The following is a 51,764-nucleotide window of genomic DNA, read 5'->3' as shown; positions in this document are numbered from 1 at the left end:
AACGCCGCCGCGACCTCCTGACCGAATACGAAACCAGCCCAGGAGAACACATGTGCTACCCCCAGAGATGCCCCACATGCGGCAAGACCGGCTGGGCCGGATGCGGCCAACACGTCGACGACGTGATGCACTCCGTGCCCGTGGCTGAAAGGTGTTCATGCGGAGAAACTTCCGTCACAACGCCAAGGCCCGGCGCAGGCGGCCGATGGTGGCGCCGCTGACCCGGGCGATTCACCGATTCGTCCGCCCGCTGGCATCGCGCGAGACGATGATGGTCGCACCGGCAGTCGACACGGCTGGCCGGTCCAATGAGGAGGTGCGTCGCGGACTGGGTAATCGCAGTGGTCGGAGCGTTGCTCGTGGCCGTGGTGGTGCGCGACGTGTTTCACACGCTGTTTCATCCGATCGGCCACGGCAGCGTCGCGCCGCAGGTGATGAAGCTCGTCTGGTGGCTCCTGCGGTGGTTCCGGTCGGATCGCCGGATCGCATCGCTGACGGGCCCGCTCGGGATCGCGCTGGTCGTGTTGACCTGGGGCGCCATGGCCGTCCTCGGTTGGGCGATGCTGTACTTCCCGCAGATGGCGGACGGCTTCGCCTACGGCACCGAACTGAATCCTGCTGACCGCCACGCCGCATTCGACGCGCTGTACCTGTCACTGGTGACCATCGGAACGCTCGGTATGGGCGACATCGTGCCCATTTCGCCGTTCCTTCGCGTGCTCGTCCCGCTCGAGGCGCTATTCGGATTCATGCTGCTGACGGCAGCCGTATCCTGGGTGCTCCAGATCTACCCCGCCCTGCACCGGAGACGCGTTCTGGCGCTTCAGCTCTCGACTCTGCGGGAGGCTCGCCGAGCGAATCCCGATCTGAGCATCGACAGCATTCCCACCGATGTTCTCACTGCACTTGCCGCCGCCATCGTCGAAGCGCGAAACGACTTCACGCAGTATGGCGCGACCTACTACTTTCGTGACGTCGAAGCGGACGCTTCGTTGGCATCCTCGCTCGAATACGCGGCGCAGCTCGCTACCGATGCCGCCGGCAGTACGCGGCCACAGACGCGGCTCGCCGGTGCTCTCATCAACGCTGCCGTGGAGAGTCTTGCCGGTCTGCTCAACCAGGAGTTCCTGAGACTCGACGGCGACATCGACGCCATCATCCGGGCCTACGCCTCGGACCATCGACACGTCAACTGAGCTGTCAGAATATGTTCTCGCCGATCGGGTTTGAAAGATCCCCAGGCCTTCTCGAAGAGCGACTTTGCCGCGCCGCGAACCTTGGTCTTCACCGCGTCCGCGACCAACTTTGGCAGGTCGATCTTGCCAGCGCGGCGCGAACAGGCAGGCACCTGCGTCATGGTCGATCTCGGCAACTACAGGCGCTTTTTTCTTCGACTTCGGCTCCGGACGCACCTGCACGTCGACTACTACGTCGGTCGCCGCTGGATGGCCAAGACAGGGTCACCGATGGGAACTACTAGGGAGGGGCCCCGTGAGGGCGGTTCCTGGACCCACGTCCATTCCTTCTTCGAGCTACCAACACGATCAGCTCGTGCGTCTGAAACGATGGCTTGCCGCTGAGCCCAACGGGTTGGGGAGCACCGAGTTTCACCGGTCGGCGCGCAGGTAGGTCACGATTCCCCGGCAGTAGCCGCGGAATGCGCGTGCGGACTCTGGGGCGAGCTTTTTGTGTACCGCGTCTATGAGGATGAGCGCTCCAATCATGGTGATCGGTAGTGCGGCCAGGCCGATCAGGGGACTCACGGACGCGGCCACGGCGGTCAGATTCATGGCGGCCACGACGGCAAGAATTGCGACTGCGGTGATGGCGGTGCGCCGACAACCACCCATCGTGATCGTCCCTCCCCTCCGCTCGACGGGAGGCGAGAGGGTGTATCGGGTTTTCATCGGCTTTGCCAGGGTGATCGCAAGGTCCTCGGGCAGCGCCGCCCGCACACGTTCGCTTGCGTCGGTGATTGCGCCGTCGGGAAGGACCACCAGGGTGGGGTGGTGGATGCGGCACAACTCGGCGATGGCGTCAGCCAACCGCAAGGGGGTTCGTCGGCACTGATAGGCGTACCCGCTGACCGTTACGCTCCCATCGTCTGGTCGAACGGAATCGACGGTCCGCCGGGTGAGGTCGATGAGGTCCTCGGTGGTCAACGCGCGGTGGCGGGCTTGCCATAGCAGAAGCCGGATGTTGAGGGTGAGTGCGGGCGGCGGCCACAACACTACGGCGATTACGGCCGCGCCGGCTGACAGGGTGCGCGCGATGTCCGCCGCGTCGGGCGGTCGTTGACAGGTCGGGTCGATGACGACCAGGACGGTGGGAGGGCGCATGCCAAGCATGGGTTCCTCGCTTCCCGCAACGACTGTCATTCCTGCCGCTACAGACGCCATATTAGCGAAATGTGCTTCATAAAACTAGGTTCGCGCATATGCGTTCGCAAAGGCAGGTGGTCGGGCAGTTCTACGGGTTGCAGTACGGGCACCGCGTGGTGTCGGCGCTGGTGTCGGCGCTGGTGTCGGCGCGGCGTACGAAGGACGTGTGGGTGCAGGCGGGGTAGCCGTGGATGTCTCCGTGAATGAGATCGGTTGGCGTGCCGCAGCTGTGACAGGGAAGTCCCGCGCGCGTGGTGATGGTGCCGTAGCCCGGTGATCGGCAAGCGGAACCGGCGGTGGCCAGCCGTAGTGCGAGCCGTCGTGCGAGTCGCCTCAGCGCGGCGCGTCGCAGCGGATCGTGGATCGGCGGAACCGGCGCGCTGCCAACCGCCACATCGCACCTGAACTCCTCGCCTTCGCAATGCTAGCCCATCCGCTATGGCGAGTGCCTCGCCGGGATGGGGGCCGCGCGCTGTCGTCGCCGCGTGCGATCTGACGGTGTGGTCACCCTGGCCGGGTGCGATCCGAGGTCTTTGCTGCACTGGCGGGCACTTGCCATATACCGGCATCGTCGGAAAGGCGCTGCGGCACAGACTCAATCGCGGCAGAGGCCGACGCCTCAACCGAGTCCTGACCCGCTCACTGATTGTCCGGATTCGCAGCAACGCCCCGACCCAAGTCGGGCCGATGCCGCTCTTCGCCGCCAGACGGGTTGCACCACAACAGAAATCCCGCGTTCGTTCAAACTCTTCGTCTGACCCGACAGCTATTCGGAGCCCACGCCGCCGCGCAACCTGTTTCGGCACCCCCTTGCCAAGTGCTCCATGCGACCCGGGCACATCGGCCGGCGATGACTCACCTTGACAGGCGAAGCAGAGTTCGTCATTGTGATGTGTGAGGGGAGTACCTCAGCTAATTACTGTCGTCGTCAGCACGATTCGGCCAACCGCATCCGGCGCAGGCGCCCGTGGAAACTCACGGGTCGAGGAAGACCTCACCCAACATGTCGACGTGACGTGGCTACGTCTTTCTACGGTCGACGTTTGATCGACGGGATCTGCCATGACGAACTTCCCGCTGGCCCCACAGCCCACACCCAGCCGCCATTCCGATGGCAGCGCATCGCCAGTGCCGCGGTTCACCACCATCACCGCGAACGCCGTGGCGGCGCTGCAGACGCTACGCGCGTACCCCAGCATTTCACTGCTGGCCGCCACGCACCCCGCTCAGGGCATGCATCACGATGACATCGCGACCCTACGCGCACTGGCCGACCAAGCCCGCCAACGGCTCGACGCGGAGCGACTACCCGACACCGAACCGCTTCTGCGCCAACTTGACTCGATGATCAGCGACGCCGCCACCAGCCCAACTGACCGCGCGGTGGCGCTGTTCGTCAGTGCCTCGCACAGCGAGCGGGTCGACCTGCCGATCCCGGTGGTCAACCGCTGCGTGATCGACCCGACCTTCGCCACCCGCGATCTGGTGCGTGCCCTGCACCACACCCCGCGCCACGCCGTGCTGATGCTTTCCACCGATCAGGCCCGGCTCCTACACGGCCACGGGGCCACCCTGACCGCCGCGCCAGTAAGGACCTTCCCCCAACACCGCCGCACCGACGACCGACGCCACGGCCGCCGAGGGGACCAGCCGCTCGAGTTCCTGCGCCGCGTCGATCGGGCCTTGGGAGCCGCCCTGCGCCTACACCCCATGCCCTTGGTGATCGTCGCCGCTGAACCCACGGCATCGAAGTTTCGTCGACTCTCGCGCAACACCGCCCGGTTGGCCGGCACAGTCAGGGGTAACCACCTCACTACCTCGGCCACCGATGTCGTCGACCTGATTCGCCCAGTGCTACATGACTACCTACGGTCGCGCAGTAGGCAGGCGCTCGACCTGATCGAACAGCGTGCCGCCCAGGGGCGGGTGTTACGCGACGTCCACACTGCCTGGCTCGCCGCCCGCTGGGAACGCCCCGAGCTGCTCGCCGTCGAGGAGGGCTACGTCTTCCCCGCCCGCCTTCACCCCGACGGCGACACCCTCATCCACGCCGACGACGTCGACCATCCCGACGTGATCGACGACATCATCGACGAACTCATCGAAATCGTCCTGGGCCGCGGCGGCTGGATTGCCCTTCTGTCCCCAGGACAACTCCCGGCTGATACCCGCCTCGCACTCACTCTGCGTCAACGCTGAGCACCGCTCACCCCGGCCACCCGATCGACGGCGCGATCAAGTCGTGCCTGATGACTCGGAGACGGCCGACCGGGACAACACCCTTGACACATGAACTACATTTCATTAAATTGGTTTCTGGAGGGGAGTAGCCCCCCCTAACGGCGATCGTCATTACGGCATCACTGCCCGGTCGCCGAGGGCCGCGGATCGCGGCTCGGGCGAGACCTCCAGCGTGTTCGGTCACCGCTGGAGGAATCAATGTCTGTCGTCGTTCCCACTCGAAGTGAGCTTCTCGAGCGTCGCCGCCGCGTCGCGCTGGCAGCTCAAGGGCGAGACCTGCTGCAAGACAAGCGGACCGCTCTGCTGCGCGCCTTCTCGGAGCGCAGTCGCCTTCTGCTGGAACTCTTGCATGACGCCGAGGACGCAATGGGCGTGGCGCGCGCCGAGTTCGACGAGGCCTGTGTGGTGATCGGGCCGGCGGCGCTTGCCTCCGCGGCGCTCACTGGGCGGCCGCGGTTGGGTGTGGAGGTGTCGGCGACGGTGATCGCCGGTGTGGCCATCGTCGACCTGGAACACGACCCGGTGTCGAGAACCCCGGCCGAGCGTGGGCGCGCGCCGGTGTGCACCGACCCGCTGATCGACAAGCTGGCCGGCGCGTACGAGGACGCGATCGGCCGGTTCCTCCGGCTGGCCGCCCTGGAGTTGACCGTTCGTCGGCTCGCCGCGGAAATCGCGAGGACGACACGGCAAGTCAACGCCCTGGAGCATGTGCTCATCCCACGGCTGCAGGACGAGGCCCGCCGGATCGCCGGCGTGCTCGAGGAACGTGAACGTGAAGAAACCGCCCGTTTGCGGCGGATCCGCAACAACCGCCCCGCCACCGACGACGCACCCGAGTCGCGGAGGACACCATGACCGGTAGCACCCGCCCCGACGACCTTGCGACGATCCGGATGGCCGAGGAGCGCATCGCCGACCGGCTGGCCCGCGCGGGCGCCACGGACACGGCGCTCGCCGCGGCGCAGGAAGGGGCGGCGCGCACCCTCGCCGACGCCCGCGCCACCGCCGCGGCCCTGGCGCAGGCGCAGGCCGACCACATCGAGGCGGTCGGACGGACCCGCTGTGTGGAGGAGGACCGCGCGGGCACCAAGCGCGCCGATCGGTTACGCAGCGTCGCCTCCGGTCGGCTGCCGGGTGATGTCGCCATGATCCTCGCCGCGGTTCTGCCGAGGTCCGAAGCGGCCGCCGACGGCGAGAGAGGCAAGCGCTGATGCTGGTGCCGATGACGCAGCTGGAGCTGGTCGGACGCGCCGACCGGCTCGACGAACATGTCGCCGCGCTGCAGCGGCTGCGAGCTGTCGAACTCGTCGTCGTCGATGCTCCCGGCGACGAGAAGGCCGCCACCCGGCCTGAGCGGGAGGTGCTCGACCGCGTGCAGGCGCTGCTCGACCTGGCCGCCGCCCACGGCGTCGCGACCGCGGCAACCGCGACGGCTGAGACGGTCACGCCGACCGTTGACGCGGCTGCGCTCGTCGCCGCCGTGCAGGCCGCCACTCATGGGTCGGTCGCGGAGGCGGACGAGCTGCGCGCCGAGCTCGACACGCTGCCCCGCACTGCCGAATCGCTGGAGGCGCTCCTGCCACTGGTGCCTGAGTTGCGCGAGCTCACCGACGCTGACCTGTCCACGCTGCACCTAGCGACCGTTGTTCTGGTGCTCGACGATCCGCAGGGCGCTGTGCGCGCGGAGATCGCCGGTCAGCTCGACGAGTTGCTCGGCCGGACATACCTCATGGTGTCCGCGGCGGCCGGGGAGTCGGTGGGCTGCCTGGTGGTCATCCCGGACACCGCGGTGCCTGACGTGGAGGCGCTGCTGGGCCGCGACCAGGTGGCCGCGGTACAGCTTCCCGACCGGTTTGCGGGCCACTCGCTGAGCGCCACGATCGACGGAATGCGAGCGCGGCTGGAGGAGCTGCCCGAGCTGATGACGCGCTGCGAGGCTCAACTGGCGGCTGTACTGGCCACCTACCACGCCGCGCTGTTGGCAGCTCGGGACGACCTTCTCGATGCCCTCGAGCGAAGCGAGGCCGCGGAGGCCGCGGAGCGCGGACGTCGCACCTACATGCTGCGGCTGTGGACTCCACGTCACCGGGTATCCGAAGTGGCCGTGGCCCTCGCCGCGACTGATCCGTGCACCGTCGTGGCGGCACTTCCGCGCCGCGCCTGGCGCGGCAGCCCGCCCATTCTGCTGCGCAACACGCGGACTGCCCGCCCGTTTCAGCGCCTGGTGACCTTCCTCGCGTGGCCGCAGAGCGGGTCGCTGGACCCCACCGGTCTGATGGCGGTGGTCCTGCCGATTCTGTTCGGGATCATGGTTGGCGACATCGGCTACGGGCTTGCCTTGGCCGGAATCGCTTGGTGGGTCGGGCGCCGCTTCGGCCCCAACAGTGCCGTCGCGGCCGATGCGTCACGGGTGCTGTTGGTGGGTGGCGCCTGGTCGGTGGTGTTCGGTGTGCTGTTCGGTGAACTGTTCGGCGACTTGGGCAAGACGCTGTTCGGGTTGCCCGCGCTGTGGTTCTACCGCGGCGGCCCCGACGCCTTGGCCCCGCTACTCCTTTTCGTGTTGGGGGTGGGTGCGGCGCATCTGATGTTCGGTTTGCTGCTCGGGATTTGGCAGGCGGCGCGGGCGCGCCACACTTCCCACCTGCTGGAGCGGTCGGGTTCGCTGCTGGTGCTGCTCGGTTTGTTCGCGGTTGCGGGTGCTCTCACCGCCCTGCTTCCCCGTGGGGTGCTCACCCCGGCGGTGGCTGCAGTGGCGGTCGGCGTGGTCCTCTCGGGCATCCCCCACCGCGGCCTGGGCTTGCTGCTGGGCCCGCTGGAGGCCATTGCCGTCATCGGAAACGTGTTGTCGTACCTGCGTCTGGCCGCGGTCGGTTTGGCCAGCGTGTACCTCGCGATCGTCGCCAACGAACTGGGCCGGCAGGCACCTCTGCTGCTGGGCATCCTCATCGCGGTGCTGTTCCACGCGCTGAACCTGGCGCTGGCCGCGTTCAGCCCGATGATCCAGTCGATGCGCCTGCACTACGTCGAGTTCTTCGGCACCTTCTTCGACGGCGGCGGCCGCCCCTTCCGGCCGCTTGGTGCCGCTGCCGCGCCCGGCCCGGCCCGACCTCAACCCGTGCCCAACGCAGTGGCAGTCCCGCGATCGCGGGTCTCCCCGCTGGTGCCCGTCTCAGCCGTCGCTCGGCTGTGACGACCCCTCGACCCCGGCCGGATCTACCGCCCGGTGAACACCCGACAAAGGAAAGAAGGAACACAACATGGAAACAGGACTGATCGCGCTCGGCGCCGGCCTGGCCGTCGGACTGGCCGCACTGGCCACCGGGTACGCCCAGGGCCGCATCGGAGCCGCCGCCATGGGCGCGCTGGCCGAGAAGCCAGAGCTGGCCGGCCGGGCGATCCTGCTGGTGGCGATCCCGGAAACGCTGGTCATTCTCGGCTTCGCGGTCGCCGCGATGGCGATCCTGCTTCTGGGTGGATGAGCGGGCCGCGATGGGACTCGTCGAGTTGATCAATGCCCTCGAGGCCGAAGCCGAGCAGGAGCTCGCCCGACGGCGCTCGGCGGTCGAAGCGGAGGTGGAGCGGATCGGCGCCGCCGCGGCAGCCGAGGCGTCCGAAATCATCGAACGCGCCGTCGTCGACGCCCGGGCCGCCGCCTCGGTCCGGGCCGAGCGTCAGCTGCTGACCACCCGCGCGCGGTCGGCAGCTCAGCTGCGGCGGGCACGTGAGGACGCGCTCGACGCGGTTCTCGAAGTGGTCCGCACCGAGCTCGACGGCATGCGGGATCGCCCCGGCTGGCCGTCGATCCTCGACGCCTCTCTGGGGGAGGCCGTCGCGGCGCTGCCCGCGGGCCAGCGAGTGCACGTCGACCCGCGGGACGCCGACGTCGTGCGGGATCTGCTGTTCCAGGCCGGCCGCACGGTAGGAATCGTGGCCGACCTGTCGTGCGCGGGAGGTGTCGTCGTGGCGGCAGACGGGCGGCGGGTGGACAACACGCTCGAGTCGCGGCTTGCGGCCGCATGGCCTCGGCTGCGCTCCGCGCTGGCGGCGTCCTGGGAGCCGACATGACGGCCCCAGACTTCATCCCCGGCAACACCCGGCTGCGGGCACGGCTGGCCGACCTCGTAAGTGACGAGCAGACGGCCGCCCTGGCCGACCGCACGCTGCCCGAGCTCACCGAGGCGCTGCGGTCCGTCGGCGTGGCCACCGGTGCGGCCAGCCAGGGTACGCCCCGGCCGGGCGAGGCGCGCCGCGCCGAGCTGCTGGCCGCCGTGGACCTGCGCCGCGACGGCCTTCTGCGCGCGGCGGCCGCGGCGTATCAGGGCGAGGCGCGCGAGCTTGTACAGGCGCTGTTCGACGAGGACGACCGTGCCGACCTGATCGCCCTGCTGCGAGCGGCCGCGGCGGGGGCACCGGCCGGGCCGGCGCTCAGCTCGGTGCGCGCGGTCGGCCGCTTCGACGAAGCCACGGTGCGTGACCTGGTGGCCGGCGAACCCGAGACGATCGTGGCGCGGCTGGTCGCCGGCCGGCTGCCCGACCCCGACACCGCCGGGGCGGTGGCGCGCGCCTGGGAGCGGTTCGCGCTGCACGCCGATCTGGCCGAGCTCGAGGCGTCCGTCGCCTACGCGCACGCCGACGCGACCCGGCGGCGGGTCGCCGCGCTGGGCGCGGTGGCGGCCCCGGTCGCCCACTACCTTGCACACCGTCGCGACGCCGTCAACCTCAGCGCCGCCGTCCGGCTGCGCGGCGCGGACTTCCCGGGTGAGGGGTTTCTGCCCGAGGGCACGGTACCGCTGGCCGGCTTGCGAGCCGTGGCGGCCGGCCGCGAAGTCGCCGCGGTCGCGCCGTCGCGCTGGCGCGCCGCCGCCGCGGCGGCCGAGCCGCGCGGGCCCGAGCCGCTCGCCCGCGCCCTCGACGACCTCGTCGAAGGCGCGGCGCGCGACCCCTCCTGGCGGGTGGAGCCGCTGGGCGCACGGGTGCCCGTCGCCTATGTCGCCAAGGTGCGTCACGAGGCCCGACAGCTGCGCCGCCTCGTCGTGCTCGCGCCCGACGACGCCGGGTACACCACACCGGCCCGCACCCGAGGAGGGGCCGCGGCATGACCGCCACGACCGACCCCGACCGCGTGCTGCGCGGCGATCTGCTCGTGGTGGCGCCCGGACTACTAGCGGCGGCGTTCCGCATCGCGGGAGTTCGCACCGTCCGCGCCGACGATGCCACCGCTGCGCAGGCCGCCGTGGACGGCGAGCTCGCCGCTCGTCCGGGCTCCGCCCTGGCTCCGGGCGTCGTCGCCGTCCACCACGCGCTCTGGGAGCGGTTGCCCGAAGCGGTGCGGCGTGGGTACGAGCAGCGGCTTACCCCGCTGGTCGTCACCCTGCCCGCCGACACCGGCCGCGAAGGCGTCGGCCGTGGCCAGCTGCTGCGCGAGCTGCTCGCGCGCTCCGTCGGATACGAAATCACGTTCACCAACCAGGGAGACTCCGCATGACCATCGCTACCGCCGACCCGCAGCGGGCCGGCTCCGGGCAGCAGGGCCACGTAGCCGGCGTGTCCGGACCGGTCGTCACCGTCGCCGGCCTGAGCGACGCCCGGATGTTCGACGTCCTGCGCATCGGCGCCGACCGGCTGATGGCCGAGGTCGTGCGGATCGACGGTTCCCACGTGCTCGCCCAGGTGGTCGAGGACACCGGCGGCCTGCGTGTCGGAGATTCGGTCGAGGGCACCGGGACCCCGCTGCGCGTGACGTTGGGCCCCGGACTGCTTGGCAGCATCATCGACGGCACCGGCCGACCCCTGAGCGTCATCGCCGAGCAGGCCGGCAGCCCGTTCATCCCCCGCGGCGCCGACCCGCCGCCGCTCGACACCGCGCGACGATGGGATTTCCGCCCCCGGATCACGCCGGGTGACCGGGTCAGCCCGGGTGATCTCCTGGGCGTGGTCGCGGAGACCGCCGCGCTGGAGCATCGGATCATCCTGCCGCCCCGACACCCAGGAGGCACGATCACCGCGGTGTCGACGGGTCCGGCCTCGATCGCCGACGCCGTGGTTCACGTCGACGGGTCACCGGTGGGCATGAGCCACACCTGGCCGGTGCGAGACCCCCGCCCGGTCACCGGCCGGCTGCCGTTGGACCAGCCGCTCGTCACCGGCCAGCGGGTACTGGACGTGCTGTTCCCCGTCGCGCTCGGCGGCGCGGCGGTGATCCCCGGCGGCTTCGGCACCGGCAAGACGATGACCGAGCAGGCGCTCGCCAAGCACGCCACCGCCGACGTCGTCGTGTACATCGGCTGCGGCGAGCGCGGCAACGAAATCGCCGAGGTGCTCGAGGAGTTCCCCCAGCTCACCGACCCCCGCACCGGGGCCCCGCTGATGGAGCGCACCGTCCTGATCGCCAACACCAGCAACATGCCGGTGGCGGCACGGGAGGCCAGCATCTACATCGGCATCACGATCGCAGAGTACTTCCGCGACCAGGGCTACGACGTCGCGCTGATGGCCGACAGCACCAGCAGGTGGGGTGAAGCCCTGCGCGAGGTCTCGACCCGGCTCGAGGAAATCCCCGCCGAGGACGGCTACCCGGCCTACCTTGCCGCGCGGCTGGCCGGCTTCTACGAGCGCGCCGGACGGGTGCGTTGCCTCGGCAGCGACGACCGGACCGGCTCGGTCACCGTCGTCGGCGCGGTGTCCCCGGCCGGCGGCGACTTCTCTGAGCCGATCACCCAGAACAGCCTGCGCCTGGCTGGCACGTTCTGGGCGCTGGATACCACCCTCGCGCGGCAGCGTCACTACCCGGCGGTGAATTGGACCCGCAGCTACTCGCAGTACGACCTGGGTCCATGGTTCGACCACCACGTCGCCTCGGACTGGTCGGCGCTGCGGGCATGGGCGCTGGCCGTGCTGCAGCAGGAAAGTTCGCTGTCTGACATCGTGGCCCTGCTGGGCGTCGAATCGCTGGCCCCCGAGCAGCGGATCGTGTTGCGAACCGGCCGCCTCCTCCGCGAGGACGTGCTGCAGCAGTCCTCCTTCGATGAGGTCGACGCGAGCTGCCCGCCGGAGAAAGCGGTCCTGCTGATGCGCGTCGTACGGGCCGCTGACGAGGCCATGCTCGCCGCACTCGCGCGGGGAGTGGCTGCCGAAACCGTCGTCGCCGCGCCCCTACTCGGTGAGCTAGCCGCGATGAAGCGCTGGCCGGTGGCCGCGGCAGCCGACGCGGCGACCGCCCTGATCGACCGCATCACCGCCGCCGCGGCGCAGCTCAGCATCGATTCCGACCCCGCCACCACGGGCGAAGCCCCGCCGGCGATCACACCCAACTCGTCCCCCGATGGAGGCCGGCCATGACACCCCTCGCCCCGCACCAACCCACCAAGGCCGATGGTGCCGACCCGCTGATGTCGGTCGAGTTCGACCGCGTCCGCCGCATCGCCGGTCCACTGATCGTGCTCGACGACGCGGACGGCCTGCGCTCGGGCGAGCTGGTCGACGTGCGCAACGGCGACGACGTTCGCCGCGGCCAGGTGCTGGTATTAGAGGGCTCGCGCGCCGTCATCCAGGTGCTCGGCGGCACCACCGGTCTGGGCACCGCCGCCACCACCGTCGCCTCGCGCGGCACCCCGGCCCGCACCGGCGTCGGGCTCGACTACCTCGGTCGCGTCCTTGACGGCACCGGGCAGCCCCGAGACGGCCAGCCCGAACCGATCGCCGAGGACTGGCGCGACATCGGGGGCCTACCGCTGAACCCGATCTCCCGTGCCCACCCCGACGACATGATCGAGACCGGGATCTCGGCCATCGACGGGCTGTTTACGCTGGTCCGGGGCCAGAAACTGCCCGTGTTCTCCGGCTACGGTCTGCCGGCCGACGAGCTGGCGGTGCGCATCGCCACTCAGTCGCGGGTGCCCGGCGACGCCGAAGACGCCGGGTTCGTCGTGGTGTTCGCCGCCATGGGCGTGACGCGGCGCACGGCCGATTTCTTCACCCAACGCCTCCGGGACGCCGGAGCGCTGGAACGCTCGGTGCTGCTGCTGAACCTGGCCGAGGACCCCGCTGTCGAGCGCATCCTCACCCCGCGGGTCGCGCTCACCCTGGCCGAGCACCTGGCATTCGACCACGGCCTGCACGTGCTGGCGGTGCTCACCGACATGACCAGCTATTGCGAGGCGCTGCGAGAGATCTCCGCGGCGCGCGAGGAGTTGCCCGGCCGGCGGGGATACCCCGGCTACACCTACACCGACCTCGCCACGCTCTACGAGCGCGCCGGCCGGGTGCACGGGCGACCGGGATCGTTGACGCAGCTGCCGATTCTGTCCATGCCCGACGACGACATCAGCCACCCCGTGCCCGACCTGACCGGCTACATCACCGAAGGGCAGATCGTGTTGTCCCGCAGCCTGGACCGCGACGGGGTCGACCCGCCCATCGATGTCCTGCCGTCGCTGTCGAGGCTGATGGGCAGCGGCATCGGCGCGGGCCGCACACGGGCCGACCACCGCCCCGTCGCCGACCAGATCTACGCGTGCCACGCCCGTGGCCTCGAGGTCCGCCGACTGCTGTCCATCGTGGGGGAGGCGGCGTTGTCTCCATCCGATCGGCGCTACCTAGCGTTCTCACGGCGGTTCGAGACCGAGGTCATCGGGCAGGGGGGCACCCGGCGCACGGTGATCGAGACCCTCGACGCGTTCTGGCAGCTGCTGTTGACGTTCGACGACGACGAGCTGCGCCGCATCCCGCCGACGCTGCTGCACGACCGCCGCGCCGGACGTGTCCACGACCCGGACCGCACGCCCACCGACCCAGAGGGGCCAACATCATGACCGCACTACCCACGGCGACCCCCGCCTCGGATCCGTACCGGCAGCTGGCGTCGGACGTCTCGGCCGCGCTGAGCGTCGATCCGGCCGTCGGCCTCTCCGAGGAAGAAGTTGGCAGCCGGCTCGCCCTCTACGGGCCCAACCAGCTGGCTGAGGCCGCCCGGCGCCCGGCGTTGCTGCGGTTTGCCGACCAGTTCCGCTCGGTGCTCATCCTCGTGCTGATCGCCGCCGCGGTGCTCGCGGGCGTGGTCGGCGACGTCAAGGACACGATCGTGATCACGGTGGTGCTGCTGATCAACGCCACCATCGGCTTCGTGATGGAAAACCGCGCCGAGCGCAGCCTCGACGCCCTGCGCGACATGCTCAGCCCGACCGCGCGGGTGCGGCGCTCGGGCCGGACCGCCGAGATCGACGCGAGCGAGCTCGTGCCCGGGGACCTGGTGCTGCTGGAGGCGGGCGACCGGGTGCCGGCCGACGGTCGGCTGCTCGTCGCCCAGTCCGTGGAAGTCGACGAGTCGGCGCTCACCGGCGAGTCGCAGCCGGTGGTCAAGGGAACCGCCGCCGTCGGCGCCGACGGCGGCACCGAGGTGCCGCTGGCCGAGCGCACCGACATGGCCTACATGAACACCACCTTGACCCGCGGCCGGGCGGAGCTGGTGGTGACGGCCACCGGCATGGCCACGGCGGTCGGCGGCATCGCCGGCATGCTTGCGCGCAGCACCGAACCGGCCAGCCCGCTGCAGATGCAGATCGACTCGGTCGGCAAGCGCATCGCCCTCATCGGTGGGATCGCCGTCGCGCTCTACGCGGGCCTGGCGTTCGCGCGCGGTGAGTCGCCGGCCGAGGTGGCGCTCAGCGCTGTGGCCCTAGCCGTTGCCACAGTGCCCGAAGGTCTGCCCGCCGTGCTCGCTCTGACGCTGGCCCTCGGCGTGGCGCGGATGGCGAAACAGGGCGCCATCGTCAAGCGGCTGGCATCGGTAGAGACCCTCGGCTCGGCCACCGTGGTCTGCAGCGACAAAACCGGCACGCTCACCCTCAATCAGATGACGGCTCGCGAGGTCGCCGCCCGCGGATGTCACTACCGCGTCGAAGGGGAGGGCTACCAGTCCGCCGGTGAGATCGTCGACGTCGACTCAGGCCGCCGCGGCTTGGCGGCCGCGGTCGTCATTCCCTTCGCGCTGTGCAGCGACGCCGTCGTGGCCGCTTCGGAGCCCGACCGGGAGGTCGCGGGGATCGTGGGGGACCCCACCGAGGGCGCGCTCGTGGTCCTGGCGGCAAAGGCCGGCATCGATGTCGAACGATTGCGGCGTGAGCACCGGCGCGTCGGGGAAGTGCCGTTCGACTCCGCCCGCAAGTGGATGGCCACCCTGCACGCGGAGCAGACGCGCGTGCGGGTGTACGCCAAGGGTGCCCCCGACGTCCTGCTGGCTCGCTGTTCCCACCTTGACGGCTTAGACGGTCCCATCCCACTCGACGAGGCCGCGCGGTCGGCCGTCCTCGCCGACATCGCCACCTTCGCCTCCCGAGGCCTGCGGGTCCTGGCTGCCGCTACCACATTGCTCGACGACGTCCCGGCCGAATCCGACGCTCTGGTCGACACCTTGACCGGGCTCACCTTCGTCGGCATCGTCGGCATCGCGGACCCGCCGCGGCCCGAGGCGCGCGAGGCGGTGGCCCGATGCCACCGCGCCGGCATCGCCGTCAAGATGATCACCGGCGACCACCGCGACACCGCGGCCGCAATCGCCGGCGAACTCGGCATCCCCGGCGACGTCGTCACCGGGGCCGACCTCGACCGCATGGGCGAAGCCGCGCTGCGTGAGCGCATCAGCGACATCGGTGTGTTCGCCCGGGTCGCGCCCGAACACAAGGTCATGATCATCGAAGCGCTCACGCGGACCGGACAGGTCGCGGCGATGACCGGCGACGGCGTCAACGACGCGGCGGCGTTGCGCACCGCCCACATCGGCGTGGCCATGGGCATCACCGGGACCGAGGTCACCAAAGAGGCCGGTGCAATGATCCTCGCCGACGACAATTTTGCCACCATCGTGGGAGCTGTGCGCGAAGGCCGGGCGATCTACGACAACGTCGTCAAGTTCATCCGCTTTCAGCTCTCCACGAACATCGGCGCCATCCTGTCGTTCCTCGGCGCGGCGGTCGCCGGGCTGCCGGCCCCGCTCGCGGCCATTCAGGTGCTTTGGGTCAACATCATCATGGACGGGCCGCCGGCGATCGCGCTGGGCGTCGACCCCGCGCGGCCGGGGCTGATGGGCGGGCCGCCTCGCCCCAGCGGGGAGCGGATCCTCAACCTGCGCCGCCTCGGCCGGATATTTCGGGCCGGTCTGGTGATGGCCGCCGGCACGCTGGGCCTGCTGGCATGGGCACGCGGCGAGTGGTCGCAGGAGGCAGCGCTCACGATGGCGTTCACCACCTTCGTCCTCTTCCAGTTCTTCAACGCGCTCAACGCACGCACCGAAAGCACTACCGTCTTCCGGCGTCAGACGTTCACCAACCGCTGGCTGTGGATCTCCTTCGGCGCGGTAGTGGCGCTGCAGGTCGCGATCGTGCAAATCCCACTTCTCGGCGTCGTGTTCGGGACCGTGCCGCTAGACACCGGTCAATGGCTGCTGTGCCTCGCCGTCGCCGCCACCGTGCTCATCGTCGAAGAACTGGTCAAGCTGGTCGCCCGATTGGCGCGCCGGAGTCGATGAACGTTGCGACGACAGACCGCTCACGCCGTGATCCGGGCGCAACGTTCGATCGGGCACAACTGACGGGATGGGTGCGTTCGTCATGGGCGCCTACTGGTTCGACATAGCGCTGATCGCAGCGCTGATGCTGCTCAACGGTCTCTTCGCGGGCAGCGAGATCGCCCTGCTCTCGCTGCGTGAAGGTCAACTTCGGCAACTGGAGCGCCGGGGCGGCCGCCGTGCACGCACGCTGGTGACACTCGCGCGCGATCCCAACCGGTTCCTCGCGACGATCCAAATCGGCATCACCTTGGCCGGTTACCTCGCCTCGGCCACAGCCGCGGTGACCCTGTCCAAGCCCCTGGTGCCTACGCTCGGTTTTCTGGGCAAGGCTGCCGAACCGGTGGCCATAGCACTGGTCACCATCGCGCTGGCGTTCGTCAACCTCGTCATCGGCGAACTCGCCCCAAAACGGGTGGCGATGCAAAACCCTCTGCGCTGGGCCCTACTCGTCGCCCGGCCGTTGGACGTATTGGCGTCGATGTCGCGCCCGCTGATCTGGTTCCTGAGCAGATCCACGGACGTCATTGTGCGACTGCTCGGCAGTGACCCCACCCTGGACAGGGAACAACCCACCCCCGAAGAGTTTCGTGATCTCGTAGCCGCCCAGCGCGGACTCAGCATCGACCAGCGGATGATGATCACCGGCGCGCTGGATATCCAACAGCGAGCTCTTCGCGACGTGGTGGTGCCACGCCCAGCGGTGCTGACGTTGTCCGCGGACATGCCCGTCGGCCGCGCGCGCACAACCCTCGCCGAATCGGGGCACTCCCGCGCCCCGGTGGTGGAGTCCGGCAATCTCGACGACGTCGTCGGCGTGGTGCATCTGCGCGATTTGCTCGCCCAGCACGGTACCGTGGCGCAGGCGGCGCGACCCGCGCTCGGTTTCCCCGACAGTATCCGGGTCTCCGAAGCGCTGCGTCGCTTCAAGGCCGAACGGGAGCAATTCGCCGTCGTCTTCGACGAGCACGGCGGCGTCGAAGGCATCGTCACCGTCGAGGACCTGCTCGAGGAGATCGTCGGCGAGATCTACGATGAAACCGACCGCGATATCCAGGCGGTGCAATTCATGCCCGACGGCGGCCTGATCTTACCGGGCACCTTCCCCGTCCATGACCTGCCCGACATCGGCGTCGACCTCAGCGACTCCCCGAGAGGCGACTACAGCAGCATCGCCGGGCTCGTTCTGGTCGTCCTGGGCCGTATCCCGACATGCCCCGGCGACCGAATCGAATTCACGAACTGGACCGTCGACGTCACCCGAACCTCGCGCCGCGCCATCACCCAAGTGCGACTCACCCCGCGGCCGAGGAACCGGTGAACGATCACACCGCAACGGAGTTCGGCTCTCGACACAGGGTGAGTCAAGGAAGATGAGGGCAGGATCGCGGTGCAGCCCCGATGCGGCCTTCGCTGAGCTGGTCACTGCTGAACACGCCGATCGTCTTGCATAGTCGAGGGCGCCGTCGTGTGACCAGTCGCCGTCCACTCGCCGCGCGAGTTGTCGGTGCAGCTCGCAGATGGGCCCCGGCAACGCTGGCCCCCGCCGGTAGACATCCCAGGGTCGTCGTGCCGCGTAGACTCGCATACGTGTTCGTCAGCCTGGACGGGCGGGCTCGCGGTAGACGCTTGGCGACGGGCGACGAGTTCGGGGCGTCGCCCCAGATGCCCCGCCGAGTCAACAGACCGACGCACCCCAGGGGCGGCGCTGCGGAGGTAGGCGGATCGGATCGGGTTGCGGCGTTAACCGGAATGCGGGCGGTCGCAGCCCTTTTCGTCGTGGGAACCCATGCGGCGTTTGCCACCGGTGAGTTGTCGCGCGGCTACCTCGGCCAAGTGTATGCACGCCTCGAAGTCGGCGTCGCCATCTTCTTCGTGTTGTCGGGGTTCCTGTTGTTCAGGCCGTGGATTCGCGCTGCGGCGGCGGGTTCAAAGGGCCCGACGGTTGCGCGTTACGCGCGGCGCCGGGTACGCCGCATCATGCCGGCATACGTGGTGACGGTATTGCTCGCCTTCGTCGTGTATTCGTTTTACTCGGCGGGCCCTAATCCCGGTCAGAGTTGGGCGGGCCTGATGCGCCACCTCACACTGACGCAGATCTACCCCGTCGACTACTTCGTGACCTCTCTTCACCTCGGTCTTTCGCAGACGTGGAGCTTGGCTGTGGAGGTGGCTTTCTACGCGACGTTGCCGCTACTGGCCTTCGTGCTCCTGGTGCTGCTGTGTCGCGGTCGGTGGCACCCGCGCCGACTGCTGGCCGGCCTGGGTGGGCTTGCCATCATCAGCCCCGTGTGGCTGGTCGTGCTCGAGACCACCGACTGGTTGCCGAACTCCGCGGGCATGTGGCTGCCCGCCCACGTGGGTTGCTTCGCTGGCGGAATGGCCTTGGCGACTTGGGAAGTCATGGGAGTGCGTTGTCGCTCGGCGATGCTGGTTCCGCTGGCGATGGTCGCGTTCCTCACCGTCGCGACGCCGATCGTCGGAGGCGCGGCGCTGGGGTCAGTTCGGTGGTGGCAACCGCTGACCAAGGGTGTGCTCTTTGCGGTCGTCGCCATGTTGGTGGTGGCGCCGCTGGCGCTTTGCGGCCCGGGGTGGTTCGCGCGTGCTCTGAGCACAAAGCCGATGGTGTGGCTGGGCGGCATCTCCTATGAGATCTTCCTGCTGCATGTTCTCGTCATGGCAGTCGTGTTCGAGGTGGTGCTGCGCTGGCCGGCGTTCACCGGCTCACTTGCCGGGTTGTTCGCCGTGACGCTTCTGTTCACTATTCCGCTGGCCTGGGCACTGCGTCGACTCACGGATCCACGGGCGAGTCTGCGGCGTCGAACCGCGCCAGCGAGTGACGCTGTCGCGCGTGCACAACTTGGGAAGCTGACGCCACCGGTCGGCGGCAGCACAAGCCCATTGCCGCGGATTACGCAGGGAGAGCCGAAGTGACCGGCCGGCTAGCAAGGGTCCGTGAGTTGGCGGCCGGCACGCCCGCCGAGCGCAACCGGTACGTCGATTTTCTGCGTGCGCTGTCGATCGTCGCGGTAGTGATTGGCCACTGGCTGGCTGTGGCGATCGTCATGGTCGACGGGCGCATCGAGGGCAGACACGTGCTGCAGGTCCTACCCGAGCTACAGCTGGCAACCTGGATCTTCCAGGTGATGGGTGTGTTCTTCGTCGTGGGCGGTTACGCAAACGCCGCCTCGTGGACCGCGGCGCAGCACGCTGGAACGGGGTACGGCTCCTGGTTGGCGAGCCGCGGCCTGCGCCTGCTGACACCGACTACGGTGTTCATCCTCATCGGTGCTGCCGTCGCGGCCGCGGCGCGGTTGGCCGGGCTCGATGCGGGACTGGTCCGGCTGGGCGCGTGGCTCATCGGAATATCGTTGTGGTTCCTCGCCGTTTACCTGGTCGTAGTGGCCATGACGCCCGTGATGTTGGCCGCGCATCGACGAGGGGGTCTGGTCGTGTGTCTGGGGCTGACCGCGCTCACCGCCGCGGGCGACGTGGCACGGCTTGCCACCAGCGAGGTCGCTTGGGCGGCGCAGAATTTCGTGATCGTCTGGCTCGTCGCTCACCAGTTGGGTTTCGCGTGGAGGGACGGCAGTCTCACTCGCACGCGGTGGCGGGTCGGGGCGCTGTTCGGGATCGGCCTCGTCGGCCTGGTCATGGCCACGACGGTGGGTCCTTATCCCGTCAGTATGGTGGCCTATCCCGGCGCTTCGCTGCAGAACACGTCGCCGCCGACACTGGCATTGCTTGCACTCATCGTCACGCAAACAGGACTCTTAATGTTGGTAGCGGGGCACTTTCGGGGCTGGCTCGACCGGCCGCGGGTGTGGGCGGCCACTATCGCGATCAACGGGATGATCATGTCGCTTTTCCTGTGGCACATGGTGCCCGTGGTAGCGGCTGCGCTGCTGTTGTATCCGACCGGCATCTTCCCGGGTTTCGACGTCGGCTCCGTCGAGTGGTTCGCTTTGCGCCCGGCGTGGCTGGCGGTTTGCGGTGTGCTGCTGGCCGGCCTGGTGGCGGTTTTCGGGCGGTTCGAGCGCCCGCCGCCGAACCGACCGTCGCCCGGATCACGGCGGTGGTCAGCCGCGGTGGCCGTGGCCGGTGCCGCGGCGGCCTGCCTGGGTATCGCCCAACTCACCGTTACCGGACTGCAGGGCACCGGCCCGCTGGGCCTACCGATCACGGCGCTTGGCACCTATGCCGTCGGCGTTCTCATGCTGGCATGGGTTGGCCACACCTCTACCGTGACATCTTTCGGTCGGGGGCGGTTGGGAAAACAGTCCGCCGTCGAGTGACTGCGACGCCGGTAGGCGGCCACTGCGGTAGCTTCATATCGCAGAGCGATAAGGCGCCACGTCTCGACGCAGCAAGTCGACGTTGATCCGGTCCGTAAGCCGGGTTCGGCGACGGCGCTGCAGACGCCCTGCAGGTCGCGGACCGAAACGATGCCGACCAGCGACCGTCGCCTTCGACGGGGATGTGGCGGATGTTGCGGTCCGTCCATCATCCGGATCGCTTCCTCGTTGACGGTGGCGTCGGGCGCGCACCGCACCAAGTTGGTGCTCGCGGTGTTCAAGGCACGCACGAAGGCGGACTCCTTGCCGGCCGCCCTCGGGTCCGGCCCCACCACGACCGCCCCGGCGTTATGTCCGTGATTGCTCTCTGGCCACATCCTCCACCGTGGTGTGGTCGCCAACTCGCATTACCGACTCGCCGACGACCGTAGCGATTGTAATGGAGCCTGCCTTTTCATGTGTCTATGGTCCGCTCTCTGCTTCTGCGGTGCGGGCTGATCTCGACTTGTCGCCAGCCGACCGAAGGCGCGCAACGGAAAGTACGAAAACGACTTCGGGTAGCGTTATTCATGGAATGGGGTAACTCGTCGCGATGACTTCGTCGCGACGGCGCCTTCGTAGAGTACGTACGGCGTCGGGCGACAACGGTTCGGGGCTATCTGCGCCGCTGGTGGAGGAAGACCTCGAAACTGACCGCGGGCTCGTCGCCGGTTTTCGGTCGCGAACGGCGTCGTTATGTCAACAGCCGCTCTTAGCGAATCTGTCTCAGCCGGTACGCATCTGGACGAGTCCAGCATAGCTTTGGCACCGTTGCTGGTGGCCGTTTGGGCCGACAACGTCGGCTTGGCGGAGGTCCAGGGCGACCAAGCTGCTGGGCGTGCGGCCGCTTCCCGTCGCGCGCTCATCGTGGCTGCGGTTATTGCCGCCGATCGTTATTGCCGGCCGTCGACGCACGCGGTGGCCGTTCAGAGCCGGGCTCCACTCATCCGGCAGGTCAAGCGGGCGGCGGGTGCGATCTGCAGCGCTTGGCGCTTCGCTGGTCGCCGTCGTGCCTATCATCGCACTGTATGCCGTCACCCAGCGGCGCCAGAAGCGCGTTACGCGGCGACTGGAGGGGCCCTGCCGGACCTTGGGCGCTGAGCTGCATCCGACCGGGCCGTTCGCAAAGTCCTCTGTGTGTCGCTCACCCGCACGGTTCTGACGAACCGCCCGTTCGCTTCATCGAGTCCAGCGCGTGAAACGTCGACTTGTAGGTGTGTCACAGCACGGTGAGTTGGTTGGAGCCGTAGCGTGCCGACACTCGCGCCAACCGCCCCGGCTACTTCATCTGAACCCATCCACCGCATTGACCGGCCCATCCTGCCCGGCGGGCTGCTCACACCCGGGCCGGGCAGCGAAACAGGACGTGCCACGATGCGGTGGTCTCGTGCTCGCCTCGGCTCCGGCGGTTAAACGGTCGGCTTGCGGCACCCGCGCCCGATCGAACTGGCCGGCTTCCAGCGTCGCTGCCATCATCGCGCCGTGAATATTGCAACTATGACTGACGACGAACACCGATTGAGGTCACCCAAGGTTTCAGCTGAGAACGCTGATGAGTTCTCCGACGGTGTGGCTGGACTCCAATGGGTGACGAAGTCGGCCGCGGGGATTGACCGCGTAAACGTTGCGCCGCCCCTCCCTGGACTTGGACAGATATCGGTCCTCGATCAGATCGGCCAGAATCGCCTGCACCGAGCGTTCGGTGATGCCGATGCGCATGCTTAACTCGCGGGCCGTCAACGACTCACCCTGCGCCAAGCAGAGCAGCACGTGGGCATGGTTGGTCAGAAAAGTCCATCCGCGCGTCCCGACGCTGCTGGCTGCTGGCGCACCTGCGGCACTAGGCCGCTTGCGCGGTGCCGCGACCTTCCGGGGTTGTTTCGAGGTAGCCATCGCAGCCCTCACTGTACAACACTATTCGCGTATCGCGTTTCGTTAAACGAGGTCGGCCCTCTCCGCGTCATTCCCGGTCGTCCGTCGGTGCCATCGGTGCTGCGTCGGGGGCGTGCGCGGGCCGGTTGCGGGTGCTGGCAGGCTCCAGGCGATCGAACCACTCAGAGTCACGACGATGACCGACAGCGTCAGTGGGATGGGCAGCTTACCTATCGGGGTCTCGGATGCAATGAGCTTCACACCGGCGAAGGCCAGCAGCACCGCTAATCCGTAATTGCAGATGAACGAAGCGCCGCAGCAGCCCCGAGGCAGAAGTACAGGCTTCGCAGGCCCAGCACGGCGAATGCGTTGGCGGTCCACACGATGAAGGTGCTGTTTGTGATCGCCAGGACTGCAGCCACCGAGTCGATCGCGAAGATGAGGTCGCTGGCCTCGACGGCCACCAGCACGACGAACAATAGCGTCGCGACGCGTTTGCCGTTGACGCGAGTGAACAACCGGTCCCCGTGTGGCGGGGATCGGTGGAAATCACCCGCCGGACCAGCCGGACCATCAGATTGCGTTCGGGTTGGAGATCCTGGTCGTGTTTGAAGGCCATCTTGTCGGCGGTGTAGATCAGGAACGCGCCGAAGAGGTACGCCGTCCAGAAGAAGGTCGGCAGCAGCTCGGCTCCGACGAAGATGAAGCACGCCATCCTCCTTGCCTTGTATCCGAACCTTTGAACAGACCGAAAACGTAGGCGAGAGTTGGCGTTGCCCGCGCCAGAGGCAGGTCAGGGCACCCACGGATCAGTCAGGAGAGCCCGTTTTAGTCCGCCGGGTTCGAAGCAGACTGGCGACGGTGGTGACCACCAGCACGCCTCCGATGACCGACAGCGATGTGGCCGTGGTGATCTCGGGGACCTTGACGTGCGCGCCGCCGTTTATGAACGACAGGGTGTTCTCGTGCAGGGCGTGCAGGACGAGTTTGACCCCAATGAAGGCCAGGATGAGCGACAGCCCGTAGGACAGGTAGATGAGCCGGTCGAGCAGTCCGCCGATCAGGAAGAACAGCTGCCGCAGCCCCATCAGCGCAAACGCGTTGGCGGTGAACACGATGTAGGGCTCTTCGGTGAGCCCGTAGATCGCCGGGATGGAGTCAAGGGCGAACAGCAGGTCGGTGAAGCCGATCGCCACCAGCGCCAACAACATCGGCGTGACCATCCGCTTGCCGTCGACCTTGGTGACCAGCTTGTCGCCGTCGTAGACGTCGGTCGTCGGCACAAAGCGGCGCACCAGGCCGACGATCCTGTTGTCGCGCTTCTCTTCGATCTCGCGCTCATGGCCGCTTTCGCGGGCCAGCTTGTAGGCCGTGTAGATCAGGAATACGCCGAAGATGTAGAACACCCAGCTGAACGCGCTGATGGCGGCCGCGCCGATGGCGATGAAGGCACCGCGCATGATCAGGGCTATCACGATCCCGATCAGCAGCACCTTCTGCTGGTACTCCCGTGGCACCGCGAAGGAGGACATGATGATGGTGAATACGAAAAGGTTGTCCACCGACAGCGCTTTTTCGGTGATGTAGCCGGCGAAGTATTCGCCGCCGAATGTCCCGCCCCACTTCCAGATCACCAACAAGCCGAAAGCGACTGCCAGGGAAATATAGAATGTTGACCAGAACGCGGACTCACGGAATGTCGGTTCGTGTGGTACGCGAACGTGCGTCAGGAAGTCGAACACGAACAGGCCGATAATCACCGCACAGGTGATCAGCCAGACCAGTGCGGAGACGTCCATGGCTAGCCACAGTAGCTGTCGCGGTTCTGAACGCTGTGTCAGACCCGGGGACCCGGGGGGGTCCGGGCGACGCTGCCGCGCCGCGCAGTGAAGCAGGCGAGCCAAGACACGCAGACGGTCGCGAAAGCGGCTCCCTGCACCACGCCGACCGCGCTGGCCGGATAGAGCACGCCGGTGAGGTAGTGGTCGATGAAGCCCTGCGAGGGAAGGCGGGCTGGCTGAATCCGAAGGTCATGCGGTGCAGCACGCGCAGCTTCGTGTTCGTTGACTCCACCAGAGCGTTCGAGAGGTTGTTGAGCATGGCGGCTTCGATGCCCTTGATGTTCCGCTTGATCTTCCGCGCGAGCTCGACGAAGGCGGGGATACGGCACCGGGCCGCCCAGAGGAGCCACTCGTCGAGCATGGTGAGGGCGAGCACGCCCTTGGTCCGGATGGCGATCCGGAGCCTCCCTCGCCTGGCGGGCGGTGAGGTCCTCGGGGTTGCGCCACAGGGCATAGCGACACCCCTTCAGCTGCCTGGCGTGGGTGCTAATGCCTGCCTTTCTCGCCTCGTTCCACACCTCTGAGTGTGGTCACCTGATCTGGCACCACTTTGGCCGTCGTTCTGCACGAATGTTGGCCCCGTTGGGGTGGTGATCATTCCCTGTCGGGTGGGGTGCGGTGTGTCGTCATCAATGTTGGACCCACCCTCGTTCAGATCGTTCCTGTCGCCCGTCGTCCCCGACGGTCGTCACGGAGGTCGGTCAGGATGCGGTCACGCGTGGAACTGTTCGAGCAGATCATGGAGAGACCTGCGGCTCGATGAGCTGTCGATCCGTGAGTTGGCGGATCGGCATGGCGTGCATCGTCGGACGGTTCGGCAGGCACTCGCGGACGCGGTCCCGCCGCCGCGGCGGGTGTATCCGGTGCGTCCCCGCCCGGCGATCGACGGGTGGGTGACGGTGATCGACGCCTGGCTGATGGAAGACAAGGACGCTCCGCGCAAGCAACGCCATACCGCCCGGCGGATCTGACAGCGGCTGGTCGCCGAGCACCAGGCCACGCTCTCGGAGGTGACGGTGTCGCGTTACGTCGCGCGTCGTCGGGTCGAATTGGGGCTGCTGACCCGCGAGGTGTCGATCCCGCCGACGCATCTGGCCGGAGCCGAGGCCGAGGTCGACTTCGGCGAGTTCTACGCGACGATCGCCGGGTTGGTGGTGAAGTGCTGGATGTTCGTGATGCGACTGTCGCACTCGGGCAAAGCGTTTCACGTCGCGTTCGCCACCCAGGCTCAGGAAGCGTTCCTGGAGGGCCACGTGCTGGCCTTCGCGTACTTCGGCGTGCCGGGCCGGATTCGGTACGACAACCTCAAACCCGCCGTCATCAGGGTCGTCAAGGGCCGTGACCGCACCGAGTCCGAACGGTTCACCGCGCTGCGCAGCCACTACGGGTTCGACTCGTTCTTCTGCCGCCCAGGCATCGACGGCGCCCACGAGAAGGGCGGCGTGGAGGGCGAGATCGGCCGCTTCCGGCGGCGCCATCTCGTTCCGGTCCCCGCGGTCGCCTCCCTGGCAGAGCTGAATGATCTGATCGCCGCCGCCGACCTGCTCGACGACGACCGGGTGATCACCGGGCGCCCGATCACGATCGGGGCGGCGTTCGCCCTGGAGGCGCCAACTCTGATGGCACTTCCGGTCGAGGCGTTCGACTGCGCCCGGCTGCTGAACGCGCGGGTCGACAATCGGGCCAGAGTGTCTGTGCGGCAATGCTTCTACTCCGTGCCGGCCCGCTACGCCGGGCGACGCCTACCGGTGCGCCTGGCCGCCCGGACCGTCGAGGTCTACGACGGGCCCCGGCTGGTGGCCCACCACGAGCGGGCGGTCGGACGGTTCGTCGAGGTCCTGTGCCTGGATCACTACCTCGAGGTCCTCAAGACCAAACCCGGCGGCCTGCCCGGGGCCACCGCACAAAGAACCACCACCACGCACGCCGATGGTCGTCTGGGGCAATGATGTGTTAAAGCGTTCACGGCCGTCTGGCAGGTGTAACTGTCGTGCGGCCAAATAGCCGTTCAAGTCGCGTTTGGCATATCCCGCCCAGCGGGTGCCGGTGCCGATGGCGATGGCGATGGTCGGCGAGGACCGCAGAGGTGTCGAGCAGTGACCCCGCCCGATGACCCACATCGTTGCAAGGGCCACTGGTCCCCGACTGCAGTTGCCAGAGAGAGCGGTCAACGGTTGCCGTGGCCGCTAGACCATCAACACCGCGGCGCCCGACATCCGGCCTGCGCTCAAGTCGCTCAGCGCGACGTCGGCCCGGTCCAGCGCGTACTGCGGAGTGGTGACGTCGAGGTGGTGCTCACCGGCGAACGCCAGGAATTCGCGTGCGTCGGCGCGGGTGTTCGACGTCACCGAGCGCACTTGGCGCTCCTGGAACAAGTGGCGTTGATAGTTGAGCGTCGGGATGTCGCTGAGGTGGATTCCCGCGATCGCCAGGGTGCCGCCGCGGTCCAGGGCCTCGAGCGCCGGAAGAACCAGATCACCCACGGGGGCGAAGAGTATCGCCGCGTCGAGGGGCACCGGCGGTCGATCATCGGCGCCCTGTGCCGACGCGGCGCCGAGGGCCAACGCCAACTCCTGGGCTTCGCGACCCCGAGTCATCACGTGGACCTCCGCGCCGAGCGCAAGCGCCACCTGCGCGGTGATGTGTGCGCTTCCGCCAAAGCCGTAGATGCCGAGCTTGCCACGCGGGGGCAGGTCCGCGCGCAGCAGGGACCGATAGCCGATGATGCCTGCACACAGCAGCGGGGCGAGCTCGCCGTCGGAGTAGCCCGGCGGCAAACGGTGCACGTAGTCCGCAGGCGCGGTGACGAATTCGGCGTATCCGCCGTCGGCATCCCAACCGGTGTAGCGCGACTCCGGGCACAGATTCTCATGACCGCGCACGCAGAAGCGGCAACGTCCACAGGTGTGCCGCAACCACGCGACTCCCACCCGGTCACCCGCTGCGAACTCTGCGGCGACCCCGGGCCCGGTCGACACCACTTCGCCGACCACTTCGTGGCCCGGCGTGACGTGCGGACGGTGCACCGGCAAATCACCCTCGGTGACGTGCAGGTCGGTACGGCAAACGCCACAAGCCCGCACGGCGACGAGAACCTCACCGACACCGGGCTCCTTCACGCGATCGGTGACGAGTTCGAGTGGGCGGGTGCTCATCGCCCCCGGGGTTCGCACGCGCCATGCACGCATTGTCCGACCGGTCATCACTGCGTCGTTCTCCATGGCGCCGATCCCGCTGACGGCCGTGCTCAAGCTGGAGGCGTTTGGGTGAGAAAGGCCTCATACATGGTGTCGTCGGCCATCAGACCGTCTGTGTAGAGCTCGAGTGCCGGCATGATCATGTCTCTGGCGTAGTCGCGCAGCACCGTGCCCATGTCCGTTGGGGTCTGGTGCATTTGGAGGTAGAGCAGGAAACCTCCGCCTCCGTTCATGGCGAGAAAGCGGGCGCGGGCCTTCGGATCGCGGCTGGGCTTGATGGTTCCCTTTGCAACCGCGGTTTCGAGGTATGTCTCGGCGTTCTCGATCATCTCGCGCATCAAGGTGTGACCCAGCTCGTCACCTGCATGCAGCGAGCGCACCAGGTAGGACATCGTCGGTGCGAACGACTCGATCCGAGCGATCTGGGTGAACCAGATGCCGGGATCGTGGGTGCTCAGCGCCTTGGTCTTCGCGGTGCGAATGGACGACAGCACGTACTTGTCGCACGCGGCGCGCAGGCCATTGATGGATCCGAACAGATCGCTCAGGGTCGACACGTCCACGTCTAGTGCAATCGAGATCTCCAGCATCGACTGGTCGAAGCCGAACTTCCCGAAGTGCTCGATCGCCTCGGCGCGGAGCCGATCGAGCAGCGTGGGCTCGTCGCGAACTGTGGGCATGGTGTCCTCCAGGAAGAGCTCGACAACCCTGAGTGCTGATCGAGGGCAATCCGTCAAGTTCACCCTGACCAGCATCCGAACCAGTAGGGCCCTTCGGCCTGATTCGCGCGCCGAAGGGCCGGACACGCCTCAGTCGCACGCGCCCTCGGCGCCGAAGGCCCTCTTCTTGAAGGACCAAGGTCACCTGTCGTTCAGAGGTGCTGACGGCGGCCGGCCCGAGTCGTAATTTGGGTGCACATGGCCGAATTCTTGCGCAACAGCGATGCGTTCACGTGGGCGATGGAAAGTGATCCTCGATTGCGTTCCACCGTCGTCACGGTGATAGTGCTCGACCGATCTCCGGATTGGGACGAGGTGCGCCATCGCTTCGACCTCATCTCGCGCAAGGTGCCGATGGTGCGTCAGCGGGTCGTGGCGTCTCCACCTCCCGCGCCGCCACGGTGGGAGTTCGCCCCGGACTTCGACCTCGACTTTCACATGCGCAGGGTCACTGCGTCCGCGCCGGGCACGTTCGACACGGTGTTGGAGATGGCCCGAGTCGCCGCGATGGAAGACTTCGACAGGGCGCGGCCGCTCTGGGAGGCCACGTTGATCGATGGCCTCGAAAATGGCGCCGCGGCAATGGTCCTCAAGTTTCACCACGCTCTCACTGACGGTGTCGGAGGTATCCAGATCGGAATGCTCCTCTTCGACCTGACCGCGGTCGCCGAGAAGTCCGGACCGTCGGCAGACTTGCCCGAAGTGCACCCGACGCCATGGCTCAGCGGCTACCGGGACACCGCGTGGTATGACGCCCGCTTGGTGGGCAACGCGGTGACGGGCACGTTGAAGACCGCCCCGAAGCTGATCTCCAACGGGCTGCTGCGGCCGCTACGAACCATTTCTGCCGCTGCCGAGACGGCGGCGTCCCTGTACCGGACCGTGCGTCCGGTGAACCGGACGGGTTCGCCGCTGATGAGCAAGCGCAGCCTGACTCGACGTCTCGACGTGATGGAGGTCCCCCTCAAGCAGCTCCGGGAGGCCGCCCACCGCGGCGGCGGCGGGTTGAACGACGCGTTCGTCGCAGGCGTGGCCGGTGGTCTGCGTCTCTACCACGACAGGCACGGCGTCACGGTCGGCGATCTTCATCTCACGATGCCGATGAACCTGCGTGAAGACGGCGACGAGATGGGTGGCAACCGGATCACCTTGATGCGATTCGACGTGCCGGTCGGCGTCGTCGATCCCAGTCAACGGATCCGCCAGATCCACGAGAAAACCCGAAGGGTGCGCCAGGAGAAGTCGGTGCCCTACACGCAGTGGATCGCCGGGGCTCTCAACATGATGCCGCGCTGGTACATCGGCTCGATCCTGCGCCATGTCGATTTCCTGTGCAGCGACGTGCCGGGAATCCTGGTGCCCGTGTTCCTCGGCGGTGCCAGAGTGGTGACCCAGTACGGGTTCGGTCCGACGGTCGGCGCGGCTGTCAACGTCACGCTTCTCACCTATGTGGACGTGTGCACGCTGGGCATCGACGTGGATACCGGCGCAATCCCCGACTACGACGTGTTCGCCGAGTGCCTCGTCGAGGGTTTCGACGAGGTGCTTGCGCTCGCGTCGGCTCCTGCCTGACTCGTCACCAGGGCCCGAACCCGCCGCTGTTGGCCCGTCGCAGTGCGCTGACGTAGTCGCCGCGTTCTCGTGAGACCTCGTCGGTCCCGATGGGGACGGCGAGAAGTCCGCGGATGTCGTCGACCGATGTGTATCCCTTGCGTCCCATCCATTCACACAACCCGTCGAGCAGTACGGCGGCATATTCCGGGCCGTGGCGTAGGAGTGCCGACGCGGTCATCACCACGTCAGCGCCTGCCAGCAGGTACTTGATCAGCTCCGTCGATCCCTCGACACCCGTCGTCGCGGCGAGCGAAGCACCGATTCGTCCGTGCAGCAGGCTAATCCACGTCATCGGCAGTCGAGCCTCCGCCGCCCGCGACAGCGCCAGCCCCGGTGCGACGGCCAAGGTCTCCGGGTCGATGTCGGGCTGCAGGAACCGATTGAACAGCACCAGCCCGTCCGCACCGGCCAAGTCCAGTCGCCGGGCCATCTCAGCGGTCGCGCTGAAGTACGGGCTGAGCTTCACCGCCACCGGCACGGTCACGGCATCCTTGACGTTGGCGAGGATGTCGAGGTGACGTTCTTCGACGTCGCGTCCGGAGACGTGCGGATCGCCGGGCAGAAAGTAGATGTTCAATTCGATGGCGGCCGCGCCGCAGTCCTGCATCGACCGCGCGTAGCGGGCCCAACTGCCGGGCGTGCTGCCGTTGAGGCTGCCGATCACGGGAATCGACACCGCCCCTGCCGCACGTTCGAGCAGGTCCAAGTGCCGGCGTGGGCCGTGGTCCTCGTCGGCTCCGACCGGAAAGTAGGACAGGGCCTCGGCGAAGCTCTCGGAGCCTGCGTCAGCCAGTCGTGCGTTCCGCTCCGCCTCGAGGCGGAGCTGCTCTTCGAACAGCGAATAGAGCACCACCGCACCCACACCGGCGTCGGCGAGACGCCGGACACCGTCGACGGTCTTCGACAGCGGAGACGCCGAGGCAACCAACGGGTTGCGCAATTCGAGACCCAGATAGCGCGTGGACAGTTCCATCAGCGTTCCCTGCGAGCGTCGGGGTGGAAGTGTTCGGCACCGTGGGAAGCCATCTCCTCGTAGACATTCCAGCGCTGTGCGATCGCCTGCTCGGCCATCCCGAGAAGCCGCTCGTACTCGGCCGGATCGGCGTTCGCCAGTGAGCGGTACCGCAGTTCCCGGTTGCGGTAGCCGTCGAGCGGGATCCGCGGTCGGTGCGAGTCGAGCAGGAACGGATTCTTCCCGGCGGCACGCATCACCGGGTCGTAGCGCACTAGCGGCCAGTGCCCGCTCGCCACGGCGCGGTACTGCTGATCCATCCCGAGACGCATGTCGATGCCATGCGCGATGCACTGGCTGTAGGCGATTATCAGCGAAGGCCCGTCGTACGCTTCCGCCTCACGGAAGGCCTGCAGGGTCTGCTGCGAGTCGGCACCCATCGCGACCTTGGCGACGTAGACGTTTCCGTACGCGATCGCCTGCAGTGCGAGATCCTTCAACGGCAATGTTTTGCCTGCGGCAGCGAACTTCGCGACCGCGCCCAGCGGGGTCGCCTTGGACATCTGACCGCCGGTGTTCGAGTACACCTCGGTGTCGAGCACCAGCACGTTGACGTTGCGCCCACTCGCCAACACGTGGTCGAGCCCACCAGACCCGATGTCGTAGGCCCAGCCGTCACCACCGACGATCCACACGCTGCGCCGGACCAGGTGGTCCACCACGCTGAGCAGGTCAGCGGTCATGGCGGGATCCAGGCCACGGAGTCGGTTCTTGAGCTCGCCCACGCGGTCACGCTGGGCGGCCAACTCCGACTCCCGCAGCTGCGGCGCGCCCAGAATCGCGTCCACAAGTTCTTCGCCGATGGCGGCGCGCAGCTCGGCGAGGCGTCGCCGGGCCAGCTGGACGTGTCCGTCGCTGGCCAACCGCATTCCGAGCCCGAACTCCGCGTTGTCCTCGAATAGGGAGTTCGACCAGGCCGGACCCCGCCCGTCGGCGTTGGTGGCCCAGGGGGTGGTGGGCAGGTTGCCGCCGTAGATCGACGAGCAGCCGGTCGCGTTGGCGATCATCAGCCGGTCCCCGAACAGCTGCGAGAGGAGCTTGAGGTACGGCGTCTCACCGCAGCCCGCACAGGCGCCGGAGAACTCGAACAGCGGCTCCAGGAACTGGGTTCCGCGCACCGTGCCGAAGTCCACCTTGGACCGATCGTTGGTCGGTAGGGACTCGAAGAAGGCGATGTTCTCCCGCTCGGGCTCGATTCGTGGTTCGGCGGCGCCGAGGTTGATCGCCTTGGTCACGCTTGCGCCGGGGATGACGACGGGGCAGGCCTCGACACACAGGCCGCATCCGGTGCAGTCCTCCACGTACACCTGCAGCGAGAACCTGGCGTTCGGCAGGCCGACGGCGTCCAGCGGAGCGGAAGCGAATTCTTGGGGCGCCCCGGCCAATTGGGACTGGTCGTAGAACTTGGACCGGATCACGCTGTGTGGGCAGACGAAGCTACAGTTGCCGCACTGGATGCAGCTGTCAGAATCCCAGACTGCGACCAGCTCGGAGACGTTGCGCTTCTCGTAGGCAGTCGTACCGCTCGGGTAGGTGCCGTCCACCGGAAGTGCGCTGACCGGCAGCAGGTTTCCGCGTCCGGCCATCATCTCCGCGGTCACGGTGCGGACGAACTCCGGTGCCGACTCGGGCACAGTCGGTACCGGTGCGCGGGTGGAGGTGACCGATGTCGGCACCTCGATCCGGTGCATCCCGGCCACGGCGCCGTCCACCGCGGCCATTTCCTTGGCCAGCAACTCGGGGCCGCGTTTGCCGTAGGTCTTCTCCACCGATTCCTTGATCCGCATGATGGCCCGGTCACGCGGCAGCACGTCCGAGATCGCGAAGAAACACGTCTGCAGCACGATGTTGATGCGGCCGGCCAGCCCGGCCTCACGTGCGATCCGGTCGGCGTCGACGGTGTAGAAGCTGATCCGCTTGTCCAGGATCTGTTCCTGGACCCGCCGCGGGAGCGCGTCCCACACTTTCTCCGCCGGAAGTCGACAGTTCAGCAGCAGCGTCGCGCCGGGGGCGGCGCGACCGAGCACGTCGACCTTGTCGAGGAACCGGAACTGATGGCAGCCAACGAAATTGGCGCCATTGACGAGGTAGGGCGCGCGGATGGGATCCGGCCCGAAACGCAGATGGGACTCGGTCTGCGAACCCGATTTCTTCGAGTCGTAGACGAAGTATCCCTGCGCATGCAGGCCATCCTCGGAACCCATGATCTTGATCGTGTTCTTGTTCGCGCCGACGGTTCCGTCCGAGCCGAGCCCGAAGAAGACCGCCCGGAACGTGTTGGGTGACTCGATGTCGAACGACGGGTCGTAGTCGACGCTGGTCTGGGAGACGTCATCGTCGATACCGACGGTGAACCGCCGCCGCGGCTGCTCGCGGGCGAGTTCGGCGAACACGCCGGCAACCATGGCGGGCGTGAACTCCTTCGACGACAGGCCGTAGCGTCCCCCGGTGATGCGCGGCATCACCGGTCGTTCTCCGTCGGAGTGCGCCTCGGCGAGCGCCGCGACCACGTCCAGATAGAGCGGTTCGCCGATCGAACCGGGCTCCTTGGTGCGGTCCAGGACGCCGACCGTCCGCACCGTCGAAGGCAGCGCTGCCAGCAGCGCTTCGGTGGGAAATGGCCGATACAACCGCATCTGCACCACACCGACCCGCTCGCCATTCTCGACGAGTGCGGCAACGGTCTGCACCACGGTCTCAGCACCCGAGCCCATCAGCACCAGCACTCGGTCCGCCTCCGGGTGCCCGGTGTAGTCGACGATGCTCATCGTGCGGCCGGTGCGCTCGCCGAGGCGGGCCATCAGGTTCTCGACCACCCCGGGAACCCTTGCGTAGAAGGGGTTTACGGTCTCTCGTGCCTGGAAGTACACGTCCGGGTTCTGGGCGGTGCCGCGGATGAACGGCCGCTCGGGAGACAGTGCCCGTCCGCGATGCGCCCGAACCAACTCCTCGGGCACCAGCGCCCGCAGGTCATCGTCGGACAGCGTCTCAATCGTGTTGAGCTCGTGCGAGGTTCGGAACCCGTCGAAGAAATGCACGAACGGTACCCGGGTCGCGAGTGTGGCTGCCTGCGCGATAAGCGCCAAGTCGTGTGCCTCCTGGACCGAGGCGGACGCGAGCATCGCGAACCCGGTTTGCCGCACGGCCATCACGTCCGAATGGTCGCCGAAGATCGACAGACCCTGCGCGGCAATTGATCTGGCGGCAACGTTGATGACGGCCGAGGTCAGTTCGCCGGCGATCTTGTACATGTTGGGAATCATCAGCAGCAGGCCCTGCGATGAAGTGAAAGTCGTGGTCAGCGCGCCGCTCTGCAGGGCGCCGTGCAGTGCGCCCGCCGCTCCACCCTCGCTTTGCATTTCGACCACTGTCGGGACGGTGCCCCACACGTTGGGCCGCTGTGCGCTGGACCATACGTCGGCTAATTCGGCCATCGGCGAGGACGGTGTGATCGGGTAGATGCAGCACACCTCGTTGAGCCGGTACGCGACCGAAACGGCGGCCTCGTTGCCGTCCACCGTGGCGCGGGTCATGTCGGCTCCGGAAACATGTCGATGGCGTGGACGGGGCACTGATCGGCGCAGACGCCACAGCCGGTGCACTTGTCATAATCGAACTCGTAGCGGTGCCCGACTCCGAGTTTGATGACCGCGTCCTCGGGGCACGCGCCGAGGCAGCCGTCGCATTCGAAGCAGTTACCGCACGACAGGCACCGCCCCGCTTCATAGGTCGCTTCCTCGGCGGACAGACCGCCGACGACCTCAGCGAAACCATGCACACGTGTGGTCGCATCGAGTTCGGGTTGCCGACGTTGCGCGGTGTCACCGAAGTACCACAGATTCAGCGCGTCGAACGACGCCGTCGGGTGCTTGGCCGGGCGCGTGGTAGGCGACCCGCGCAGCCAGGCGTCGATGTGGCGGGCCGCCTTCTTCCCGTGTCCGACGCCGACGGTGACCGTGCGCTCGCTGGGCACCATGTCACCACCGGCGAACACAGCCGGGCAGCCCGTCATCATCGACGCCGACACCTGCACGCTGCCGTCGGCGTCGAACTCCACCCCCGGCAGCGTCCGCATGAACGCCGACTCCGTCTCCTGCCCGAGCGCCATGATCAAGGTGTCGGTGGCCAGTGTCTCGAAGCGCCCGGTCGGTCGTGGGTATCCCGAATCGTCGAGTTCCATGACCTCGACCTGTAATTCGGGGCCGTCGAAGGCGGTGACCGTCCGAAGCCAGTTGATGCGGACGCCCTCGCGTTCGGCGTCCTCGGCTTCCTCGGCGTGGGCGGGCATCTGCTCGCGGGTGCGGCGGTAGACGATGACCGCGTCCTCAGCGCCGAGGCGGCGGGCGACGCGGGCGGCGTCCATCGCGGTGTTGCCGCCACCGTAGACGGCGACATGGCGCCCGATCGCCGGCTTCTCGCCGGAGGCGACACTGCGCAGGAACGACACCGCGTCCACCATCGTGCCTGCGTCGCGGGCCGGGATGTCGACGCGTTTGGCCAGATGCGCCCCGATCGCGACGAACACCGCATCGAATCCGCCCTCGTCACGCTCGGCGGCGAGGTCCTCGACCCGATGATCGAACGTGAGTCGCACGCCGAGTTCCGCGACCCGGTTCAGCTCGTCATCGAGCACGTCTCGCGGTAGCCGGTAGGCCGGAATGCCGTAACGCATCATCCCGCCGGGTAAAGCCCCCGCGTCCCGGATCTCGACCTCGTGCCCCAAGCGCGCCAGGTGGTAGGCGGCGGACAGTCCGCTCGGCCCCGCGCCGATGACCAGGACCCGCTTGCCGGTTCGGGTGGACGGTGGTTCGAACGTCCAGCCGCGCTCGCGGGCCAGGTCGCCGAGGAACCGCTCCACCGAGTGAATCGATACCGCGCTGTCGAGATTGGCGCGGTTGCAGACGGTCTCGCACGGGTGATAGCACACCCGCCCGTGGATGGCGGCGAACGGGTTGTCCGTGACCAGTTGACGCCATGCGGCTTCGTGCCGCCCTGCGGTGGCGTGTGCCAGCCAGGCCTGGATGTTCTCACCGGCGGGACAACCGGCGTTGCACGGCGGCAGCAGGTCGACGTACACGGGTCGACGCTCGCGCACGGGACCGGCGCCGGCGTGGCCATGCGAAAGGTCGGCAAGTGGCGTGACGTCCTCGGAATCGGCCATCAGCCGGGGAACCTGACGGTGGTTCCGGGCATCAGTTGAACGACGCGGCCGTGGCATTCCACTTCGATGCCTGCGGCGCCGTGCGGATCCACACTGATGATCACGCCCTTGCCGCTGACCCGCAGGTGCAGGTGGAGGCCGCGGTAGTGGATCGGTATCGCCAGCACGCCAAGCGATTCGGGCCAGTGCGGGGAAAGGATGATGCGGTCGGACCGGGTCTCCAGCCCGGTGAAGCACCGCTGCATGAGGTCGACGGTGCCGGCCATGGCCGCCAGGTGAATGCCCTCCGAGGTGGTGCCGCCCTGGATGTCGGAGACGTCGGACGTCAGTGCCTGTCGGAAGAATTCCAGGGCGCGATCGCGGTTGGCCCTGGCGAGTACCCAGCTGTGCACGACGCCGCTGAGCGTGGACCCATGGGATGTGCGGGCCAGGTAGTAGTCCACCATCTCCGGCACCCGGTCGGGAGGGAAGCGATAGCCGAGCCGGTCGAGTAACTCGCGCAGCTCATCGGCCGACAGCAGGTAGAGCAACATGAGCGCGTCGGCCTGCTTGGACGCCTTGTAGCGGTTGACGTCGTCGTCCTCGGCTTCCAGGATGCGGTCGAGCCGTTGGATGTTGCCGTACTGACTGCGAACGCGGTCCCAATCCAGTTCCGCCAGATCGCCGTAGCCCTCGAACTGGCTGATGACTCCGTCGTGGAACGGGACGTACATCCGCCTGCTGACCTCCTCCCAGTGCGCCAGCTCCTCACTGTGCAGTCCGAGTGCCTCCAGCAGATCGAGGCGGGTGGGCAGGGGCAGCAGATTCAGTGCGTCGAACGCGCGCATGATCACCCAGACCGCCATCACGTTGGTGTACGCGTTGTTGTTGATGCCGTCGTAAGGGGCTTCGGGATAACCGGAGTGGAATTCGTCGGGCCCGATGACGCCCTTGATGCCGAAGCGTTCGCGCTCGTCGTCGAAGGTGGCCAGGCTGACGAAGAAGCGTGCGACTTCGGCGATCAGCTCCGCGCCGTAGTCGATCAGGTAGGCGAGGTCGCCGGTGGCCTGGTAGAACTCCCACGCGCTGTAGGCAACAGCGATGCCGATGTGGTAGGCACGGGCGCTGGCGTCCGGGTTCCAGTGGCCGCTGCGCGGATTGAGGTGCAGTCGTTGACTTTCCTCGCGTCCGTCGCTGCCGGATTGCCAGGGAAACATCGCGCCGGTATGTCCGGCCGCGCGCGCGGCGTGCCGGGCCTCCGGCAAGCGCCGGTAGCGGTACCCGAGCAGGGACCGGGTGATCACCGGGAACCGCAGGTTGAGTACGGGGTAGATGAACAGTTCGTCCCAGAAGATGTGGCCGCGATACGCCTCACCGTGCAGCCCGCGGGCCGGCACCCCGACGTCGAGGTCACCGGTGTTCAGTGACACCGTCTGCAGGAGGTGCAACAGATGGAGGCGCAGGATCCGCACTTCGTCGGTGAAGTCGTCGAATTCGATGGACAACCGCTCCCACAGATGTGTCCACTCGGTCAGATGCCCGTCGAGTAACTCTTCGAAGCGGCCGAGTGGGGCAAGCGAGCGCTCGGCGTTGACGGCGGGTTCGGACGTCGCGACGTCGCGCCCCGTATAGACGGTGACGACCTTCTCGACCGTCATCGCCTCGCCCAATGAGAGCCGAACGACGATGTCGTGGCCGATCTCGGCGCGGTCGTCGAAAAGCCGGAAGGTGGCCGCAACGGGCTCGCCGTCGCGCCAGACGGCGTTTCGCGCTGCCATGGCCACGGGAATGCGGGATTGGCTCGTCTGCACCGTCAACAGGACAGAGCTGCCGGAGACTTCCCGCTTGTCCACCAACTTGAGATGCTCACTGGCTAAGTCCCGGTAGCGCTCGACCAGTGAGTTCGTGACGTTGCCGTCCAAGGTCGAGCGAACCTCGACGGTCCCGGACCAGTCCTCGGCGCGGATGGTCGTCTCGAGGGCACCGACGTGCGGCATGTGCATCGCCACGAATCGTCGTTGCGACAGTAAAGTCGTCCGCTGCTCATCGTCGCGGAAGCGGACCTCGCGGGTCAACACCGCGCCGCGAAGTTCGAGCGTCTGCCGGTAGGACAACACGGTGACCGCGTCGACGTCGAACCAGCTTCCACCGTCGATCCGGAAGGTCAACGACAGCCAGTTGGGCAGATTGACCAGGCTCTCGTTGTCTATCTCGGTGCCCGAGACGTCGTCGACTAGGCGGTTGTAGACCCCGGCGCCGTAGGTCCCCGGGTAGTGCACCTGCCCGGCCTTCGACTCTGGCGCCGCTCCCCGGGTGGCGAAGTAGCCGTTCCCCAACGTGCACAACGCCTCACGGAGCTTCTCGTTCTGCGGATCGTATCCGTCGAAGTCGTAATCCCACGCCTCGCCTGACACCTGGTGTTTGTAAGCCAGCCACTGAGAACCGCGCTGGATGAACTCGCGTACCTGATCCGGACTCTGCAGGGTGAAGCGCGCAGCTGTCTTGCGGTCGCCGTCCTCGTCGTGTCCGACGACGATCCCGATGCCGTCGAATTGGACCGCATCAAAGGCGTCTTCGTCGGTGAGGTCGTCGCCGATGTAGATCGGCAGCAGGGAACCGGACGGGTCGATGCGGTCGCGGATCCAGGCCAGCGTGGTGCCCTTGTCCCAATCGAGGTCGGGCCGCAGCTCGACGAGCATGCGCCCGCTGGTCACGCGGAGACCCACCCGCGCCCCGAGTTGATGCGTGGCCGAAACGATCTCACTGACTCGTTCCGGTGCGACTTCGCGGTAGTGCACCGCGACGGCGAAGCGCTTGTGCTCGACGCGCACGCCTGGAATCTGGGCCAGGCTCTGGCTCAGCTCGGCGGCGGCCTGCTCCAGGACGGGCACGAACACCGCAGCCGCCTCGTTGCAGTGATAGGTGCCGTCCGGCTCCGTCAACTCGAACCCGTGGCTGCCTGCGTACCAAACGCCGGGGATGGCGACCCGGTCGCTGACATCCGCGAGGTCGCGGCCACTCAGGATGGCCACGGCGCATACCTGGGAGACGAGTTCCAGCGCCTCGGCCGCGCCGTCTACCAGCCTGGCCGCGCCGGGGTCCGAGACGATGGGGGACAGCGTTCCGTCGTAGTCCAGGAACAACATCGACTCGCGCGCGCTGGTGATGCCAACCAACTGGCCATAGGACGTCAATGCATTCGGCAGCTCCGACATCCGGTTGTCCCCCATGCGGACGGCGATGTCGGCCAGATCGCCGAGCACGACGTCGGCACCGTGGCGGGTCAGCTCGTCGGCACCTCCGGTCCCGTCGATGCCGACGACGAGCCCGAACCCGCCGTCGCGCCCCGCCGCCACGCCGGCGGTGGAGTTCTCGACGACGACACACCGTTGTGGTCGCACCCCGAGTCGGTGGGCAGCCTCCAGAAGCACTGCGGGATCGGGCTTGTCGGCCGTTCCGCGTTCGCCTGCGATTCCGTCGATGCAGACGCCGAACAGGTCGTTGATCCCGGCGACCTTCAGGGCCTGTTGGCATTGCGGGCTCGACGAGTAGGCCGCCGCGGCGACCCCGATGCCCTGCAACTTCCGGGCCAGGTCGACCGTCGCCCCGAAGAGCGGCACCTCGCTGTTCAGCGCACCGTCGAGGTCGAGCAGCACCGCGTCGTGGTAGCGCGGATCAATGGTGACCGGCAGCTTCATGGCACCGGCACGGGCTGCTGCTCCAGCTCCAGCACCTGGCGGGTGGTCTTGACCACGGTGTCAGGATTCAGACTCATCGAGTCGATGCCCAGCCGGACCAGGAACTCGGCCATGTCCGGGTAGTCCGACGGTGCCTGTCCGCACAACCCGGAGTGAATTCCGTTGCGGTGACAGCCTTCTACGGCCAGTCGGATCATCTCCTTGACGCCTTCGTCGCGTTCGTCGTAGTCGAAGGCCACGATCTCGCTGTCACGATCGACGCCCAGCGTCAGCTGAGTCAGGTCGTTGGAGCCGATGGAGAAGCCGTCGAAACGCTTGGCGAACTGGTCGATCAGGATCACGTTGTTCGGGATCTCGCACATCGCATAGACCTTGAGCCCGTTCTCGCCGCGCTTCAGGCCGAGGTCGGCCATGGTCTTCAGGACGAGGTCGGCCTCGGTCACCCGCCGCACGAACGGAATCATGAGCACGACGTTGGTCAGGCCCATCTCCTCGCGGACGCGTTTCATCGCGCGGCACTCCAGCGCGAAGCCCTCGGCATAGGCGGGATGCGCGTACCGCGATGCGCCTCGGAAGCCGATCATCGGGTTGCTCTCTTCTGGCTCGAAGGCTGTTCCGCCGACCAGGCTGGCGTATTCGTTCGTCTTGAAGTCCGACATCCGCACCACCACGGGCTTCGGCCAGAAGGCCGCAGCGATCGTGCCGACTCCTTCGGACAGGCGCTCCACGAAGAAGGCGCCTCCATCCGGGTAGGCATACGTAAGCCGATCGATCATCCTTCGAGCCTCGGGGTCGTCGACCTTGTCCGGGTGCAGCAGGGCGAGCGGGTGGACCTTGATGTACTCGTTGATGATGAATTCCATCCGGGCGAGCCCAACACCGTCGTTGGGAAGAAACGACGTCTTGAAGGCGAGATCGGGGTTCCCCAGGTTGAGCATGATCTGGGTGCGCGGCCGGGCCAGGTCGCCGACCTCGGTCCGATCGATGCTGAAGGGCACTTCGCCCTGGTAAACACGCCCGGTGTCGCCCTCGGCGCACGACACCGTCACCAGCGCGCCATTGGGCACGCTCGTGGTCGCGTCGCCTGTTCCCACCACCGCCGGGATGCCGAGTTCACGGGAGATGATCGCCGCGTGGCAGGTCCGGCCGCCACGGTTGGTGACGATCGCCGCCGCGGCTTTCATCACCGGCTCCCAGTCGGGTGTGGTGATGTCGGAAACCAGTACCTCACCAGGCTTGAAATCCGACAGGTGTGCGAGGTTGTCGATGCGTCTCACCGCGCCGGTAGCGATCTTCTGGCCGACCGAGCGGCCCTCGGTGAGTACCTCGCCTCGTCCCTCGAGCACGTAATTCTCCAGCGTGGTGCCGCTGCGTTGGGAGGCCACCGTCTCGGGGCGGGCCTGGACGATGTACAGCTTCCCGTCGAGACCGTCCTTGGCCCATTCCATGTCCATCGGCCGCCCGTAGTGCGCCTCGATGGTGCACGCGTAGCCCGCCAGCTCCACGACGTCCTCGTCGGTGATACAGAATCGGGCGCGGTCGGCCTTCGGCGTGGGGATGTTGCGCACCGCGTCCTTCGTCCCACCCTCGACGAAGATCATCTTCACCGCCTTGTCGCCGATGAGACGGCGCAACACCGCGCGATGGCCGGCCAGGTAGGTCGGCTTGTGGACGTAGAACTCGTCGGGGTCGACGGCGCCCTGAACGACGTTCTCACCGAGGCCGTAGGCGCCCGTCACGAACACGACGTCGGGAAAGCCCGACTCTGTGTCGAGGGAGAACATCACGCCCGACGCGGCGAGGTCGGAGCGCACCATTTTCATCACGCCGATCGACAGCGACACCTTGAAGTGGTCGAAGCCCTGGTCGATTCGGTAGTGGATGGCGCGATCGGTGAACAGGCTGGCAAAACAACGGCGGCACGCATCGAGGAGACTCTCGGCACCCTTGACGTTGAGATAGGTGTCCTGCTGGCCGGCGAAGCTCGCCGTCGGCAGGTCTTCGGCGGTCGCCGAGCTCCGCACCGCAAGGCTCACTTCCTCGCCGTACTCCTCCTGCAGCGCGCGGTAGCCGTCCACGATCTGGGCGGCCAGGTCATCGGGAAGCCCGGCGCCGTAGACGATCTCTCGGGCATTTTTGGCCTTGCGCGCCAGCGCTGTGACGTCGGCGGGGTCGATGTCGTCGAGCTCGGCATGCAGCCGATCCCAGGCGCCCACCCTGTCCAACATGTGGCGGTAGGCCTCGGCGGTGGTGGCGAACCCGTTTGGGATGCGGATCCCCTGGTCGGTCAGCTTCTGGTACATCTCGCCCAGCGAGGCGTTCTTCCCGCCGACGAGCGGCACGTCGTCTATGCCGACTTCCTCGAAGAAGCGGACGTACTTGGACGTACCCATCACGTGTCCTCTCGTCGCGCGTCTCGCAGTCGGCAGCGTCGACCGCGCAGCGCAGTTAGGTTCCAACCTGGCACGGCGGCGCGGCGGCAACCAGGGCCGAAGGTCACTCCAATGGTCAACAGTCCAAGCGGAGTTGGGTGTTGCTCGTGGGGACGTGCGACGCCGAGTCACAAAGGACATCAAGGCGAGGACCTTGTGCCCTGCTCCTGGGCCCCAGGCGTCGTCAGACTTGAGGTCGCGCGCAGTCGATGCCGCAACACGGTCCACTAATCATCGAGGAGACGTCATGGCGATCAGGGTGGGTGTGAACGGTTTCGGCCGTGTCGGCCGAAACTTCTTCCGGGCGGTCGACGAACAACGCGCCGCGGGCTCTACCGACGTCGAGATCGTGGCGGTCAACGACCTCACCGACACCCGGACTCTGGCGCACCTGCTGAAGTACGACTCCGTCCTCGGGCGTTTGCCGCACCCCGTGTCGATCGATGGCGACGACCTGGTGGTTGGAGCGCAGCGGATCAGGGTCTTTTCGAACCCCGACGGGCCCAGGGCGGTGCCGTGGGGCGACCTCGGTGTGGACGTCGTGGTCGAGTCCACCGGTCGGTACACCGCCGCGGAGCAGGCCAGAGGTCACCTCCACGGAGGCGCGAAGAAGGTGGTGGTGTCCGCGACGTCGAAGGGCGCCGACCTCACTGTCGTGATGGGCGTCAACCACCGCGACTACGACGGCTCACAAACCGTCGTCTCGAACGCGTCGTGCACGACGAACTGCCTAGCGCCGATGGCCAAGGTGCTGGACGAGGAGTTCGGCATCGAACGCGGCCTGATGACGACCGTCCACGCTTACACCCCGGACCAGAACTTGCAGGACGGTCCGCACCGGGACCTTCGCAGGGCGCGCGCCGCAGCGATCAACGTGGTGCCCACGTCCACCGGCGCTGCCCGAGCGATCAGCTTGGTGCTGCCCCAACTCGAAGGGCGCCTCGACGGGTACGCGTTGCGAGTGCCGGTGCCGACCGGTTCGGCGACCGACCTCACCGTCGTCGTCCGCGAACCGGCGACCGTCGAAGCAGTCAACGCCGCGTTCGCGGCCGCAGCGGAGGGTGAGCTCAAGGGCTTCCTCACCTACACCGAGGATCCCATCGTCTCCTCCGACATCGTCACCGACCCCTCGTCGTGCATCTTCGACGCGGGGCTCACCAAGGTCACCGGAGACCTGGTGAAGATCGTCGGCTGGTACGACAACGAATGGGGCTACTCCCATCGTCTCGTCGACCTTGCCGGTTTGGTCGCATCGACCATGTGAGCAAAGGAGTCGTCACGCCGAAGTCCAACAATCGGTCCGGAATCGTCGTCGGTGTCGACGGGTCGCCCGCCGCCACGTCCGCCGTCCAGTGGGCGGCCCACGACGCCGAGCTGCGCAACGCTCCGCTGACCCTCGTACACGTCCTCACCACGACGGCGGGGACGTGGCTGGGAACACCCCTACCCGCCGACTGGACGAGCGGGCAGCAGGAATGGGGACGCCATGTGATCGACGAGGCCGTGAAGGTCGTCCGCGAGAGTTGTGTGCGCCCAACGGTACAGATCAACCGCGAGACTCCCTCAGGGGGAATCGTTTCCGCCTTGGCCGCCCTATCCAAGAATGCCGAGCTGGTCGTGGTGGGCCGACGCGGCACCGGGAAGTCGCGGGGCCGGCCGATGGGGTCGGTGAGTTCCGCGGTGGTCCATCACGCGCACTGTCCCGTCGCCGTCATCCATGACGAGGATCCGCCGATGGAGCAGCCCGCGCAGGCGCCGGTGCTCGTCGGGATCGACGGCTCGCAGGGAGCGGAACTGGCGACCGCGATCGCCTTCGACGAAGCCTCGCGCCGAAACGTGGGGCTGTTGGCCGTGCATGCGTGGAGCGACATCGGTGTGATGGCCTTGGCGGGCATCGGTGCTGACGGAATCGGCACGCCCGCACTGAGTTCGATCGAGGACGAAGTGTTCGCCGAGCGCCTGGCCGGTTGGAGTGAGCACTACCCCGACGTGTCCGTGCACCGTGAAAGCGTGCGCAACGATCCGGCCACCGTGCTCGTCGCCGAATCCCGTCGGGCTCAACTCACGGTCGTCGGCGGTCACGGCCTCGGCGGTTTCGCGGGAATGTTGCTGGGCTCGGTCAGCACGGCGGTCGTGCAGTTGGCCCAGTCGCCGGTGATCGTGGCGCACCAGCGCAAATAGTGGGGGTGGGAGATTCGCATGAGCAGCACGGTGGTCGACGCCGCTGGATTGCACGAGTTGGTGTCCCCTCTGCTCGACGGCGGATACCGTGTCGTGGGTCCCACGATGTCGGACAACGCCTTCGTGCTCGACGAACTGCAGTCGGCCGACGATCTGCCGAAGGGCTGGGGTGTGCTGCCGACGGGCTAGGGCGTGGACGTGGGTTCGCAACCATGACCCGTCGCCGCCCACGCGGCACCCGGTGTTCGGGTCCTCGGTGACGCCGTTGACCCGTGCCGCGTTCTCGACGATAGGGCCGGTGCGCGGCTGGCCAAGGTCGTCGATGCGGCGATCGCGACACCGCCGGTACCGGGACGGATCCATCGCTGCACCATCGACCAATTACACGCAGCATCGACCACGAGCTCACATGGTGTGGACCTCGCCACGGTCCTCGCGCTCGGCGAGATGCTCGACCGGAGGCCGGCTGCCGTCGTGCCGGAGGCGGTCGCCGCCGGTGATGGCAGAGGTCGGTTACGGGGCGTTGGCCCGCCGGGAAGGGGCCGAAATGCCCTGTTCCTGACGCGCTCGATGGTCAATGCTGAATTCGGACGGAGGCAGGGCCGATGGGTACGCACTGGCTGGTGATGGATAGCCCGGACGACGTCGGTCGCGCGCCCTACCGCGCCCGGCTGGCTGCGGCCGGCCGGCATCTGCCCGACACTCGGGTCACCACCGACGAGCTGATGTCGACGACGCGTCACAACACCCACATCGACCTGGAACGACTGACCGGAATTTACGAGCGGCGCGTGGCGGTGGGAGACGAGGACTCCTACAGTCTGGCGATCGCGGCGGCGCGAGACTGTCTGGGCAGGGCCCAATGCGACGGCTCCTCGCTGGACGTGGTGATCAATTGCAGCATCACGAAACTTCACGACGGCCTCAGCCAGTGGCTCGAGCCCACCGTGAGCAGTGCCGTCGCCCGCGCGATCGGCGCCCTCCGTGCGATGACCTTCGACGTCTCGAACGCGTGCGCCGGAATGCTCACCGGCGTAACGATTCTCAACAACTGGATCCGGCAGGGCATCGTCGAGCGCGGGCTGGTGGTCAGTGGTGAGCACATCTCCCAGCTGAGCCACAACGCCGCACGTCACATCCGCACCATCATGAGCAAGGAACTCGCCTGCATGACGCTGGGTGACGCTGGTGCAGCCCTTCTACTCGAGCGAGCCGACGCCGAGTCGGGGGCGATCACCCTCGCCGGATTCACCACCGTCGCAGATCACAGCCGGCTGTGTCTGGCATACCCAAAGGGCCGAGACCCGGGCGCCCGAATGTTCACCGACTCCAGAGCGATTCAGCGGGCCGCCATCGCGGACACGCCAATGCTGTTGGAGGAGGTGCTGACGGCAGCGGGCATCGAGATCCACGACATCGACCACGTGATCACACATCAGACATCGGCCCGGGCGATCCGCAAGGGGATGGCCGAAGTGTCCGCGGTCTTGGGTGACAGCCCACGGCACGATGCCGTCATCACCGTCGACCGCTACGGGAACACGGCATCCACGACGCACACGGTTGCGCTCGTCGAAGAACTGGAAGCCGGCCGGATCCGGCCCGGCGAGACGATCGCACTGATCGCACTGGCATCGGGTCTCGAGATCGGGGTCGTTCTCGTGACCGTGGACGAGGATCTGGTGGGTCGCTATGGGCACGATCATTGACCGACTGGGAGTCGTCGAGGGCGGTTGGCGGACGCGTCACAGTGCGCTGCACCTTGCGGTCTCGGCCGCCAAGTCCTGCCTGCACGACGCGCAGCGAGACGCCGATGACGTCGATCTCCTGGTCAATGCGGGCATCTACCGTGACAGAAACTTGGCTGAGCCCGCCCTCGCAGCGCTCATCCAGGAGGACATCGGCGCCAATCCCGAGGATCCGCACGGGAATGCGCGTGGCACCTTCTCGTTCGACATCTCCAACGGCACCTGTGGGATTCTGACCGGTCTGCAGATCGTCGACGGTTTCTTGCGATCGCACACGATCGAGTGCGCGCTCGTCACGGCCAGTGATGCCAACCCCGGCCGCGGGCTCAGCGAACACTTCCCGTTCTCGCCGGTCGGAGCTGCGCTTCTGTGCAACTGGACCGACGACGATTACGGCCTCGGACCGGTGAGCTGGGTGAACGACCCCGATGACGGTGAACACTTCCGCGCGACCGTCGGATCCGAGGATTCCCGAAACGTGTTGCGATTCCATGAGTCACCCGCGTTGGACGCGTCGCTGGCCTTCTCCGCAGCACGCGCGTCGCGCGTCTGCCTGAACGACTCCGCGCTGACGCTCGCCGACGTCGACGTCATCGTTGCCGCACCCGCACGCCGCGGATACCGAACTGCGCTGGCAACGCAACTCGACGTGTCCCCGGAGCGCATCGTCGTCGCCGACGACGAGAGGACCCATACCGCGTCGCTCGCCGCTGCGCTCGAGCACGTGCTCGATCATCTTCCGATCGGGGCCCGCATCATGCTGGTCGCCGCCGGTGCGGGAATCACGGCCGGTGCGGCGCTCTACCGCGAACCGCCAGTGCCGCGCTGGAACCCCGTTAGATAACGACGTCCTCTGCCTCGGGCGCCAACTCGAAGATTCGCTCGGTCTCCTCGCGGCGGCACGGAGCCGTGCCCGGGGTCATCAGCATGGCGGCGCCCGTGGCAATCCCGAACCGCACCGACTTGCTCAGCGACCATCCCCGGGTCACGCCGACGGTGATCGCCGCGACCATCGCGTCGCCGGCACCGACGCCGCTGAGGACATGCACCGGGACCGCCGGGAAACGTTGGTTGCCATGGGTAGTGGCCAGGAGGGCACCCTTGGACCCCACGGAGACGACGACGGCCTGACTGATCCCCGCGGCGATGAGCTCGTGCGCGGCGGCCAACTGCTCGGATTCGGTCGCCAGCTCACGACCGAAGCACTCCCTGAGCTCGCGCACACTTGGCTTGAGCAGGAACACCCCCGACGTGATGTGCTGAAGTCCGCCGCCGGACGTGTCCAGGACCAGCGGCACCCCAATCTCTCGGCAGATGTCGGCGACCCGTTGGTAGAAGTCGAAGGGAACGCCCGGTGGGAGGCTGCCGCTGGCGACCACGATGCGGGCCGAGCGTGCCGCGTACTCGAGTTCGTCGAGACACTTCGTTTGTTCGGCGATCGTGAGCCGCGGGCCGGGTAGGACGAACCGGTATTGCTGACCGCTGCTGGACTCGTCGACGGTGAAGCTCTCCCGAGTCGGCTCGGAGATCGCCACTCGGCGATAGGGCACGTCGGCATCGGCGACGAGCTCGGTGACCAGATCGCCGGTTGGTCCGCCCACGGGGAACACTGCTGACACGGACGCGCCAAGGATGGTCGCCACTCTGGCGACGTTGATGCCGCCGCCGCCCGCATCGTACCGGGCGCTGTGGCAACGGATCTTGTCCGTTGGAACCACACGGTCGGCACCGGTCGTGACGTCCAGCGCCGGGTTCATCGTCAGAGTGACGATGGTCGCCCCGTATCCGCTTCGCTCGCTTGAGGATTCCATTCGGCGTACCTACCTTGATCCGGTCGTGGATCCGCGCACCACGAGCACGGGGACGTTTGCGGACTGAGCCACCGCCGAACCGACTGATCCGAACCACGTGCTCGCGAATCCGCCACGGCCCCGACTTCCGACCACCACCAACTGGGCGTGCTTGGACTCACGAATGAGCCAGCGAGCCGGCTGATCACAGACGAGACGTCGCTGCACGTCCACGTCCGGATACCGTTCCTGCCAGCCGGCCAGCCGTTCGGCGAGGATCTCGTGTCCCTGACTCTCGTGCTCCTTCCAGTCCATGCCCAGCATCGGGAAGACGGCCACGTCGCTCCACGCGTGCAAGGCCACCAGGCCCACCCCGCGGCCAGACGCCTCTTCGAAGGCCATCGTCGTCGCTGCTTCCGAGGCCGGTGACCCGTCGACGCCGAGAAGGACGGGCGCATTGACGTCGGCGACCGCGGGTTCGGGACGAATGACGGCGACCGGGCAGTGCGCATGGTGCACCAGTCCGGTACTCACCGAACCCAGCAGCATCCGGCCGAGCGCACCGGTTCCACGGCTGCCGACGACGACCATCTGCTGGTTCTCGGAGGCGTGGACCAGCGCCGGCACCACGCTCGAATTCAGGGTCTCGGTGTGGACGTCGACGAGCCGTGCGTCGTCGACGCACGCGTGTGCAGTCTTGAGTCCCTGCTCGAGGACGTGCCGCGCGTTGTCCTGTTGCCACTCGGTGATGTTGGCGTACATCGGCTCCATCGGCCACCGAGCAACCACGGGTGCGACCACGTGTACCAACGTCATCGGTGCATGACGCATCACCGCTTCACGAGCCGCCCAGCGGATCGCAGCATCGGACTCCGCGGATCCATCGACACCGACCAATATTCCTGTTGCGTGCCCGGATTGGGACATGTGGTGCTCCTCCCTCAACGACGGATCTGCATGACTTCGCTCAACGGGCGGCGTGGCGTCGGTTCCGGGACCTTCTCGGAGGCCGGCGCTTCACCCGCCCGGATCAGCACTTGGGGGAAGGCCCGGTTGCCGGTCAGGTCCTGGATCACGGCACGGCTCTCCGCGAACTCGGTGATGTGCGAGAGCGTGCACGTGGCCAATCCGGCGATGGTGCATTCCAACAACACCGCGGAGAGGATCTGACCGCAGGTGAGCGCGTCGTCCCTGGTGTCCTCGGGCGTCGACAGGACGAGCACCTTCGCTTCGTCCACCTCGACGTCGGATCGTCTCCCGCTGATGCGCGTGACGGGGAACTCGCGGTTGATGTCGACTCGCTCGCGCTCATCCTCGGACACCAGCGCGCTGGACGGAACGCCCTGATAGGAGCGGAGAGGATCTGTCCACCAACGTAATTCGTCGTGGTAGTAGCTGTCGGACCGTCGGAAGGCCTCGGTGCGCCGAGATGCCGCGGCCAATGCCGGACGCGCGTCGTCGGCTAGCACGTCGAGTGTGACGGTACTGAGGTCGACGGTCTCCCGCAGGACGCGTAAGAAGGAATCCCAATCGCTGGGAGCGCGAAACGGGAGCCGATCCGTCCGCCGGCACGAGACCGCGTCGGCGCGGACCCGCTCGGCGGCGGTGGCGTCCTGTTGGCTGGGACTGAAGTCGAGAGAAGCGAGATGGTCCCGATCGCCCGGATTGGGAAAGCGGTCGACGTTGGTCGTCCACCCCGCGGCGGTCATCACGATCCGGAAATGGTCGAGAGCCGCTCCGCAGCTGATGATCGCCTCGCGACCGGAACGGTCGGCCGAGCGCACGACCCGTCGATAGTCGGCGAAGAGATCCACCGCCACCTTGCCGACGATCCATCGCCACGGCTGGCTGTTGTGCAAGGAGGGCGCTCTGCACGCCAGCCGGATCGCGTTGGTGACGACTTGGGTGTTCACCATCGTGCGAGTCATGGAAACGGGCCTCCTGCCAATGTCGACTCTAGGGATTGACGCAATGCGTACCAGGGTCATTGGTCCCCGCGGCCCGGCCATTGGACCCGACGCTTACCAAGGCCCTTAGAGGAGGTTGGTGATTCGGCCTAGCGTAGATCACATGGGAGTGCGGTACCGCCGAACGACGGTCTCCGCCTAGTCCACCCATCCGGGAGAAATCATGATCGAGTCGACGGGTCGACGCAGAGTCGTCGTCGGAGTGGACGGATCACCGTCGTCCGATGCGGCCGTCGGCTGGGCCGCGCACGAGGCCGCTTCGCGCGGGGTGCCGTTGACGCTGGCCTACATTCAACCGCTTCCGCTGGAGATGTCCTGGCCGGTACCGATGGTGTGGTCGGAAACATCCGAGCAACAACAGAAGTACGGCGAGGGCATCGTCCAGCGCGCATACGAGGTCGTGATGGACAAAGTCGGTGACGACGGCGCCGTCGAGGTCGAACGCGAAGTGTCGGTCGGGCCGATAGTTCCGACGCTCGTCGATCTCTCGAAGGGCGCCGACATGATCGTGGTGGGCTGCCGGGGACAGGGCCCGGTCGATCGCCTGCTACTGGGGTCGGTGAGCTCCGGCCTGCTCCACCACGCCCAGTGCCCGGTCGCGGTGATACCCGACGAGGTGTCCGGGGCATCCCCTCGCGACGACGCTGCGGTCCTCGTCGGGATCGACGGCTCCCCGGCGTCGGAGACGGCGACGGCGATCGCGTTCGACGAGGCCTCCCGCAGGGGCGTAAGGCTGCGGGCGTTGCACGTCTGGAGCGACTGGACGAATTTCGAACTCCCGGGGTACGACGTGGCCACGGCGGCGATGCAGGCGCAACTAGCGCTGGCCGAACGCCTTGCCGGCTGGCAGGAGCACTACCCGGACGTCGCCATCGACCGCATCGTCGTGTGCGGGCATCCCGTCGAGGTGATTCTAAGTCACGCAGGGTCAGCGCAGCTCGTCGTGATCGGCAGTCACGGGCGCGGCGGGTTCGCGGGCATGTTGCTGGGCTCGGTGAGCACGGCGGTCGCCGAGTCCGCCACGATCCCCGTGATCGTCGCCAGGGGCTCATAGGACGGTAGCCGAGGACCAATGACCCTGGTACGCGGTCGAAAGTTCCCGCAGAGTCTTCGGTGACAACGAAGACCAGGGAGAGACCAGTGAGTCACAAGAAGCACGGCAAGTCCGAGCATCTCGTCAAGATCTGCGTCGAACGCAAGGGTGACGGCACGCAAGCCACCGCCAGCATGCGTTGGCACGATGTCGACCTGGTGGGCAGGGGCGACGCGGAGCTGGAGGACGGTGAACGGTACCCGAAGAGGGTCGGCGAGGAACTCGCCGTCGCACGTGCCCTGACTCACTTGACGAGGCAGCTGTTCGTCAACACTGCCGGTGACATCGAATCGGTTACCGGAGAGGCGATTTCGGTCCGATGACAGCGACTCGGCGTCGATGTCTCGGGTCGGTGACCGGGACGGACTACCGGCTGAGGAACTCCCGAGCTCCGTGGAACTTCGGTGGCGGCCCGGTGAGCATCAGGCCGCGCTCACCTCTTGAGTGTTGCAGTCGGGTCCGGCACTTTCGGGGGCGACATGCCGCTCGAGCGAGGCCCGAAGGGCGGGCAGGTGCAGGTGGCCGTTCACCCTGCGGAACTGCTTGGAGGCCTCGACCATGCCGGCCGCGCACCAGCGCAGCGCCATCTGCCCGTCACGCCACCGCTTGACGTTGCGGGCGTGGTCACGGCTGATGGAGATCATGGACTCCACGGCGTTGGTGCTGCGCAGCGTCCTGGCGAGTGTGGGCGGCACGTCGAGGCGCAGCACGGTCAGCGTCTCGTGCAGGCCCTCGCGCAGGCTGCCCGCGGCGCCGGGGTGGGTCTTGTCGAGCTCCTTGGCCAGCGCGGTGAGCCCGGCTTCGGCCTCGAGCGCGGAGTCGGCGTGGTAGGCCTTACGCATCCGCTTCTCCACCGGTCCGCGCATGTTCTCGGGCAGGTGGTCGCGCACGTTCCTGAGCTTGTGCAGCTGGCACCTGGCGATCACCGGCTTGTCGAACACCTC

Annotated in this window: 42 protein-coding genes and 1 pseudogene; 26 read left to right on the top strand and 17 right to left on the bottom strand. The window is 67.4% G+C overall.

Annotated elements, in window-relative coordinates; translation table 11 throughout:
• The first annotated feature begins 50 nt into the window (after positions 1–50).
• Positions 51–221: a DUF8730 family Cys-rich protein gene (locus tag VET27_RS17585; protein WP_526520396.1), complete on the top strand. Its 171-nt coding sequence runs from the start codon at positions 51–53 to the stop codon at positions 219–221.
• A gap of 120 nt (positions 222–341) precedes the next feature.
• Entirely contained in the window at positions 342–1,196 is an 855-nt protein-coding gene (locus VET27_RS17580) for an ion channel (protein WP_526520390.1), read from the top strand.
• 411 nt (positions 1,197–1,607) lie between these two features.
• Here the strand turns inward: VET27_RS17580 and VET27_RS17575 are convergent, their stop codons facing one another.
• Complete coding sequence (locus VET27_RS17575) at positions 1,608–2,339, bottom strand: hypothetical protein (protein ID WP_526520388.1); 732 nt, start codon at positions 2,337–2,339, stop codon at positions 1,608–1,610.
• Between the two features lie 130 nt (positions 2,340–2,469).
• Complete coding sequence (locus VET27_RS17570) at positions 2,470–2,775, bottom strand: DUF6671 family protein (RefSeq protein WP_526520386.1); 306 nt, start codon at positions 2,773–2,775, stop codon at positions 2,470–2,472.
• Positions 2,776–3,443: 668 nt separating this feature from the next.
• Between VET27_RS17570 and VET27_RS17565 the strand changes: the two genes are divergently transcribed.
• The 14 genes from VET27_RS17565 to VET27_RS17500 all read left to right on the top strand — a co-directional run bounded on the left by VET27_RS17565 (position 3,444) and on the right by VET27_RS17500 (position 20,477).
• Positions 3,444–4,580, top strand: a complete 1,137-nt coding sequence (locus tag VET27_RS17565; RefSeq protein WP_526520384.1) for a baeRF3 domain-containing protein — start codon at positions 3,444–3,446, stop codon at positions 4,578–4,580.
• Positions 4,581–4,820: 240 nt separating this feature from the next.
• A complete protein-coding gene (locus tag VET27_RS17560) occupies positions 4,821–5,477 on the top strand; it encodes a V-type ATP synthase subunit D (RefSeq protein ID WP_526520382.1) in 657 nt (218 codons plus the stop codon).
• Positions 5,474–5,833 (top strand): hypothetical protein, encoded by a 360-nt coding sequence (locus VET27_RS17555; RefSeq protein WP_526520380.1) that lies wholly within the window; start codon positions 5,474–5,476, stop codon positions 5,831–5,833. The genes VET27_RS17560 and VET27_RS17555 overlap by 4 nt, the downstream gene beginning before the upstream one ends.
• An 11-nt stretch (positions 5,834–5,844) precedes the next feature.
• Positions 5,845–7,812: a V-type ATPase 116kDa subunit family protein gene (locus VET27_RS17550; protein ID WP_526520378.1), complete on the top strand. Its 1,968-nt coding sequence runs from the start codon at positions 5,845–5,847 to the stop codon at positions 7,810–7,812.
• A gap of 67 nt (positions 7,813–7,879) precedes the next feature.
• Positions 7,880–8,101, top strand: a complete 222-nt coding sequence (locus VET27_RS17545) for a V/A-type ATP synthase subunit (RefSeq protein WP_526520376.1) — start codon at positions 7,880–7,882, stop codon at positions 8,099–8,101.
• A complete protein-coding gene (locus tag VET27_RS17540; RefSeq protein ID WP_526520374.1) occupies positions 8,094–8,687 on the top strand; it encodes a V-type ATP synthase subunit E in 594 nt (197 codons plus the stop codon). Before VET27_RS17545 ends, VET27_RS17540 begins: the two co-directional genes overlap by 8 nt.
• Complete coding sequence (locus VET27_RS17535; RefSeq protein WP_526520372.1) at positions 8,684–9,721, top strand: V-type ATPase subunit; 1,038 nt, start codon at positions 8,684–8,686, stop codon at positions 9,719–9,721. Before VET27_RS17540 ends, VET27_RS17535 begins: the two co-directional genes overlap by 4 nt.
• Positions 9,718–10,107 carry a V-type ATP synthase subunit F gene (locus tag VET27_RS17530; RefSeq protein ID WP_526520370.1) on the top strand — a complete coding sequence of 130 codons (390 nt, stop codon included), beginning with the start codon at positions 9,718–9,720 and terminating at the stop codon, positions 10,105–10,107. The genes VET27_RS17535 and VET27_RS17530 overlap by 4 nt, the downstream gene beginning before the upstream one ends.
• Positions 10,104–11,960: a V-type ATP synthase subunit A gene (locus tag VET27_RS17525; RefSeq protein ID WP_526520368.1), complete on the top strand. Its 1,857-nt coding sequence runs from the start codon at positions 10,104–10,106 to the stop codon at positions 11,958–11,960. The genes VET27_RS17530 and VET27_RS17525 overlap by 4 nt, the downstream gene beginning before the upstream one ends.
• Positions 11,957–13,432: a V-type ATP synthase subunit B gene (locus tag VET27_RS17520; RefSeq protein WP_526520366.1), complete on the top strand. Its 1,476-nt coding sequence runs from the start codon at positions 11,957–11,959 to the stop codon at positions 13,430–13,432. The genes VET27_RS17525 and VET27_RS17520 overlap by 4 nt, the downstream gene beginning before the upstream one ends.
• On the top strand, positions 13,429–16,143 hold the full coding sequence (locus tag VET27_RS17515) for a cation-translocating P-type ATPase (RefSeq protein ID WP_526520364.1): 2,715 nt from the start codon (positions 13,429–13,431) through the stop codon (positions 16,141–16,143). The genes VET27_RS17520 and VET27_RS17515 overlap by 4 nt, the downstream gene beginning before the upstream one ends.
• A 67-nt stretch (positions 16,144–16,210) precedes the next feature.
• Positions 16,211–17,503, top strand: a complete 1,293-nt coding sequence (locus VET27_RS17510) for a CNNM domain-containing protein (protein WP_526520362.1) — start codon at positions 16,211–16,213, stop codon at positions 17,501–17,503.
• Positions 17,504–17,847: 344 nt separating this feature from the next.
• A complete protein-coding gene (locus tag VET27_RS17505) occupies positions 17,848–19,116 on the top strand; it encodes an acyltransferase family protein (RefSeq protein WP_526520394.1) in 1,269 nt (422 codons plus the stop codon).
• A complete protein-coding gene (locus tag VET27_RS17500; protein ID WP_526520360.1) occupies positions 19,113–20,477 on the top strand; it encodes an acyltransferase family protein in 1,365 nt (454 codons plus the stop codon). Before VET27_RS17505 ends, VET27_RS17500 begins: the two co-directional genes overlap by 4 nt.
• A gap of 1,575 nt (positions 20,478–22,052) precedes the next feature.
• On the opposite strand, the gene VET27_RS17495 is transcribed toward VET27_RS17500, so the two are convergent.
• The 4 genes from VET27_RS17495 to VET27_RS17480 form a co-directional block, all read right to left on the bottom strand.
• Entirely contained in the window at positions 22,053–22,409 is a 357-nt protein-coding gene (locus VET27_RS17495) for a helix-turn-helix transcriptional regulator (RefSeq protein WP_526520358.1), read from the bottom strand.
• 263 nt (positions 22,410–22,672) lie between these two features.
• Positions 22,673–22,906, bottom strand: coding sequence for a TerC family protein (locus VET27_RS17490; protein WP_526520356.1), 234 nt, complete (start codon positions 22,904–22,906; stop codon positions 22,673–22,675).
• A gap of 291 nt (positions 22,907–23,197) precedes the next feature.
• On the bottom strand, positions 23,198–24,187 hold the full coding sequence (locus VET27_RS17485; RefSeq protein WP_526520354.1) for a TerC family protein: 990 nt from the start codon (positions 24,185–24,187) through the stop codon (positions 23,198–23,200).
• The gene (locus tag VET27_RS17480) at positions 24,078–24,683 is read right to left on the bottom strand and encodes a transposase (protein ID WP_526520352.1); all 606 of its coding nucleotides are present in this window, start codon (positions 24,681–24,683) and stop codon (positions 24,078–24,080) included. The genes VET27_RS17485 and VET27_RS17480 overlap by 110 nt, the downstream gene beginning before the upstream one ends.
• Before the next feature lie 325 nt (positions 24,684–25,008).
• Between VET27_RS17480 and VET27_RS17475 the strand changes: the two genes are divergently transcribed.
• Positions 25,009–25,200 carry a hypothetical protein gene (locus VET27_RS17475; protein WP_526520350.1) on the top strand — a complete coding sequence of 64 codons (192 nt, stop codon included), beginning with the start codon at positions 25,009–25,011 and terminating at the stop codon, positions 25,198–25,200.
• Positions 25,201–25,239: 39 nt separating this feature from the next.
• A complete protein-coding gene (locus VET27_RS17470) occupies positions 25,240–26,178 on the top strand; it encodes an IS21/IS408/IS1162 family transposase (protein ID WP_526520348.1) in 939 nt (312 codons plus the stop codon).
• A 237-nt stretch (positions 26,179–26,415) separates the two neighbouring features.
• Here the strand turns inward: VET27_RS17470 and VET27_RS17465 are convergent, their stop codons facing one another.
• Together VET27_RS17465 and VET27_RS17460 are read right to left on the bottom strand one after the other, a co-directional pair.
• Positions 26,416–27,432, bottom strand: a complete 1,017-nt coding sequence (locus VET27_RS17465; RefSeq protein WP_526520392.1) for a zinc-binding alcohol dehydrogenase family protein — start codon at positions 27,430–27,432, stop codon at positions 26,416–26,418.
• 44 nt (positions 27,433–27,476) lie between these two features.
• Positions 27,477–28,106: a TetR/AcrR family transcriptional regulator gene (locus VET27_RS17460; protein WP_526520346.1), complete on the bottom strand. Its 630-nt coding sequence runs from the start codon at positions 28,104–28,106 to the stop codon at positions 27,477–27,479.
• A gap of 237 nt (positions 28,107–28,343) precedes the next feature.
• Here VET27_RS17460 and VET27_RS17455 point away from each other — a divergent pair, with 237 nt between their 5' ends.
• Positions 28,344–29,717 carry a wax ester/triacylglycerol synthase domain-containing protein gene (locus VET27_RS17455; protein ID WP_526520344.1) on the top strand — a complete coding sequence of 458 codons (1,374 nt, stop codon included), beginning with the start codon at positions 28,344–28,346 and terminating at the stop codon, positions 29,715–29,717.
• 4 nt (positions 29,718–29,721) lie between these two features.
• Here VET27_RS17455 and VET27_RS17450 read toward each other — a convergent pair whose 3' ends face one another.
• Genes VET27_RS17450 through ppsA form a run of 5 tightly spaced genes read right to left on the bottom strand, consistent with a single transcriptional unit; the run spans position 29,722 to position 42,002 of the window.
• Positions 29,722–30,732 (bottom strand): dihydroorotate dehydrogenase-like protein, encoded by a 1,011-nt coding sequence (locus tag VET27_RS17450; protein ID WP_526520342.1) that lies wholly within the window; start codon positions 30,730–30,732, stop codon positions 29,722–29,724.
• The gene (gene nifJ / locus VET27_RS17445) at positions 30,732–34,304 is read right to left on the bottom strand and encodes a pyruvate:ferredoxin (flavodoxin) oxidoreductase (RefSeq protein WP_526520340.1); all 3,573 of its coding nucleotides are present in this window, start codon (positions 34,302–34,304) and stop codon (positions 30,732–30,734) included. Before nifJ ends, VET27_RS17450 begins: the two co-directional genes overlap by 1 nt.
• Positions 34,301–35,932, bottom strand: a complete 1,632-nt coding sequence (locus VET27_RS17440; RefSeq protein WP_526520338.1) for an NAD(P)-binding protein — start codon at positions 35,930–35,932, stop codon at positions 34,301–34,303. Before VET27_RS17440 ends, nifJ begins: the two co-directional genes overlap by 4 nt.
• Positions 35,932–39,609, bottom strand: a complete 3,678-nt coding sequence (gene otsB / locus VET27_RS17435; RefSeq protein ID WP_526520336.1) for a trehalose-phosphatase — start codon at positions 39,607–39,609, stop codon at positions 35,932–35,934. Before otsB ends, VET27_RS17440 begins: the two co-directional genes overlap by 1 nt.
• Positions 39,606–42,002, bottom strand: coding sequence for a phosphoenolpyruvate synthase (gene ppsA, locus VET27_RS17430; RefSeq protein ID WP_526520334.1), 2,397 nt, complete (start codon positions 42,000–42,002; stop codon positions 39,606–39,608). Before ppsA ends, otsB begins: the two co-directional genes overlap by 4 nt.
• A gap of 286 nt (positions 42,003–42,288) precedes the next feature.
• On the opposite strand from ppsA, the gene gap reads away from it, so the two are divergent.
• The 5 genes and pseudogenes from gap to VET27_RS17405 all read left to right on the top strand — a co-directional run bounded on the left by gap (position 42,289) and on the right by VET27_RS17405 (position 46,814).
• The gene (gene gap, locus VET27_RS17425) at positions 42,289–43,305 is read left to right on the top strand and encodes a type I glyceraldehyde-3-phosphate dehydrogenase (RefSeq protein WP_526520332.1); all 1,017 of its coding nucleotides are present in this window, start codon (positions 42,289–42,291) and stop codon (positions 43,303–43,305) included.
• On the top strand, positions 43,302–44,222 hold the full coding sequence (locus VET27_RS17420; protein ID WP_526520330.1) for a universal stress protein: 921 nt from the start codon (positions 43,302–43,304) through the stop codon (positions 44,220–44,222). The genes gap and VET27_RS17420 overlap by 4 nt, the downstream gene beginning before the upstream one ends.
• 18 nt (positions 44,223–44,240) lie before the next feature.
• Positions 44,241–44,396, top strand: a pseudogene (locus VET27_RS17415) (4Fe-4S dicluster domain-containing protein); the annotation flags it as partial.
• Between the two features lie 431 nt (positions 44,397–44,827).
• Positions 44,828–45,931, top strand: coding sequence for a 3-oxoacyl-ACP synthase III family protein (locus tag VET27_RS17410; RefSeq protein WP_526520328.1), 1,104 nt, complete (start codon positions 44,828–44,830; stop codon positions 45,929–45,931).
• On the top strand, positions 45,915–46,814 hold the full coding sequence (locus tag VET27_RS17405) for a 3-oxoacyl-[acyl-carrier-protein] synthase III C-terminal domain-containing protein (RefSeq protein ID WP_526520326.1): 900 nt from the start codon (positions 45,915–45,917) through the stop codon (positions 46,812–46,814). Before VET27_RS17410 ends, VET27_RS17405 begins: the two co-directional genes overlap by 17 nt.
• Here the strand turns inward: VET27_RS17405 and VET27_RS17400 are convergent.
• Genes VET27_RS17400 through VET27_RS17390 form a run of 3 tightly spaced genes read right to left on the bottom strand, consistent with a single transcriptional unit; the run spans position 46,807 to position 49,688 of the window.
• The gene (locus tag VET27_RS17400) at positions 46,807–47,781 is read right to left on the bottom strand and encodes a 1-phosphofructokinase family hexose kinase (RefSeq protein ID WP_526520324.1); all 975 of its coding nucleotides are present in this window, start codon (positions 47,779–47,781) and stop codon (positions 46,807–46,809) included. The two genes, VET27_RS17405 and VET27_RS17400, sit on opposite strands and share 8 nt — an antisense overlap.
• Before the next feature lie 9 nt (positions 47,782–47,790).
• Positions 47,791–48,687, bottom strand: coding sequence for a universal stress protein (locus VET27_RS17395; protein ID WP_526520322.1), 897 nt, complete (start codon positions 48,685–48,687; stop codon positions 47,791–47,793).
• 14 nt (positions 48,688–48,701) lie between these two features.
• The gene (locus VET27_RS17390; RefSeq protein WP_526520320.1) at positions 48,702–49,688 is read right to left on the bottom strand and encodes an Acg family FMN-binding oxidoreductase; all 987 of its coding nucleotides are present in this window, start codon (positions 49,686–49,688) and stop codon (positions 48,702–48,704) included.
• Between the two features lie 202 nt (positions 49,689–49,890).
• On the opposite strand from VET27_RS17390, the gene VET27_RS17385 reads away from it, so the two are divergent.
• Positions 49,891–50,781, top strand: a complete 891-nt coding sequence (locus tag VET27_RS17385) for a universal stress protein (protein WP_526520318.1) — start codon at positions 49,891–49,893, stop codon at positions 50,779–50,781.
• 86 nt (positions 50,782–50,867) lie between these two features.
• Positions 50,868–51,143, top strand: a complete 276-nt coding sequence (locus VET27_RS17380) for a dsRBD fold-containing protein (protein ID WP_526520316.1) — start codon at positions 50,868–50,870, stop codon at positions 51,141–51,143.
• A 99-nt stretch (positions 51,144–51,242) separates the two neighbouring features.
• On the opposite strand, the gene VET27_RS17375 is transcribed toward VET27_RS17380, so the two are convergent.
• Positions 51,243–51,764, bottom strand: a 522-nt coding sequence (locus VET27_RS17375; protein WP_526520314.1) for a transposase, incomplete at its 5' end; no start/stop codon positions are given.

Origin of the sequence: Mycobacterium sp., assembly GCF_035633495.1 — a bacterium.
Lineage (GTDB): Bacteria > Actinomycetota > Actinomycetes > Mycobacteriales > Mycobacteriaceae > Mycobacterium.
Note: the sequence above shows the minus strand (reverse complement) of the source record. Positions and strands in the feature narration are given on the sequence as shown.

Bases quoted from the DNA above. Each gene is read 5' to 3' on its own strand.
- VET27_RS17585 (WP_526520396.1), top strand. From the start codon at position 51: ATGTGCTACCCCCAGAGATGCCCCACATGCGGCAAGACCGGCTGGGCC.
- VET27_RS17575 (WP_526520388.1), bottom strand. From the start codon at position 2,339: ATGCGCCCTCCCACCGTCCTGGTCGTCATCGACCCGACCTGTCAACGA.
- VET27_RS17565 (WP_526520384.1), top strand. From the start codon at position 3,444: ATGACGAACTTCCCGCTGGCCCCACAGCCCACACCCAGCCGCCATTCC.
- VET27_RS17560 (WP_526520382.1), top strand. From the start codon at position 4,821: ATGTCTGTCGTCGTTCCCACTCGAAGTGAGCTTCTCGAGCGTCGCCGC.
- VET27_RS17555 (WP_526520380.1), top strand. From the start codon at position 5,474: ATGACCGGTAGCACCCGCCCCGACGACCTTGCGACGATCCGGATGGCC.
- VET27_RS17550 (WP_526520378.1), top strand. From the start codon at position 5,845: ATGACGCAGCTGGAGCTGGTCGGACGCGCCGACCGGCTCGACGAACAT.
- VET27_RS17545 (WP_526520376.1), top strand. From the start codon at position 7,880: ATGGAAACAGGACTGATCGCGCTCGGCGCCGGCCTGGCCGTCGGACTG.
- VET27_RS17535 (WP_526520372.1), top strand. From the start codon at position 8,684: ATGACGGCCCCAGACTTCATCCCCGGCAACACCCGGCTGCGGGCACGG.
- VET27_RS17530 (WP_526520370.1), top strand. From the start codon at position 9,718: ATGACCGCCACGACCGACCCCGACCGCGTGCTGCGCGGCGATCTGCTC.
- VET27_RS17525 (WP_526520368.1), top strand. From the start codon at position 10,104: ATGACCATCGCTACCGCCGACCCGCAGCGGGCCGGCTCCGGGCAGCAG.
- VET27_RS17520 (WP_526520366.1), top strand. From the start codon at position 11,957: ATGACACCCCTCGCCCCGCACCAACCCACCAAGGCCGATGGTGCCGAC.
- VET27_RS17515 (WP_526520364.1), top strand. From the start codon at position 13,429: ATGACCGCACTACCCACGGCGACCCCCGCCTCGGATCCGTACCGGCAG.
- VET27_RS17510 (WP_526520362.1), top strand. From the start codon at position 16,211: ATGGGTGCGTTCGTCATGGGCGCCTACTGGTTCGACATAGCGCTGATC.
- VET27_RS17505 (WP_526520394.1), top strand. From the start codon at position 17,848: ATGCCCCGCCGAGTCAACAGACCGACGCACCCCAGGGGCGGCGCTGCG.
- VET27_RS17495 (WP_526520358.1), bottom strand. From the start codon at position 22,409: ATGGCTACCTCGAAACAACCCCGGAAGGTCGCGGCACCGCGCAAGCGG.
- VET27_RS17485 (WP_526520354.1), bottom strand. From the start codon at position 24,187: ATGGACGTCTCCGCACTGGTCTGGCTGATCACCTGTGCGGTGATTATC.
- VET27_RS17480 (WP_526520352.1), bottom strand. From the start codon at position 24,683: ATGCCCTGTGGCGCAACCCCGAGGACCTCACCGCCCGCCAGGCGAGGG.
- VET27_RS17465 (WP_526520392.1), bottom strand. From the start codon at position 27,432: ATGACCGGTCGGACAATGCGTGCATGGCGCGTGCGAACCCCGGGGGCG.
- VET27_RS17460 (WP_526520346.1), bottom strand. From the start codon at position 28,106: ATGCCCACAGTTCGCGACGAGCCCACGCTGCTCGATCGGCTCCGCGCC.
- VET27_RS17455 (WP_526520344.1), top strand. From the start codon at position 28,344: ATGGCCGAATTCTTGCGCAACAGCGATGCGTTCACGTGGGCGATGGAA.
- VET27_RS17450 (WP_526520342.1), bottom strand. From the start codon at position 30,732: ATGGAACTGTCCACGCGCTATCTGGGTCTCGAATTGCGCAACCCGTTG.
- nifJ (WP_526520340.1), bottom strand. From the start codon at position 34,304: ATGACCCGCGCCACGGTGGACGGCAACGAGGCCGCCGTTTCGGTCGCG.
- VET27_RS17440 (WP_526520338.1), bottom strand. From the start codon at position 35,932: ATGGCCGATTCCGAGGACGTCACGCCACTTGCCGACCTTTCGCATGGC.
- otsB (WP_526520336.1), bottom strand. From the start codon at position 39,609: ATGAAGCTGCCGGTCACCATTGATCCGCGCTACCACGACGCGGTGCTG.
- ppsA (WP_526520334.1), bottom strand. From the start codon at position 42,002: ATGGGTACGTCCAAGTACGTCCGCTTCTTCGAGGAAGTCGGCATAGAC.
- gap (WP_526520332.1), top strand. From the start codon at position 42,289: ATGGCGATCAGGGTGGGTGTGAACGGTTTCGGCCGTGTCGGCCGAAAC.
- VET27_RS17410 (WP_526520328.1), top strand. From the start codon at position 44,828: ATGGGTACGCACTGGCTGGTGATGGATAGCCCGGACGACGTCGGTCGC.
- VET27_RS17405 (WP_526520326.1), top strand. From the start codon at position 45,915: ATGGGCACGATCATTGACCGACTGGGAGTCGTCGAGGGCGGTTGGCGG.
- VET27_RS17400 (WP_526520324.1), bottom strand. From the start codon at position 47,781: ATGGAATCCTCAAGCGAGCGAAGCGGATACGGGGCGACCATCGTCACT.
- VET27_RS17395 (WP_526520322.1), bottom strand. From the start codon at position 48,687: ATGTCCCAATCCGGGCACGCAACAGGAATATTGGTCGGTGTCGATGGA.
- VET27_RS17390 (WP_526520320.1), bottom strand. From the start codon at position 49,688: ATGACTCGCACGATGGTGAACACCCAAGTCGTCACCAACGCGATCCGG.
- VET27_RS17385 (WP_526520318.1), top strand. From the start codon at position 49,891: ATGATCGAGTCGACGGGTCGACGCAGAGTCGTCGTCGGAGTGGACGGA.